Annotated in this window: 55 protein-coding genes and 1 pseudogene (2 of these 56 cut by a window edge); 21 read left to right on the top strand and 35 right to left on the bottom strand. The window is 73.0% G+C overall.

Annotated elements, in window-relative coordinates; all coding sequences use genetic code 11:
* Positions 1-1209, top strand: partial view of a streptophobe family protein gene (locus B1H29_RS33545; protein WP_199832407.1) — the 3' portion only. 75 nt of this gene lie to the left of the window's left edge; 1209 of the gene's 1284 nt are visible here — the last part of the coding sequence; the start codon falls outside the window, past its left edge; it ends in the stop codon at positions 1207-1209.
* Between the two features lie 27 nt (positions 1210-1236).
* Here B1H29_RS33545 and B1H29_RS33540 read toward each other — a convergent pair whose 3' ends face one another.
* Positions 1237-1647, bottom strand: coding sequence for a hypothetical protein (locus B1H29_RS33540; RefSeq protein ID WP_055420370.1), 411 nt, complete (start codon positions 1645-1647; stop codon positions 1237-1239).
* Between the two features lie 361 nt (positions 1648-2008).
* Between B1H29_RS33540 and B1H29_RS33535 the strand changes: the two genes are divergently transcribed.
* Positions 2009-2389 carry a nuclear transport factor 2 family protein gene (locus B1H29_RS33535; RefSeq protein WP_055420371.1) on the top strand — a complete coding sequence of 127 codons (381 nt, stop codon included), beginning with the start codon at positions 2009-2011 and terminating at the stop codon, positions 2387-2389.
* A 106-nt stretch (positions 2390-2495) separates the two neighbouring features.
* On the opposite strand, the gene mgrA is transcribed toward B1H29_RS33535, so the two are convergent.
* Positions 2496-3488 carry an L-glyceraldehyde 3-phosphate reductase gene (gene mgrA / locus B1H29_RS33530; RefSeq protein ID WP_055420372.1) on the bottom strand — a complete coding sequence of 331 codons (993 nt, stop codon included), beginning with the start codon at positions 3486-3488 and terminating at the stop codon, positions 2496-2498.
* Between the two features lie 129 nt (positions 3489-3617).
* Between mgrA and B1H29_RS33525 the strand changes: the two genes are divergently transcribed.
* Entirely contained in the window at positions 3618-4502 is an 885-nt protein-coding gene (locus B1H29_RS33525; protein WP_055420373.1) for a LysR family transcriptional regulator, read from the top strand.
* 25 nt (positions 4503-4527) lie between these two features.
* Positions 4528-5043 carry a mycothiol transferase gene (locus B1H29_RS33520; protein ID WP_055420374.1) on the top strand — a complete coding sequence of 172 codons (516 nt, stop codon included), beginning with the start codon at positions 4528-4530 and terminating at the stop codon, positions 5041-5043.
* Here the strand turns inward: B1H29_RS33520 and B1H29_RS33515 are convergent.
* A complete protein-coding gene (locus tag B1H29_RS33515) occupies positions 5025-6104 on the bottom strand; it encodes an adenosine deaminase (RefSeq protein ID WP_055420375.1) in 1080 nt (359 codons plus the stop codon). The genes B1H29_RS33520 and B1H29_RS33515 overlap by 19 nt on opposite strands.
* A gap of 44 nt (positions 6105-6148) precedes the next feature.
* On the bottom strand, positions 6149-6544 hold the full coding sequence (locus B1H29_RS33510) for a VOC family protein (RefSeq protein WP_055420376.1): 396 nt from the start codon (positions 6542-6544) through the stop codon (positions 6149-6151).
* Positions 6545-6668: 124 nt separating this feature from the next.
* On the opposite strand from B1H29_RS33510, the gene B1H29_RS33505 reads away from it, so the two are divergent.
* A complete protein-coding gene (locus B1H29_RS33505; RefSeq protein WP_055420377.1) occupies positions 6669-7127 on the top strand; it encodes a pyridoxamine 5'-phosphate oxidase family protein in 459 nt (152 codons plus the stop codon).
* 215 nt (positions 7128-7342) lie between these two features.
* On the opposite strand, the gene B1H29_RS33500 is transcribed toward B1H29_RS33505, so the two are convergent.
* The 3 genes and pseudogenes from B1H29_RS33500 to B1H29_RS33490 form a co-directional block, all read right to left on the bottom strand.
* The gene (locus B1H29_RS33500) at positions 7343-8242 is read right to left on the bottom strand and encodes an aldo/keto reductase (RefSeq protein WP_055420378.1); all 900 of its coding nucleotides are present in this window, start codon (positions 8240-8242) and stop codon (positions 7343-7345) included.
* 29 nt (positions 8243-8271) lie between these two features.
* Entirely contained in the window at positions 8272-9162 is an 891-nt protein-coding gene (locus B1H29_RS33495; RefSeq protein WP_055420379.1) for a glycoside hydrolase family 19 protein, read from the bottom strand.
* A 191-nt stretch (positions 9163-9353) separates the two neighbouring features.
* Positions 9354-9713 (bottom strand): annotated as a pseudogene (locus B1H29_RS33490) (MFS transporter); the annotation flags it as partial.
* Positions 9714-9760: 47 nt separating this feature from the next.
* On the opposite strand from B1H29_RS33490, the gene B1H29_RS33485 reads away from it, so the two are divergent.
* Positions 9761-10876 (top strand): MerR family transcriptional regulator, encoded by a 1116-nt coding sequence (locus B1H29_RS33485; RefSeq protein ID WP_234393125.1) that lies wholly within the window; start codon positions 9761-9763, stop codon positions 10874-10876.
* Positions 10877-11314: 438 nt separating this feature from the next.
* On the opposite strand, the gene B1H29_RS33480 is transcribed toward B1H29_RS33485, so the two are convergent.
* Entirely contained in the window at positions 11315-12631 is a 1317-nt protein-coding gene (locus B1H29_RS33480; protein ID WP_055420381.1) for an aldehyde dehydrogenase family protein, read from the bottom strand.
* A gap of 154 nt (positions 12632-12785) precedes the next feature.
* Here B1H29_RS33480 and B1H29_RS33475 point away from each other — a divergent pair, with 154 nt between their 5' ends.
* Positions 12786-13895, top strand: coding sequence for an acyl-CoA dehydrogenase family protein (locus B1H29_RS33475; protein WP_055420382.1), 1110 nt, complete (start codon positions 12786-12788; stop codon positions 13893-13895).
* Positions 13896-14098: 203 nt separating this feature from the next.
* Here B1H29_RS33475 and B1H29_RS33470 read toward each other — a convergent pair whose 3' ends face one another.
* Positions 14099-14344, bottom strand: coding sequence for a hypothetical protein (locus tag B1H29_RS33470; protein ID WP_159027871.1), 246 nt, complete (start codon positions 14342-14344; stop codon positions 14099-14101).
* Positions 14345-14461: 117 nt separating this feature from the next.
* On the opposite strand from B1H29_RS33470, the gene B1H29_RS33465 reads away from it, so the two are divergent.
* Positions 14462-14905, top strand: a complete 444-nt coding sequence (locus B1H29_RS33465) for an SPW repeat protein (protein WP_055420384.1) — start codon at positions 14462-14464, stop codon at positions 14903-14905.
* Between the two features lie 115 nt (positions 14906-15020).
* Here B1H29_RS33465 and B1H29_RS33460 read toward each other — a convergent pair whose 3' ends face one another.
* The gene (locus B1H29_RS33460; protein WP_055420385.1) at positions 15021-15980 is read right to left on the bottom strand and encodes an SDR family oxidoreductase; all 960 of its coding nucleotides are present in this window, start codon (positions 15978-15980) and stop codon (positions 15021-15023) included.
* A 176-nt stretch (positions 15981-16156) separates the two neighbouring features.
* Here B1H29_RS33460 and B1H29_RS33455 point away from each other — a divergent pair, with 176 nt between their 5' ends.
* Positions 16157-16642 carry a nucleoside deaminase gene (locus B1H29_RS33455; protein WP_055420386.1) on the top strand — a complete coding sequence of 162 codons (486 nt, stop codon included), beginning with the start codon at positions 16157-16159 and terminating at the stop codon, positions 16640-16642.
* A gap of 119 nt (positions 16643-16761) precedes the next feature.
* On the opposite strand, the gene B1H29_RS33450 is transcribed toward B1H29_RS33455, so the two are convergent.
* Positions 16762-17472: a chaplin gene (locus tag B1H29_RS33450; RefSeq protein ID WP_055420387.1), complete on the bottom strand. Its 711-nt coding sequence runs from the start codon at positions 17470-17472 to the stop codon at positions 16762-16764.
* A 263-nt stretch (positions 17473-17735) separates the two neighbouring features.
* On the opposite strand from B1H29_RS33450, the gene B1H29_RS33445 reads away from it, so the two are divergent.
* The 4 genes from B1H29_RS33445 (at position 17736) to B1H29_RS33430 (ending at position 23266) form a co-directional block, all read left to right on the top strand.
* Entirely contained in the window at positions 17736-19340 is a 1605-nt protein-coding gene (locus B1H29_RS33445) for an alpha/beta hydrolase (RefSeq protein ID WP_055420388.1), read from the top strand.
* A gap of 98 nt (positions 19341-19438) precedes the next feature.
* Positions 19439-20533, top strand: a complete 1095-nt coding sequence (locus tag B1H29_RS33440; RefSeq protein ID WP_055420389.1) for a hypothetical protein — start codon at positions 19439-19441, stop codon at positions 20531-20533.
* 118 nt (positions 20534-20651) lie between these two features.
* Entirely contained in the window at positions 20652-21671 is a 1020-nt protein-coding gene (locus B1H29_RS33435; RefSeq protein ID WP_055420390.1) for a Gfo/Idh/MocA family protein, read from the top strand.
* Between the two features lie 272 nt (positions 21672-21943).
* The gene (locus tag B1H29_RS33430; protein WP_055420391.1) at positions 21944-23266 is read left to right on the top strand and encodes a PP2C family protein-serine/threonine phosphatase; all 1323 of its coding nucleotides are present in this window, start codon (positions 21944-21946) and stop codon (positions 23264-23266) included.
* 15 nt (positions 23267-23281) lie between these two features.
* Here B1H29_RS33430 and B1H29_RS33425 read toward each other — a convergent pair whose 3' ends face one another.
* The gene (locus B1H29_RS33425; RefSeq protein WP_055420392.1) at positions 23282-24796 is read right to left on the bottom strand and encodes a DNA-binding protein NsdB; all 1515 of its coding nucleotides are present in this window, start codon (positions 24794-24796) and stop codon (positions 23282-23284) included.
* 346 nt (positions 24797-25142) lie between these two features.
* On the opposite strand from B1H29_RS33425, the gene B1H29_RS33420 reads away from it, so the two are divergent.
* Positions 25143-26285, top strand: coding sequence for an aminoglycoside phosphotransferase family protein (locus B1H29_RS33420; protein WP_055420393.1), 1143 nt, complete (start codon positions 25143-25145; stop codon positions 26283-26285).
* Positions 26286-26579: 294 nt separating this feature from the next.
* Entirely contained in the window at positions 26580-28493 is a 1914-nt protein-coding gene (locus B1H29_RS33415; protein ID WP_079160603.1) for an N-acetylmuramoyl-L-alanine amidase, read from the top strand.
* An 8-nt stretch (positions 28494-28501) separates the two neighbouring features.
* Here the strand turns inward: B1H29_RS33415 and B1H29_RS33410 are convergent, their stop codons facing one another.
* From B1H29_RS33410 to B1H29_RS33380, 7 genes are all read right to left on the bottom strand, one after another.
* The gene (locus tag B1H29_RS33410; RefSeq protein ID WP_055420395.1) at positions 28502-28999 is read right to left on the bottom strand and encodes a hypothetical protein; all 498 of its coding nucleotides are present in this window, start codon (positions 28997-28999) and stop codon (positions 28502-28504) included.
* 57 nt (positions 29000-29056) lie between these two features.
* The gene (locus B1H29_RS33405) at positions 29057-29659 is read right to left on the bottom strand and encodes a CGNR zinc finger domain-containing protein (protein WP_199832408.1); all 603 of its coding nucleotides are present in this window, start codon (positions 29657-29659) and stop codon (positions 29057-29059) included.
* A gap of 437 nt (positions 29660-30096) precedes the next feature.
* Positions 30097-31002 carry a universal stress protein gene (locus tag B1H29_RS33400; RefSeq protein ID WP_055420396.1) on the bottom strand — a complete coding sequence of 302 codons (906 nt, stop codon included), beginning with the start codon at positions 31000-31002 and terminating at the stop codon, positions 30097-30099.
* Positions 31003-31165: 163 nt separating this feature from the next.
* A complete protein-coding gene (locus tag B1H29_RS33395) occupies positions 31166-31408 on the bottom strand; it encodes a DUF397 domain-containing protein (protein ID WP_043377340.1) in 243 nt (80 codons plus the stop codon).
* Positions 31409-31539: 131 nt separating this feature from the next.
* On the bottom strand, positions 31540-32379 hold the full coding sequence (locus B1H29_RS33390; protein WP_055420899.1) for an alpha/beta fold hydrolase: 840 nt from the start codon (positions 32377-32379) through the stop codon (positions 31540-31542).
* Positions 32380-32428: 49 nt separating this feature from the next.
* Positions 32429-33934, bottom strand: coding sequence for an acyl-CoA synthetase (locus B1H29_RS33385; protein WP_107095344.1), 1506 nt, complete (start codon positions 33932-33934; stop codon positions 32429-32431).
* Between the two features lie 168 nt (positions 33935-34102).
* Complete coding sequence (locus B1H29_RS33380) at positions 34103-34324, bottom strand: hypothetical protein (protein WP_055420397.1); 222 nt, start codon at positions 34322-34324, stop codon at positions 34103-34105.
* Positions 34325-34412: 88 nt separating this feature from the next.
* On the opposite strand from B1H29_RS33380, the gene B1H29_RS33375 reads away from it, so the two are divergent.
* A complete protein-coding gene (locus B1H29_RS33375; RefSeq protein ID WP_055420398.1) occupies positions 34413-36188 on the top strand; it encodes a serine hydrolase domain-containing protein in 1776 nt (591 codons plus the stop codon).
* A gap of 51 nt (positions 36189-36239) precedes the next feature.
* Here B1H29_RS33375 and B1H29_RS33370 read toward each other — a convergent pair whose 3' ends face one another.
* From B1H29_RS33370 to B1H29_RS33350, 5 genes are all read right to left on the bottom strand, one after another.
* Entirely contained in the window at positions 36240-36431 is a 192-nt protein-coding gene (locus B1H29_RS33370) for a DUF2795 domain-containing protein (RefSeq protein WP_055420399.1), read from the bottom strand.
* Between the two features lie 82 nt (positions 36432-36513).
* Positions 36514-38091 (bottom strand): phytoene desaturase family protein, encoded by a 1578-nt coding sequence (locus B1H29_RS33365; protein WP_055420400.1) that lies wholly within the window; start codon positions 38089-38091, stop codon positions 36514-36516.
* Between the two features lie 532 nt (positions 38092-38623).
* Positions 38624-40846, bottom strand: coding sequence for a serine/threonine-protein kinase (locus tag B1H29_RS33360; RefSeq protein ID WP_055420401.1), 2223 nt, complete (start codon positions 40844-40846; stop codon positions 38624-38626).
* A gap of 60 nt (positions 40847-40906) precedes the next feature.
* Entirely contained in the window at positions 40907-41788 is an 882-nt protein-coding gene (locus B1H29_RS33355) for an oxygenase MpaB family protein (RefSeq protein WP_055420402.1), read from the bottom strand.
* 40 nt (positions 41789-41828) lie between these two features.
* Positions 41829-42206: a four-helix bundle copper-binding protein gene (locus tag B1H29_RS33350; protein ID WP_055420403.1), complete on the bottom strand. Its 378-nt coding sequence runs from the start codon at positions 42204-42206 to the stop codon at positions 41829-41831.
* 153 nt (positions 42207-42359) lie between these two features.
* On the opposite strand from B1H29_RS33350, the gene B1H29_RS33345 reads away from it, so the two are divergent.
* From B1H29_RS33345 to qcrB, 4 genes are read left to right on the top strand one after another with little or no spacing between them, the layout of a single operon-like run.
* Positions 42360-42764 (top strand): ChaB family protein, encoded by a 405-nt coding sequence (locus tag B1H29_RS33345; RefSeq protein ID WP_055420404.1) that lies wholly within the window; start codon positions 42360-42362, stop codon positions 42762-42764.
* Between the two features lie 37 nt (positions 42765-42801).
* Positions 42802-43158, top strand: coding sequence for a DUF6479 family protein (locus B1H29_RS33340; protein ID WP_055420405.1), 357 nt, complete (start codon positions 42802-42804; stop codon positions 43156-43158).
* A 36-nt stretch (positions 43159-43194) separates the two neighbouring features.
* Complete coding sequence (locus tag B1H29_RS33335) at positions 43195-43545, top strand: hypothetical protein (protein ID WP_055420406.1); 351 nt, start codon at positions 43195-43197, stop codon at positions 43543-43545.
* A gap of 55 nt (positions 43546-43600) precedes the next feature.
* On the top strand, positions 43601-45214 hold the full coding sequence (gene qcrB, locus B1H29_RS33330) for a cytochrome bc1 complex cytochrome b subunit (RefSeq protein WP_055420407.1): 1614 nt from the start codon (positions 43601-43603) through the stop codon (positions 45212-45214).
* On the opposite strand, the gene ctaF is transcribed toward qcrB, so the two are convergent.
* The 6 genes from ctaF to B1H29_RS33300 form a co-directional block, all read right to left on the bottom strand.
* A complete protein-coding gene (ctaF, locus tag B1H29_RS33325; protein ID WP_055420408.1) occupies positions 45142-45603 on the bottom strand; it encodes an aa3-type cytochrome oxidase subunit IV in 462 nt (153 codons plus the stop codon). The genes qcrB and ctaF overlap by 73 nt on opposite strands.
* Entirely contained in the window at positions 45603-47288 is a 1686-nt protein-coding gene (ctaD, locus tag B1H29_RS33320; protein ID WP_432280065.1) for an aa3-type cytochrome oxidase subunit I, read from the bottom strand. The genes ctaF and ctaD overlap by 1 nt, the downstream gene beginning before the upstream one ends.
* A gap of 58 nt (positions 47289-47346) precedes the next feature.
* Positions 47347-47706 (bottom strand): CoA transferase, encoded by a 360-nt coding sequence (locus B1H29_RS33315; protein ID WP_079160601.1) that lies wholly within the window; start codon positions 47704-47706, stop codon positions 47347-47349.
* 344 nt (positions 47707-48050) lie between these two features.
* Positions 48051-48692, bottom strand: coding sequence for a hypothetical protein (locus tag B1H29_RS33310; RefSeq protein WP_234393128.1), 642 nt, complete (start codon positions 48690-48692; stop codon positions 48051-48053).
* Entirely contained in the window at positions 48689-50185 is a 1497-nt protein-coding gene (locus tag B1H29_RS33305; protein WP_055420410.1) for a sensor histidine kinase, read from the bottom strand. Before B1H29_RS33305 ends, B1H29_RS33310 begins: the two co-directional genes overlap by 4 nt.
* A gap of 11 nt (positions 50186-50196) precedes the next feature.
* On the bottom strand, positions 50197-50886 hold the full coding sequence (locus B1H29_RS33300; RefSeq protein WP_055420411.1) for a response regulator transcription factor: 690 nt from the start codon (positions 50884-50886) through the stop codon (positions 50197-50199).
* A gap of 113 nt (positions 50887-50999) precedes the next feature.
* On the opposite strand from B1H29_RS33300, the gene B1H29_RS33295 reads away from it, so the two are divergent.
* Positions 51000-51941, top strand: a complete 942-nt coding sequence (locus B1H29_RS33295; RefSeq protein ID WP_055420902.1) for a DUF3152 domain-containing protein — start codon at positions 51000-51002, stop codon at positions 51939-51941.
* Positions 51942-51990: 49 nt separating this feature from the next.
* Here the strand turns inward: B1H29_RS33295 and B1H29_RS33290 are convergent, their stop codons facing one another.
* From B1H29_RS33290 to B1H29_RS33270, 5 genes are all read right to left on the bottom strand, one after another.
* Positions 51991-52860, bottom strand: coding sequence for an AraC family transcriptional regulator (locus B1H29_RS33290; protein ID WP_055420412.1), 870 nt, complete (start codon positions 52858-52860; stop codon positions 51991-51993).
* Positions 52861-53186: 326 nt separating this feature from the next.
* On the bottom strand, positions 53187-53411 hold the full coding sequence (locus tag B1H29_RS33285; RefSeq protein ID WP_055420413.1) for a hypothetical protein: 225 nt from the start codon (positions 53409-53411) through the stop codon (positions 53187-53189).
* Between the two features lie 98 nt (positions 53412-53509).
* The gene (locus B1H29_RS33280) at positions 53510-54538 is read right to left on the bottom strand and encodes a TerC family protein (RefSeq protein ID WP_079160599.1); all 1029 of its coding nucleotides are present in this window, start codon (positions 54536-54538) and stop codon (positions 53510-53512) included.
* 73 nt (positions 54539-54611) lie between these two features.
* The gene (locus tag B1H29_RS33275; RefSeq protein WP_055420414.1) at positions 54612-55658 is read right to left on the bottom strand and encodes an SPFH domain-containing protein; all 1047 of its coding nucleotides are present in this window, start codon (positions 55656-55658) and stop codon (positions 54612-54614) included.
* Positions 55659-55660: 2 nt separating this feature from the next.
* Positions 55661-55859, bottom strand: partial view of an NfeD family protein gene (locus B1H29_RS33270; protein WP_055420415.1) — the 3' end only. It continues 233 nt past the right edge of the window; the window shows 199 of its 432 coding nt (coding positions 234-432); its start codon lies off the right edge, out of view; it ends in the stop codon at positions 55661-55663.

Raw genomic sequence — 55859 nt, 5'->3', positions numbered from 1 at the left:
GTGCTGGCGGGGCTGGTCGCCATGGGTGTCGTGGCCGCGCTCGGGCTCTGGGCGGCCGGCGCCACGGACCTGCCCGACAACGCCTTCCCCCGGGTCGTCACGGCCACCGTCGTCACCGCCGTCGGCGGCGCGCTGGAACTGTCCGGCGACGCGGGCGGGTTCGCCGACACCGACGCGGGGCTGACCGTGCTCCCGCTGTCCGTCACGCTGACCGGCGCGCTGGTGATCGCCCGGGGCTTTCTGCGGCCGCTGCGCCACCGGGCGGTGACCGGTGCGCCGGAGCTGGCAAGCTGGGCCGGGCGGATCGCCGTCCTGTGGCTGCTCGCCCTCCTGGGGCTGGCCTTCGCCGCACGGCAGACCTTCGAGGTGTCCCTCGGCGAAGGTGTCCTCGACGACCTCGGCGACCTGTTCGGCGTCACCCCGACGGTCGGTTTCACCACGGACGTGCCGCTGACCGTCCTCTTCGGGCTGCTGTGGCTGGCGGGTGTGCTGGTGCTGGCCCTGCTGGTCTCGCGCGGGGCGCCGCTGCCCGGACGGCTGCTGCGCCGGCAGGCCTCGGTGCGGCCGGCGGCGTACGCGATGGTCTGCCTGCTGCTCGCGTACGTCGTCGTCGGCGTCGTCGTCGGCCTGGTCGTCGCCGGGACGCGGGGCCACCCGGCGGACACCTTCGCCGTCCTCCTGCTCGGTCTGCCGAACCTGGCGTGGCTCGCGCTCACCATCGGCCTCGGTGCCACCTGGGAGGGGCGGGTGGAGGGGCCGTTCGGGCTGCCGATGCCGCACGTGCTCGACGAGGTGCTGCGCACGCCGGACGTCTCGGCCCTCGACCTCGGCACGCTGACCGAGCACGACGGGCGGTGGTGGTGGCTCCTGGTGGTCGCGGCGCTGCTGCTGCCGGCCGCCGGGTTCCTCCTCGCGTACCGCTCTCCGGCCGGGACGCCGGTCTGGCTGCACGCCGTGCGCATGGCCGTGGCGCTGGCGCTCACGGTCCTCATGATCGGCCTCGTCGGCCGGATCTCCGCGTACTACGGCCTGTCGGTGCTCGGCATCGGCGACCTGGACGGCGGGCTGTCCGGCCGGCTGTTCCTGCGGCCGCGTCTGTGGGGCGCGGTCGGTCTCGCCCTGCTGTGGGGGCTCGTCGCCGGGTTCCTCGGCGCGTTGCTCGCGCGGTGGGCGGGCCGACGGGGTGGCCGGGCCGCTGCCCGGTCCTAGGGAGGCCGCCGGAGGCGCTCGGGCGGCTCAGGCGACGGGGACGACGAGTGGCGGAGAGGCCCGCTGCATGCGCAGGGCGTCCACGGACTCGGCCATCAGTTCGTACTCGGTGGTGTCGTCGCTGGTCGCGACGCGCACCAGCCGCCCCGCTGCCAACTCGTCGGCGACCAGCTCCTGTTGCACGTCGTCGGCGCACCAGGTGCGCAGGACGCGCGGCACGTCGGGGGCGTCGTCGGCGACCGGAGTCAGGGCGCCGCGCGGTAAGTGCGGGGTGTCGGGCTGCGGATCGAGGCGCTCGGCGATCCAGGAGGCGCGGTCGCGCAGCCACCACAGGGCGAGGGCGAGGGTGGGGGCCCGGTAGGTTCCCAGCGGGACTCCGATGCGCCGGCCGTCACAGACACCGTAGGCGGTGACATGGCACAGGAACTCGTCGTGCACCGCTCCCCTCCCCCCGTCGCCCAGCCCGCCGACCCGCCGGCCGGGCGTGAAGTCCGTGTGGCTCGTGTGCTGTGCGTGAGGGCGCCGTCGCATGGTGTGAGACGCCCTAGAGGTGAGTATGTTCACTACTGAACCACTGTCACCATGAATTTCCGGCCAGTCTCCTGGCATATTCACGGCCGTTGGTGGCCGAAACGCTGCGGCGCCCGTTCCCGTCCTCGCGACCCGGCGTGTGCCGTCCGCATGACCCCCGGGGTAATCGACGGTGCCGACGGGCGCGGGCATGGTTGCGGTACCGGGTCGCCGCGACCGGAATCCGGTACCCGACCAGCACGTACCACCGCAATGGAGGCCGATCGCCATGTCCGCACCCACCGGCCGCTACGACGACGCCGTCGCCCGCTACTTCGAGGCCTGGAACGCGGGGCCGGACGCCCGCGCCAAGGCGGTTGCGGCGGCCTGGACCAATGACGGCGGCTACACCGACCCCCTCGCCGACGTCCGCGGCCACGAGCAGATCGCGGCCGTGATCGCGGCGGCGCACGAGCAGTTCCCCGGCTTCTTCTTCCGGCGGACCGGTGCCGTGGAGGGGCATCACGACACGGTGCGCTTCTCCTGGGAGCTGGTGAGCGAGGCCGACGGGTCGGCGCCGGTGGCCGGGTCCGACGTGGTCACGCTGGACGGCGAGGACCGCATCCGGGCCGTGTACGGCTTCCTGGACCGGGTGCCCGAGGGGGCGTGACGGCCGCCGGGGGTTGCGTTCCGCCCCCGGCGTCGCCCCCGACGCCCGCGTACGCCGACGATCCCGGAGCGGGCGGCCCGCCTCCGGGATCGTCGGTGTGTGGGTCCTACCGCGTGACGATCTTGTCGATCCGGGCCAGTTCGTCGGCCCCGAAGTCGAGGTTCCCGATGGCCGAGACGCTGTCCTCCAACTGCCGCGGGCTGCTCGCGCCGACCAGGGCGGAGGTCACGCGGCCCCCGCGCAGCACCCACGCCAGCGCCATCTGGGCCAGCGACTGGCCGCGGGACTTCGCGATCTCGTCCAGGGCGCGCAGCTTGCCGACCAGTTCCCCGGTGACCGCGTCGGAGTTCAGGAACGGGCTGTCGCTCGCGGCGCGCGAGTCCTCCGGGATGCCGTCGAGGTAGCGGCCGGTCAGCAGGCCCTGCTCCAGCGGGGAGTACGCGATCGAGCCGACCCGCAACTCGTCGAGGGCGTCCAGTAGGCCGCTGGTCTCGGGCCGGCGGTCGAGCATGGAGTAGCGGGGCTGGTGGATCAGCAGCGGGGTGCCCAGCTCGGCGAGGATGCGGGCGGCCTCGCGGGTCTGCTCCGGGGAGTAGTTGGAGACGCCGACGTACAGCGCCTTGCCCTGCTGCACCGCCGTGTGCAGGGCGCCCATCGTCTCCTCCAGGGGAGTCTCCGGGTCGGGGCGGTGCGAGTAGAAGACGTCGACGTAGTCCAGGCCCATCCGGGTCAGGCTCTGGTCGAGGGAGGACAGCAGGTACTTGCGCGAGCCCCACTCGCCGTACGGGCCGGGCCACATGAGGTATCCGGCCTTGGTGGAGATGACCAGCTCGTCGCGGTACGGCGCGAAGTCGGCCTTCAGGGCCTCGCCGAGGGCGGACTCGGCGGAACCGGGCGGCGGACCGTAGTTGTTGGCCAGGTCGAAGTGGGTGACGCCGAGGTCGAAGGCACGGCGCAGGATGGCGCGCTGGGTCTCGACGGGGCGGTCCGGGCCGAAGTTGTGCCACAGGCCGAGCGAGAGCGCGGGGAGCTTCAGACCGCTGCGTCCGGTGCGCCGGTAGGGCATGTCCGCGTAGCGGTCGGGGTGTGCGGTGTACAACGCGACTCCAGAGGGGTTGGCACCCGGGGGTACGGGGCTTTGGCGGAACCGTGTCCCACTCTGTCGTGACCTGCGTGCAGTGGTCCAACAGAAGAATCCGATGAAATTGTGCGGCTACGCTTCTCAGTCATGGAACTGCGTCATCTCCAGCACTTCGTGGCGGTCGCCGAGGACCAGCACTTCACCCGCGCGGCCGAGCGGCTGATGGTCTCGCAGTCCGGCCTGTCGGCCTCCATCCGGGCACTGGAGCGGGAGCTGCGGGCCCCGCTGTTCGTGCGCACGACCCGCCGGGTGACGCTGACGGAGGCCGGACGGGCGCTGCTGGGCGAGGCCGAGCGGATCCTCGCACAGGTCCGCTCGGCGCACGAGGCGGTCGCCGCGGTACAGGGCGTGCTGCGCGGCACGCTGTCGCTGGGCGCCGAGCAGTGCATCGCCGGGGTGCCGGTGGCGGGACTGCTGGCCGCGTTCCGCAGGGAGCATCCGGACGTGGAGATCCGGCTGCGGCAGGCGGGCTCGGGCGAGCTGGCGGAGGAGGTCGCTGCCGGGCGCCTCGACCTGGCCTTCGCCTACCGGACGCAGGCGGACACGGACCAACTGCGCTCCGTCTCGCTGGCCGGCGAGCCGATGACGGTCCTGTGCCATCCCGGCCACCGTGTGGCGACGGGCGGCGCGGCGCTGACCCCGCACGATCTCGCCGACGAGGTCTTCGTCGACTTCCACCCGGACTGGGGCCCGCGCCGCGTCACCGACGCCGCCTTCGCCGAGGCGGGCGTACGGCGGACCGTCGCGCTGGAGGTGAACGACGTGCACGGTCTGCTGGACCTGCTCGACGAGGACCTCGGCATCGCGGTCGTGCCGCGTCACTTCCGGCACAAGCGGGCCTCCCTCACCTCGCTGCCGCTGAGGGGCTCCGGCGACACGGCGTACGAGACCATCGCGCTGCTGCCGCCGGCCCAGGCCACCAGCCCGGCGGCGCGGGCGCTGATGGGACTGCTGGAAACGGGGAGCGGGTGAGGACGGACTGCGCGATGGTGGACGTATGCATGCGAAGGACATCCTCATCGAGGGCTACGGCCGCATCCAGGAAGAAGTCCACGCCGCCGTCGAGGGCCTGGACCCCGACGGCCTGAACGCCCGTCCCGCCGACGACGCCAACTCCGTCGCCTGGCTCCTCTGGCACCTCACCCGGGTCCAGGACGACCACATCGCGGACGCCTTCGGGCTCGACCAGGTGTGGCTGGCCGACGCGTGGGAGAAACGCTTCGGCCTCGGGCTGCCACGCCACGACACCGGGTACGGCCACAGCTCCGCGAAGGTCGCGAAGGTGCGGGTCGACTCGGCCGGCCTGCTCACCGGCTACTACGACGCCGTGCACGAGCAGACGCTCGGCGCCCTGCGCTCCCTGACGGCGGGGGACCTGGAGCGGATCGTGGACGAGAACTGGGACCCGCTGGTCACCCTGGGCGCCCGGCTGGTCAGCGTCCTGTCCGACGATCTCCAGCACGCCGGACAGGCCGCCTATGTGCGCGGGCTCGTTCAGAGCGCCGCTTCGTAGCCCGGCAGGACGACGTCCTCGATCAGGGCCCCGCGCTCGTCGAAGGGGATGAAGGCGCTCTTCAGCGCGTTCACCGTGACCAAACGCAGGTCCTCGGCCGTCCAGCCCGCCTGCTCGACCAGCAGGGACATCTCCCGGGTCATCGTCGTGCCCGAGACGAGGCGGTTGTCGGTGTTCAGGGTGACGCGGAAGCCGAGGTCCTTGAGCGCGGTGATGGGGTGCTCGGCGATCGAGGTGGCGGCACCGGTCTGGAGGTTGGAGGTCGGACACATCTCCAGGGCGATCCGGCGGTCGCGGACCCAGCCGGCGAGCCGGCCGAGCTTGCCCGCCGCGAGGTCCGGGATGTCGTCGGTGATGCGCACGCCGTGGCCGATGCGCTGGGCGCCGCACACCTGGAGGGCCTGGTGGATGCTGGGCAGCCCGTGCGCCTCGCCGGCGTGGATGGTGAAGGGCACGTTCTCGCGGCGCAGGTACTCGAAGGCGTCGAGGTGGTCGGCGGGCGGGAAGCCGTCCTCGGCGCCCGCGATGTCGAAGCCGACGACACCGGCGTCCCGGAAGGCGACCGCGAGGTCGGCGGTCTCGCGGGTGCGGTCGAACATCCGCATACCGCACAGCAGGGTGCCGACGCGGACCGGGGTGCCCGCGGTCGCCGCCTTGGCCATGCCGGCGGCCAGCCCCTCCTGGACGGTTTCGACGACCTCGGCGAGGGTCAGCCCACCGCCGGTCATCAACTCGGGGGCGTAGCGGACCTCGCCGTAGACGACGCCGTCGGCGGCCAGGTCGAGGACGTACTCCTCGGCGGTGCGCAGCAGGCCCTCGCGGTTCTGCATCACGGCGAGGGTGTGCTCGAAGGTGGCGATGTAGCGCACCAGGTCCCCGGAGTTGGCGGCCTCGTAGTACCAGGCGGCCAGCTCGTCGGGGTCGGTGGTGGGCAGGGTGTGGCCGACGGTCTCCGCCAGCTCCACGACGGTCGCGGGGCGCAGGCCGCCGTCGAGGTGGTCGTGCAGCACGGCCTTGGGAAGGCGGCGGAGCGTGTCGGTGTCTATGCGCGTAGATGACATGTGCGGTCGTTCCTCGACGGGTCGGTGCGGGGATGGGGGACGGGTCAGGAGGCGGCGGGCTGGAGCAGGTCCCAGCGGTTGCCGTAGAGGTCCTGGAAGACGGCGACCCGGCCGTAGGGCTCGTGCCGGGGCTCCTCCAGGAAGGTCACGCCCGCGGCCGCCATGCGGGCGTGGTCGCGGACGAAGTCGTCGGTGTACAGGAAGAAGCCGACGCGCCCGCCCGTCTGGTCGCCGATCCGGGAGCGCTGGGCCTCCCCCTTGGCGCGGGCCAGCAGCAGGGCGGCGCCTCCCGCCGCGTCGCCGGGTTCGACGACGACCCAGCGGGAACCGTCGGGCCGGGGCGCGTCCTCGGCGAGGCGGAACCCGAGGGCCTCGGTGTAGAAGCGGATCGCCTCGTCGTAGTCGTCGACGACGAGGGTGACCAGGGCGATGCGTGTCATCGGGGCCTTTCGGGACGGGCGATTGACGGGAGAGGTTATACGTAAAACCCGCCGTCGCGCCAGTCTCCGGTCCTAGGCCTCGCGCCCGAGGTGCGGGCGTGGCCGCTCCGCTACCGTCGTGGCCATGAAGATCACGGCACCGCCGCGCGGGCCCGGGCAGCGCAAGCAGGACGTGCTGGACCGGTTGGCACGGGAGATGGACATCTGGGTGGCCACGGCGGACGCCGAGGGGGTGCCCTGCTTGGTTCCGCTCTGGTTCGTGTGGGAGGGGGAGTCGGTGTGGCTGTGCACCCGGCTCACCAACCCGACCGGCCGCAATCTGCGCGACGGCGGCCGGGTCCGGCTGGCGCTCGGGCACACCCGGGACGTCGTGCTGATCGACGGCGAGGTGGAGACGTTCGGCCTGCGGGAGGCGCCGTCCGCGGCGGCCCAGGCGTTCCTCGCGAAGACCGGCTGGGATCCTCGCGAGGACGGCGCGTCGTACGCCTGGTTCCGGGTGCGCCCGCTCGCGGTGCAGGCGTGGCACGAGACGCGCGAGCTGAGGAAGCGGCACATCATGCGGGACGGCGCCTGGACCGTGTAGTACGCGTGGGCCCGTGCGGGCGCCCGGCCGCCGGTCGGGGCCTCAGCCCGCCGGGCACCCGGCCGTCCGGGCATCCCGCACCTCGACCCGGCCGGCGCCCCGCCGCCCCGGCCCCTCAGCCCGCCCGGCACCCGGCCGTCCGGGCATCCCGCACCTCGACCCGGCCGGCGCCCCGGCCCCTCAGCCGGCCCGGGCAACCAGCCGCCCGCTGCGCCTCAGCCCGTCCGGGCGCCGTCGAGTCGCGCCAGTTCCTCGCCGGTGAGACGGAGGGCGCCCGCCGCGACGTTCTCGGCGAGATGGCCGGGGTCGCCGGTGCCGGGGATGGCCAGGACGTTCGGGCCCTGGTGCAGGGTCCAGGCGATCCGCACCTGCGCGGGGCTCGCGCCGTGCGCCCGGGCCACCGCCCGGACCTCGTCCTCGTGGGCGGTGCCGGCGCCCCGCGGTCCGGCCTCGCCTGCGATGGCGTAGAACGGCACGAAGGCGATGCCCTGCGCACGGCAGAGGGCGAGGAGTCCGTCGGTGGCGGGGTCGTGGAAGCCGAGGCCGTACCGGTTCTGGACGCAGACCACGGGTGCGATGGCCTGGGCCTCGGCGAGGTGGCGCGGTTCGACGTCGGAGATGCCGAGGTGGCGGATCAGGCCCGCCTCGCGCAGTTCGGCGAGGGCTGCGAAGTGCTCGGCGATCGAGTCCTGCCGCATACGGCGCAGGTAGACGACGTCGAGGTGGTCGCGGCCGAGCTGGCGCAGGTTCTCCTCGACGTGGGCGCGCAGGTCCCCGGGCCGGGCGGAGGTGCCCCACTCCCCCGACCACTCGCGGTACGGGCCGACCTTCGCGGCGATCACCAGGTCGTCGGGGTAGGGCGCGAGGGCCCTGTTGATCAGTTCGTTGGCCGAGCGCAGGGACGAGAAGTAGAAGGCGGCGGTGTCGATGTGGTTGACGCCGAGTTCGACCGCCCGGCGCAGTACGGCGAGGGAGCGCTCCCGGTCGCTCGGCGTGCCCAGGTGGAAGGCGGCACTGCCCGTCAGCCGCATCGCGCCGAAGCCGACGCGGCGGACGGGCAGGTCGCCGAGGGTCCAGGTGCCCGCGGACTCCGCGGTGATCGTTTGCGAGGTCATGGCGGAGTTTCGCACACACCCGGGGAGGGTCAGCAGTAGAGGTTGCCGCCCGGTGAAACGCCGAGGATCTGGCTGAACTGCTGGTACTTGGTGACGCGGCTCTGCACCTGCGCGGGGTTCTTGCCGTCGCACTCCAGGGAGCCGTTGATGGAGCGGATCGTCTGGCCGAAGCCGGCGCCGTTGACCATGGCGTTGTGCCCGGTCATGCTGCCGGGTCCGGTCTGGGTGTTCCAGTACCACAGGGCGGTCTTCCAGGCGACGGCCGCGTCGTTCTGCACCAGCCAGGGGTTGTTCAGCAGGTCGATGCCGAGCGCGTCGCCCGCGGCCTTGTAGTTGAAGTTCCAACTGAGCTGGATCGGGCCGCGCCCGTAGTAGGCGGCCTGGCCGGCCGGGCAGCCGTAGGGCTGGTTCCAGTCGCAGTAGTGCGGATAGTTGGCGGTGTTCTGCTCGACGATGTGCACGAGCCCGCCGGTCTCGTGGCTGACGTTGGCGAGGAAGGCCGCGGCCTCCTGCTTCTTGGTGGTGTCGCTGCCGGTGTTGGCGAAGCCGGGGTACGCGCTGAGCGCGGCGGTGAGGCCGCTGTAGGTGTAGAAGGAGTTTCTGCCCGGGAACATCTGGTTGAACTGGGCCTCGGTCACCACGAAGTTGCCGACCGGCGTCTCGGATCCGCCGTCACAGGCGTACGGCTCCCAGTACCAGGTGCTGATCAACGGGTCGTAGCCCGGGTTGGCGTGCTCGGCGATGTACGCCTTGCCGTCCGTGTAGCGGACGATGTCGCCGGCGTTGTAGTTCGCGTCGGCCGACCAGGCCGGGTAGCTCGAACACGCGGCGGCGGAGGCCTCGGTGGCGGGCAGGAGCACGGGCACGGCTCCCGCGAGGGCGAGTACGGTCACCAGGGCGGATATACGGCGCCTCGACACAGGTCTGCCTCCTTCGGCGGAGCACGGCCGCTCCCGTACAAGGGCAGGGCGAAGCGGGCCTTGTGCGCGCGTGCCGGACGGACCGGCCACGGCGTGGGGGCGGCCGTGGTGGGGGGTGGGAGGCACACTCAACCGCGTTGGTCTGTACCAGTCAAGGGTGTAGACCAGTTTTGCCGACTCCCGGACCACACTCACGAGTTGGCCGAGCCGGTACGGGCGGAGCAGGAAGCGGAGGATCCTCGCAGGTCTGCCGTCGTGGCTCCCACTACGGCAACGGCCCCGAGACAGAGCAGGCCACCGCTGACGAGCGCCGCCGCCCCCGAGGAGGCGTCTGCCACGAGGCCGCCGCGCATGTTGCCGATGTCGGGTCCGGCCTGTCCGACGATCTGTTCGGCCGCGCTGACGCGGCCGAACAGCGTCAACGCCGCGCCCCAGGTGGCGGAACCGCCGAGCATGACCAGGCCGGGGCGGGGACAGCGGGTGAAGGATCCCGAGAAGAGGGACGCCGACGCCCCCACGGCGATCGCCGTGAGGAACGGTCCGAGGGTGCGCTGACGCGCTTGACCCTCACGTGGCGTCAGGCCGCACAGTCGTTGCCATGGAGGAGCACTGGACCGTGGGACGCGTGGCCGGCCTGGCCGGCGTGAGCGTCCGCACGCTGCATCACTATGACGAGATCGGGCTCGTTCGGCCGTCGGCCCGGACCTCTGCCGGGTACCGGGCCTATTCGGCGGGCGACGTGGAGAAGCTGCGGGAGGTGCTGGCCTACCGGCGGTTGGGCTTCGGCCTGCGGGAGGTCGCGGAACTGGTCGGCGACCCGTCCACCGACGCGGTCGCGCAGCTGCGCCGGCTGCGCGGCCTGATGCTGGAGCGGCGCGATCGCGCCGACGCCATGGTGGCGGCCATCGACAGGGAACTCGGGACACGGGCGAAGGGACTGCGGGTGACACCGGAGGAGCAACTGGGGATGCTCGGTGCACGGCTGTACGACGCGATCGGCGGCGCCTACACCGCGACACGGCGTACCGATCCGCGGATCGCCGCGCAGATCTGGGACGCGCTCGGGGACGCGGAGACGGTGCTGAACGTCGGGGCCGGCACCGGCTCCTACGAACCCGCCGGTCGTGACGTGACCGCGGTGGAGCCATCGGCGGTCATGCGGGCGCAGCGGCCCGCCGGCTCCGCGCCGTGCGTGGCCGCCGCCGCGGAGAGCCTGCCGTTCGAGGACCGGTCCTTCGACGTCGCGATGGCCGTCTCCACCGTTCACCACTGGGGGGACCCGATAGCGGGACTGCGCGAGATGCGGCGCGTGGCCCGCCGGGTGGTGGTGCTCACGTTCGACACCGACGAGCCCGGGTGGCAGGACCGGTTCTGGCTGGCCCGCGACTACCTGCCCGAGTTCGCCGCCGTCCTCACGGAGTTCCCCTCGCTCGCCGGGATGACCGACGCGATCGGCGCCCGGGCCGAACCGGTGCCCATCCCGTGGGACTGCGCCGACGGTCTGTTCGAGGCGTACTGGCGCCGGCCGGGGGCGTATCTGGAGGACCACGTGCGCCGTGCCATGTCGGTCTGGACGAGAGTCGGGCCCCAGGCCGAGCAGCGGGCGGTACGAAGCCTCGGCGACGACCTCGGCTCCGGCCGGTGGGCCGAGCGCAACAGCGACCTCGCCGACCTCGACGCGGCAGATCTCGGCCTCCGCCTGCTCACGGCCTGAACCGCGTCGGGCGCCGGCCCTGCGAGCCGCACCGGTCGATCCGCGCGAGCCGGTCCTGAGCCGGCCTTCCACCCGCGCGAGCCGGTCCTGAGCCGGCTTCGGAGACGCGGGCGAGCAGGCTGGTCCCGGCTCCTGTCGACCGGACGCGCCGGGCCTGGCTCGCGGCGGCGGAGCGGGCGAGGAGCACCGCAGCGCCCGCACCCAAAACGGTCTTGGCGGGTTGACACGCGTTCGCCCGCGGCCACCGGTTTCGGCCCCGGCCCCGGCGAACCGGATTGACCGGTGGGGTCGCCGCCCCGGCACATCCCGCGACGCGCCGACTCGGCCCGCGGTGCTCCGGACGACATGGTCCGACCCGGCCGGGCACCCGGCCGGGTCGGCGTGGACTCCTCGCGTCGATCGGCTGAGCAGTGCCTTCGGGACCGCCGGCCCGTCGGCTCACGGCTTCTTCAGGACCGCCTTGCGGTGACTGAACGTCTCGATGGAGTAGCGGCCGTGGTAGTTCCCCATGCCGCTCTCCCCCACCCCGCCGAACGGCAGGTCGGAGACGGTGAGGTGGGCCAGCGGCAGCCCGTGGCCGAGACCGCCGGACGACGTCTCGGCGGCGAACCGCTCCCGGGTCGCGTCGGACTCGCTGAAGACGTAGAGGGCCAGCGGCTTGTCCCGGTCGTTGACGAAGTCGATCGCCTCGTCCGGTCCGGACACGGTGACGATCGGCAGGATCGGACCGAAGATCTCCTCCCGCATCACCGGCGCCTCGGGAGCGACGTCGGCGAGCACGGTCGGCGCGATGTACTTCTCCGACCGGTCGCCCGTACCGCCGACGACCACCCGGCCGGAGTCCAGCAGGCCGGTCAGCCGGTCGTAGTGGCGTTCGTTGACGATCCGCGCGTACTCCGCGGACCGGGCCGGGTCGGTCCCGTACAGTCCCTCGACGGCGCGGACCAGCGCCGGTTCCAGGGCGGCGGCCGTCTCCGGGTCGGTCAGGACGTAGTCGGGGGCCACGCAGGTCTGGCCGGCGTTGAGGAACTTACCGCCGGCCAGCCGGGCGGCGACGACGTCGAGGTCGACGTCGCGGTCGACGAACGCCGGGGACTTGCCGCCGAGTTCGAGGGTGACCGGGGTGAGGTGCTCGGCGGCGGCGCGCATGACGATGCGGCCGACGGTGCCGTTGCCGGTGTAGAAGACGTGGTCGAAGCGCTCGGCGAGCAGGGCCGTGGTCTCGGGGACACCGCCCTCGACGACGGCCACGGCCTCGGTGTCGAGGTACCGGGGCAGCAGGCGGGCCAGCACGGAGGAGGTGGCCGGGGCCAGCTCACTGGGCTTGGCGACCACCGCGTTGCCGGCCGCCAGGGCGCCGACCACCGGGGCGAGCAGGAGCTGGGCCGGGTAGTTCCAGGGCGCGACGACGAGGACGACGCCGAGGGGGTCGTACTGCGTCCAGGCGGTGGCGTCGGCGCCGAGGTGCGCCGGGACGGGGGCGGGCTCGGGGCGCAGCCAGTCGGCCAGGTGGTCGAGGGTGTGGTCGATCTCGCGCACGGTGAAGCCGATCTCCGTGCGCTGGGCCTCGGCGGCGCTCTTGCCCAGGTCGGCGTGGAGCGCGGCCTCGAGATCCGGGCCGTTCTCCGTGAGCAGCGCGCGCAGCCGGTGCAACTGTGCGGTGCGCCACTCGACGGGCTTGGTGCGGCCGGTGCGGAAGGTGGCGCGCAGCCGGGCCACGACGTCGGCGGGCTGCTCGGGGCCGGGATGGTTCACGGTGTGCCTCGCTGGTGGGGATTACGGTGCCGGACACCGACTGGACGACTTGATGTAATTACCAACCTTTCGGGAACCACATACATTCCCCGACCGCGGCGACTGTTCCGCGTGCGTCCTCGTCACAGTCGCGCCCGCTCGCGAGAATCGCTCCATGACCACCACCACGCCCCACCCGCTCGTCACCGAGGCCCGCCGGCTCGCGGACGGTCTCCTCGCCCCGTCCGCGCAACGCGTCGACCAGAACGGTGTGCCCGCGAGCCACATCGAGGCGGTCCGGCGGTCCGGTCTCCTCGGCGTGAGCGCTCCCGGGGAGTACGGCGGGGCCGGCGCCCCGGACCCGGTGGCCCGGGAGGTCGCGGAGATCCTGGCCGGGGCGTGCTGCTCCACCTGGTTCGTGCAGACCCAGCACCACACGCCGGTACGGCTGCTGGCGAAGGCGGAGCCCGGACTCCCCGCCCGCGAACGCCTGTTGCGCCCGCTCGCGACCGGCGAGCTGCTGGCAGGCATCGCCTACGCGCACGTCCGCGCCTTCCCCCGGGTCCCGGTGCGCGCCACCGCCGAGCGCGGCGGCCTGCGCTTCGACGGCACCGTGCCCTGGTACACCGGCTGGGGCCTCAACGACGTGATGCTGCTCGCGGGCGTGACCGAGGCGGACGAGGTGGTGTTCGCCGTCACCGACGCCCGTGAGCAGCCGGGGCTGCGTCCGTCACCGCCCATGCGGCTCGCGGCGCTGACGGCCGCCCGCACGGTGTCCCTGGTGCTGGACGGCCTGCGGGTGCCGGAGGATTCCGTGGTGCTGCGTACGCCGCGCGAGGAGTTCGCCCGGGTCGACGTGCCCCGCAGCGCCAACACCTCGCCGGCCGTCTTCGGCGTCGCGTCCGCCGCGCTGGACCTGCTCGGCGACACGGCGGACGAGCAGGAGGCGGCGCGCTCGCTGCGTGGCCGGCTCGACGAGGTCAGGACGCGGGCATACGCGCTCGCCGACCGTCCCGTCCCGCGAGGACGGGTCGAGGAACGGCTGGCGATGCGGACGCGGGCGTACGACCTCATGCGGGCGGCCACGACGGCGGCGGTCGTGGCCGGAGGCGGACGCGCGACGAGTCTCGACAGCCCGGCCCAACGGCTCGCGCGAGAGGGGATGTTCCTGCTGGTTCAGGGCCAGACGGCGCCGGTGCGCCAGGCCCACCTGGCCGCGCTGGCCTCGTTCCGTACCGCGGACGGCAATGGTGCGCCGTCGCCTTCCCGCGCCTGCGCCGGCTGAGGCCGCAGCCGCTCGGCGGCGAGGGGCGGCAGGTGGACCGGCCCGGCGGGATGTGCGCCGCGCCCTCGGAGTTCGGCACCGGGCGGGGCATGTGGTCGACGGCCACCGGTCACGGGCGGTGCACCCCCGGTGGCGAGCGGCGGCACCGTCTCTCCGGTGGGCCGGCAGGGAAGACGGGCAACCGCGCGCTCCCGGGCCCCTGTTCAGTCCTCGTCGCGGGCCGGCACGACGACCAGGAAGGCGTCCGACCGCAGGTCCATCACGACGGTCGCGGGCTCACCCTGCGCACGACGGCGTGCGGCGTACTCCTCCGCCGGCCACGAACCGCGCGGCGACCCCGCCGGAAATCGCTCCAGCACCTTCGCGTCCATGGCGTCGGCCACCTCCACTGCCCCCGCGTCCGTCCGTGCTCTCCTGCCGGAGCGTCTGCCCGCGATAGTCGTGGACATGTCCCGCCCGCCCACGACTACACATAAGGGAGAAATAAGAGCAGAATGGACGTATGCGGCGTTACCGCACACCGCACCAGACGCGGTCAAGGCCCGGTAAGTCAAAGGAGACGACTCATGGCCAACGTCTCGCACACCCGAGGTGACCTCTCCAGCCACCCCGACGCCCCGGAGATGCAGGCACGCTACGCCCGCATGCTCGGCGGCGGCCGGGACGTGGCACTCGTGGACGGGCCGGTGTTCCTGCTCGGCCTCTACTGCGCCGTGTCACCGTGGATACTCCACTTCACCACGAGCCAGCCCGCACTGGTGGCCCACAACCTGATCATAGGCATCGCCATCGGTCTGCTGGCCCTCGGCTTCACTCGTGCCCCGGAACGCATGTACGGCCTCAGCGGGGCGATGTGCGCGATGGGCATCTGGATGATCATCTCGCCGTGGATCGTCGGCACGAACCCGGACGCCGGCGTCATCTGGAACAACATCATCATCGGCGCCCTGACCCTGGCCCTGGGGACGGTGTGCGCCGCTACGGCGGCGAAGAGCATGCGCAAGCCCTAGACGCACGGGAAGGGAAGAGCACGGACCGGCCCGCCCTCGCGGACCGGTCCGCGCACGCCCGGGACCTCCGGCGGACCGGGCCCGCCCGCCCGCAGCGGCCGGACCAGTACGGCCGTCACCGGCTCCGGAGCCACTCCTCGTACCAGGTCACGGTGGCGTCCACGGTGTCCGCGAGCGGCTTCGGAGCCATCCCGAAGGACCGCTCGAAGGCGCTGGAGTCCATGATCTGGGGCTCCGTGTGCTGGTAGAACATCTCCGCGTACTCGGCCATGAACCGCTCGTCGAAGGGGCCGAAGGGGCGGGGCTCGGCGAGCACCGTGATGCCGAACGGCCGGCCCACGCGCTTCTCGATCATCGTGAGTATCTCGCGCGTGCTGACGGCGGGCGCGGTGGGCAGGTGCCAGACACGGCCGTCGCCCTCCGGTCGCTCACCGAGTGTCGCGAGGCCGGCCGCCACGTCCCCGATGTACGTGTAGCTGTGCGGCAGGTCGATGTCGCCGAGGCCCGCGACCTCCCCGCCGGTGAGCGCGCCCGGGAAGACGGTGGCACCGAGGGACGAGTTGAGCACCCCGGGACCGACGAAGTCGGCGCTGCGGCCGAGGACCACCCGAGCCCGGCCGGCCCGGTGTGCGGCGAGGTAGCGCTCGTCGAGCTCGGCGCGCATCCGGCCCTTGCGGCTGGTCGCCTGCCAGGGGCTGTCCTCGGTCATCACCGCTCCCCCGGTCTCGCCGTACGGGTAGAGCGTGTCGAGTACGACCAGCCGGGCCCCGGTCGCCTCGACGGCCGCCAGGACGGCTTCCTGGACACGCGGCATCACCTCTGCCTGGAGGTGGTAGCCGACGTTGACGCAGTGGTACACGACGGTGGCGTCACCTATGGCGGCGCGGGCACCGTCGGCCGTGCTCACGTCGGCGGCGAACCGTTCGACACCCGCCGCGCCGGGGCCCTCGCCACGCCGGTCGACGAGACGGACGGGGTGGCCTCTGCGGACCAGTTCACGGGCCAGCCCGGTACCGGCGGGGCCGGCCCCGAGGACGGTGTGCGTGGCGTGCGGCTGCGGGGTGGCGGCGGACATGGTGATCCTCTTTTCTCGGCCCCTCGGCGCCGTAGTCGACGAGGGATCTGCTATGACAACTCGCGTTAGTTAGAGACTGTAACTGGAGCGATTGCCCATAGCAAGGAGTGTCCTCACCGGACGCCGCCAGACGTAGGCTGCCGATGAGGAGCACGGGACGAGGAGGGACCTGGGACATGGTCGTGAAGGACGCCGAACTGCCGTACCTGCGCCGCTGCGTGGAGCTGGCGGCCGAGGCACTGGAGGCGGGTGACGAGCCGTTCGGGTCGGTCCTGGTCGGCGCGGACGGCACGGTCCTGGCCGAGGACCACAACCGGGTGGCCTCCGGCGACCGCACCCGCCACCCCGAGTTCGAGCTGGCCCGCTGGTCCGCCGCCCACCTCACCCCCGAGGAGCGGGCCGCCGCCACGGTGTACACGTCCGGCGAGCACTGCCCGATGTGCGCCGCCGCGCACGCCTGGGTGGGCCTGGGACGCATCGTGTACGTCGCCTCGTCGGAGCAGCTCGGCGGTTGGCTGGCGGAGCTGGGCGTCCCGGCACCGCCGGTACGCCCACTGGCGGTGCCGGAGGTGGCGCCCGGCGTGCCCGTGGCGGGTCCGGTGCCGGAACTGACCGAGGAGATCCGCGCCTTGCACCGGCGGTTCCACCAGGGGCGGGCCTGAGCGGAAGGGCAGCCGGCAGGGTCACCGGGTGCCGCGGGGGATGCCCGTGGGCGTCACCGGTGGCCCCCGGCGACCCGGCGACGTGCCGTTCGGCGTCCCGGAGGGCCATCCGCCGTCGGTCAGCTCCCGGCCCCCGGCCGGAACCGCCGGTAGAGGACGGCCCCGCCCAGCACGAGTGCCGCGCCGCCCGCGAGGGCGGGCAGGGTCCGGTCCGCACCGGTGTGGGCGAGGGAGGCCGGCGCCTGCGGCGGGGCGGCGTGCGGGACCGGGTTCGGCCGGGCACGCTCCTCTTGCGGTGCGGACGGCTCCGGCTTCGCGGGGGGCCGCTCGGACTCCGGGCGGTCGCCGGAGGTGTTCGTCGCCTCGTTGCCGACGGCCGGGTTCCCGATGCCGACGACGTTGACGCTGTTGCCGGTGACGTTCACCGGGAGGTGGACCGGCACCTGCACGCCGTTGCCGGAGAGCACGCCGGGTGAATCCCCGCCGCCGCCCTCGGCGATCGCGCCCCCGGACGAACCGGTGCCGGACGAACCGCTGCCGGCGGAAGTGCCCGTCCCCTTGTCCGCCGTACCGGTCTCCCCGGTGTTGGCGCAGCGGTTGCCCGCGGCCGGGTTGAGGAGCCCCACCACGTTCACCGTGTTCCCGCAGACGTTGACCGGCACGTCCACCGGAAGCTGGACGGTGTTGCCCGAGATCAGCCCGGGCGATCCGGCCGCGGAACCGTCGGCGGCGGCGCCGTCGGACGCGAAGGCCGCGTACGCCGGCATCGTCACGGCCAGCGCGCCGGAGGCCGCGAGGGCGAACACACCGTTTCGGGTAACCCTTCTCATGAGGTTCCCTGCCTTCCAGACATGGTCACGGGCGCTCGCCCGCACCGGTAAGAACGCGGGCGCACCATCCGAGTTATGGCTTATAGGTCTTTCACTCCATCGAGTGGCCGTTTCGTCGAACGAGCGGCAAAGCGTCCGTACGCCCCCTCCCGAAGCCCTCCATGCGACCGGGGACACCGCCCGGAGGCGAGGTGCGCGGGGCCCGCTTATGGTGATCGAGGGCGCCGACCACCGGTCCGCGACGGGGCGCCCGGGAGGCATCGATGCTGGCCAAGCTGTCGACTCGGCCCTCGGTCCGGCGCCGCGCGGTCACCGGAGCGCTCGGCCTGGCCCTGCTGGGCGCGGGGCTGCCCGCCGCGACCGCACGGGACACCGAGCCCGCCCTGTCCCGGTTCTACGACCAGAAGATCACCTGGTCGGCGTGCGAGGGCATGGAGGTTCCACAAGACCTGCAGTGCGGGAAGGTCACCGTCCCCCTCGACTACGACCGGCCCAAGGCCGGCACGCTCGACCTGGCCCTCGCCCGGTACCGGGCGACCGGTGACTCGCGGGGCTCGGTGCTGCTGAACTTCGGCGGTCCGGGCGGCTCCGGCGTCAGCGAACTCTCCGCCGGCGGCAAGGACTTCATGCACCTGACCAACGGCTACGACGTGGTGACCTTCGACCCCCGCGGCGTCGGCCGGTCCTCGCCGGTCACCTGCGGTCCGGCCACGCTGGACATCATGGAGGCGACGGACGGGGACGAGACGCTCACCGACCCGCAGGACGTGCTCCGGCGCCTGCGGGACGCGGCGGCCGAGTGCGCGGAGCACTCCGGGCCGGTGCTGCCCCACATAGGCACGGTGAACGCGGCACGCGACATGGACGTGATGCGCCGGGCCCTCGGCGACGACCGGCTCAACTACCTCGGCTTCTCCTACGGCACCCGGCTGGGCGCGGTGTACGCCGCCCAGTTCCCGGACAAGGTCGGCCGGATGGTGCTGGACGGCGTGGACACGCTGACCGAACCGCTGGCCGAGCAGGGGCTGGCCGGTGCCCGGGGCCAGCAGACCGCGCTGGAGAACTTCCTCGACTGGTGCGTGGAGGACATCGCCTGCCCGTTCGGACAGGACGCCCGCCAAGCCCGGCGCCAGGTCGAACAGGTCATCGCCTCGCTCGACGCGGACCCGGTACCGACGGGATTCGGCGAACCCTTCACCGGACAGGACATGGTGGGCGCCATCGGTCAGGCCCTCTACAGCGAGGAGCTGTGGCCCTTGCTGGAGCGGGCGCTCGGGCAGCTCCTCGAGGACGGTGACACCCGCGGCCTGGAGGGCTTCGTCTCCGGTGGCGTCACCTTCCCGGTCCGCGCGCGGGGCCCCGCGGACACCGGTGGCGGCCTCACCGACCCGCAGGACGTCCCGATGGACAACCTGCCGGCCGCCCTGATGGCGATCAACTGCGCCGACGACCCGGACCGCCCCACCGCCGACCAGGTCGCCGGGTCCCTGGGACGGCTGCGCGCGCGGTACGAGGAGGCCTCGCCGGTCTTCGGCCGGTACCGGCTCACCCAGGTGCTGATGTGCTACGGCCGCCCGAAGGGCACCGACTACATCCGGGACGACGTGAAGGACCTCGACACCTCCGAGATGCTTCTCGTCGGCACCCGGGGCGACCCGGCCACGCCGTACCGCTGGACGGTGGAGACGGCCGAGCGGCTCGGCCCCGCGGCGGTGGTCCTCGACAACAAGGGCGAGGGGCACACCGGCTACGCGTCATCCGAGTGCGTGCACCGCAAGGTCGACGACTTCCTGCTGTACGGCTCCCTGCCGCCCGACGGCAGCTCCTGCGGCTCCGAGGCCTCCCGGACCTCCCAGGACGACGGCTGATCCAAAGGGCCCGGACCGGGCGGATCGAGCCGCACGCCGGAACCGTGAGCGGAATTGCTCCGAATGCCCGAAACGCCTATCGGTCCTATCGTGCTGACATGGAGCACGATCTGAGTCCCGCCACCCTCGCCGAACTGCGGCGCCCCCGCCCCTACCCGGCCGTGTCCGTGCTGACGCCGACGCACCGCCGCGAACCGGACAACGCCCAGGACTCCGTCCGGCTGCGCAACGCGGTCGCCGAGGCCAAGAAGAAGCTCGAGGACGATCCCGCGGTCACCCGCGAACGGCGTATGCAGGTGTCCCGGGAACTCGACCGGGCCCTCGCCGAGGTCGATCTGACGCACGCCGAGGACGGCCTGGCGCTCTTCGCCGCGCCGGGTGAACACCAGGTCTGGACGCTCGCCCGTTCCGTCCCCGAGCGCGTGGTCCTCTCGGACACCTTCCTGACCCGCAACCTCGTCGCCGCCCAGGCCGCCGAGCGGCCGTTCTGGGTGCTGTCGGTCGCCGCCGACCGCGTCACGCTGTGGAGCGGTGGCGCCGGCCGGGTCGTCGAGGAGCGTACCGGCGGATTCCCGACGCGCCGGCCGCCCCTGGACTTCGACCCCGAACGCCAGGAGCGGATCGGGGACGCGCCGAGCACCTTCCGGGACGAGACCACCCGACGGTTCCTGCGCGACGCGGACACCGCGATGGGCCGGGTGCTGCGCGAGCACCCCCGGCCGCTGTACGTCACCGGCCCGCAGCCCGCGCTGTCCCTGCTGGAGGAGACCGGCAGCACCGTGCGCGACGCGGTGCTCGTCCCGCACGGGGGCCTCGCGCACGGCACGGCCGAGGCCGTGTGGCAGGCCGTGCGGCCGGTGCTCGACGACGAGGCCCGGGGCTCCGTCGAGGCGGTGGCCAGGGAGTTGGACGCGGCCCGCGGGCGCAAGGACTTCGCGGCCGGCGTCGACGAGTTGTGGGAGAGCGCCCGCACCGGCCGGGTCCGGCTGCTGGCCGTCGAGGAGAATTTCAAAGTGGCGATGCGCGACGACGGCGAGCACCTTCTCCCCGCGGACGGCGGTGACCTCGACGCCCGCGAGGACATCGTGGACGAGATCGTCGAGCAGTGCCTGGAGACCGGCGCCGACGTCCGCTTCGTACCGGACGGCGCGCTCGGGGAGGCGGACGGGATCGCGGGGGTGCTGCGGTACTGACGCCCGCCCCCGCGCCCCGTCAGGCTCCGCTCCTCTTGACGACCGTGAAACCCTGTTCGCGGTACACGTACCCGCTCCTCGGCGGGTGTGCGGCGGACGGGGAAGGAGCCGGCGGAGCGTGAGCGAACTTCTGGGTGTGGCGGTCCTGGGCGCGGGGCACATGGGCGCCGATCACGTACGACGCCTCGACCGGGTGGTGAACGGCGCCAGGGTCGCGGCCGTGGCGGACCCCGACGCCGAGCGGGCGAAGGACGCCGTGGGCGGCATCGACGGGGTCGCCGTGCACACGGACGTCGAAGCCGCGCTCGACGCGCCGGGCGTCGAGGCCGTGCTGATCGCCTCGCCGGGCGAGGCGCACGAGGAGACGCTGCTGGCGGCGTTCGCGCGCGGGCTGCCGGTGCTGTGCGAGAAGCCGATGGTGCCGGACTCCGCGGGCGCGCTGCGCGTCGTGGAGGCGGAGGCGCGGCTGGGCCGGAGGCTGGCGCAGGTCGGGTTCATGCGGCGGTACGACGCCGAGTACCGGCGGCTGAAGTCGCTGCTGGACGGCGGTCGGCTGGGCCGGCCCCTGATGCTGCACTGCGTGCACCGCAACGTGTCCTCTCCGCCGCACTTCACGTCCGCGATGCTGGTCACCAGCTCCGTCTCGCACGAGATCGACGCGGCCCGCTGGCTGCTCGGGCGGGAGCTGACCGCGGTGACCGTGCTCCGGCCGCGTCCGTCGGCGGGCGCCCCGGACGGTCTGCTCGATCCGCAGTTCGTGCTCTTCGAGACCGAGGGCGGCGCGCTGGTCGACGTGGAGATCTTCGTCAACTGCGGCTTCGGCTACGAGGTGCGCTGCGAGGCCGTCTGCGAGGCGGGCAGCGCCCGGATCGGGGACGCGCACACCATGGTGGTGACGGCGGCGGGCGGAGCCCGGGAGGAGGTGGCGCAGGACTACCTCGTACGGTTCGCGGACGCCTACGACCGCGAGGTGCAGAGCTGGGTCGACGCCACCCGGCGGGGCCGGGTCACCGGGCCGGGCACCTGGGACGGGTACGCCGCCGCCGCGGTCGCCGAGGCCGGCGTACGGGCCCTGGAGACGGGAGCGCGCACACCCATCGCTCTGGCGCCCCGCCCGGCGCCACCCGACCTGTCATAGAACAGGGGTCTGACGAACACCAGGACGACGACGCATCCGGGCTCCCGTACCCCTCAAGTACCGTAGGAACGCTACGACTTGACACTCGGTGCGCGTACGCCGTTCATGCGTCGAAGTCGCTCCGGGAAGACAGTGGCATATGCCGCAAGCACCACCGTATCGTGTGTTGCCAAATCCCTTACGGCGCGTCGCGGGCTGTGCAAGAGTCGTAACGGTCCTTCCGCCAGCCTTCATTCCGCCTCGGTCGTACCGTCTGCACATCGGAGTGCGTCATGTCGTCCCATCTCTCCGCGGACCACCCGGCCGCCCAGCCGCCGGGACGCGGCTCGGTCGAGGCCTTGATATCGCAGGCCCGGCGGCTGCGGGGCGACGTGGACGCGGTACGGCGGGACAGCCAGGACGACGGAACGGACCCCCGCGGACGCTGGCAGCGCGCCCTGTACGACCTGGCCCTGCACCAACTCAGCGACATCGACGAGCACTTGGCGCAGCTCCGGGACGGCCCCGCACCGGTGCCACGGCCCGGTTCGCTGCTCAGCCGGGTCGGCAGCGCGGAGTGGAACCTGCTGACGGACGAAGCGCATTGGTCCGGGGAGCTCTTCCGGATCCTCGGCCGCGACCCCGCCTCCGCCCCGCTCAGTCTCGACGAACTCCCGTCCGTGGTACTCGCCGAGGACCGGCCGAAACTGACCGCGATGGTCACGGACTGCCTCGTCGACGCCCGGCCCATCGACGGCGAGTTCCGCGTCGTGCGCCCCGACGACACCGTGCGCACCGTGCACATGATGGGCGAGCCCGTGCTCGACGCCGACGGCAGCACCGCCTCGATGTGGGCGGTGCTGCGGGACGTCAGCGAACTCCGCCGCAGTGAGCGGGTGGTGAGCGAGACCCGTGACTCGCTCCGGCGCCAGCCGCTGCCGGCGGACACCGGGCAACGGGCCGCGGTCGAACCGCGGGAAGCCGTGCCGCCGCCCTGGCACGGCCTCCTGCGGTTCCCGCACCAGGGACGGCCCGGCCTCGATCTGGCCGCCGGGTACCTGCCGTCGACGGTTCACGCACCCGGGTGCGGCGCCTGGTACGACGCCTGTCCACTCGCCGACGACGAGACCCTGCTCAGTGTCGGCGACCTCGCCGGCCCGGGCGCCGACGCGACACAGGGCCCGGCGACGTTGATCGGTGCCCTGCGCGGCCTGGCGTCGGCGGGCACCCGGCCCGCGCGACTCCAGGACCGACTCGACCGGTTACTCGAGGCCACCGCCCTGCCGCCCGTGCGCTCCGCCCTGTACTGCGGCTACCGGCCCCGCACCCGCGCCCTGGTCTGGGCAGCCACCGGGCACCCCGTCCCGGTGCTCTTCCGCGAGGGGACGGGGCACGGACTGTCCGGGCAGGCCGAGGCGCCCCTGGCAGCCGGTGACCTGCTGCTCCTGCACACCGGCGAACTCGCGCCGGCCGACGTGCGCCGGCTCCTCTCCCTGGCTCCCCGTCTGGCCGGGGTGCGTTCGGCACAGGACGGCGTGCGGATCGTGACAGAGGAGTTCGGCGAGTCCCCGCGACAGGCGGACGCCTGCGTACTGGTGGCCCGGGTGACGCCGTAGGCGACGCGCCCCGCACTACACCGGCGCGATGCCGCCGCCCAGCCCCTTGGGTGACTTGCCGGGCGGCTTCTCCTTGGGCAGCGCCAGTTTGATCTCCTCCCGCAACTCCTGGATCTTCGGGTAGCCGGCGTACTCGGCGGTGAGCCGGTACATCTGACGCAGCCGGTCCCAGGTCCGCCGGGAGGAGTTGGACCCCATCGACACCAGGGCGAGGCGCGCGTAGCGATCCGCCTGCTCGGGGTCGTCGGCGATGAAGCAGGCGGAGGCCATGGACAGATAGTCGAAGATCTTCGACCGCTGCCGGCCGTCGACCCTGAGGGCGAGGGCCTTCTCCGCGTAGTGCTGCGCGTGCGCGGCGGCCCCCGGCTCGAAGTCGGCGAGTGTCCGGTAGGCCAGGGCCTGCATGCCGTACAGGTCCTCCTCCTTGAACGTCTGCATCCAGTCCGGCGGCGGCACGTCCGCCTTGTCGGAGACGAAGAGGTCCTCGGCCCGCCCCAGGGTGCGGCGCATCGCCTGGCCCTTGCCCATCGAGGCCTGTGCCCATGCCTCGATGGTGTAGAGCATCGCCCGGGTCCGCGGCAGTACCTCCTCTCCCGAACCGGACTTGGCGAGCTTCATCAGGTCGAGCGCGTCGTCGGGCCGGCCCAGGTGGACCATCTGGCGGGCCGCCCGGGAGAGCGCCTCGCCGGCCCGGGGCCGGTCGCCGCCCTCGCGCGCGGCGTGGGCGGCGATGACGAAGTACTTCTGGGCCGTGGGTTCCAGGCCGACGTCGTGCGACATCCAGCCCGCGAGGACGGCGAGGTTGGCCGCGACGCCCCACAGGCGCCGCTGGAGATGGGGTGGGTGGTGGTAGGCGAGCATGCCGCCCACCTCGTTGAGCTGGCCCACCACGGCCTTGCGCTGGAGCCCGCCGCCACGGGCGGCGTCCCAGGCGCGGAACACCTCGACCGAGCGCTCGAGTTCCTCCACCTCCTGCGACCCGACGGGGGCGGCCTCGTAGCGGTCGAACCCGGCGGGGTCGGCGTGCAGGGGTTGGCGTAGGTCGCAAGCGTCGGCAGCCAGGGCCGGGTCGGTGTGCAGCCAGTCGTGCATGGCGCTGCTGAGTGCGGATCCCGCGGCGAGCGCGGCGCCCGCGCCCACCAAGCCGCGTCGGTTGAGCATGAGGTCCATTCCCGTGAATTCGGTGAGGACCGCCGCGGTCCGCTCGGGCGCCCACGGCACACCGTCGGGATGCTCCTCGCTCCCGCCGCGTGGCCGTTTCCCCGCACGCCCGTGCCGGACCAGACCGAGGTCCTCGATGGTCACGACACGGCCGAGACGCTCGGTGAACAGAACCGCCAGCACCCGCGGCACCGGATCGCGCGGGATCTCTCCCATGTCGATCCATCTCCGCACCCGCGAGGTGTCGGTCGCGAGCTGGGGGTGGCCCATGGCCGCCGCCTGCCGGTTGACCAGCCTCGCGAGCTCGCCCTTGGACCAGCCGGCCAGGCCGAACAGGTCCGACAGACGGGTGTTGGCTTCTCCGCTCACGTCAAGCCCCCAGGTTCTCGGCTGAGTTGACAGTAGCCCCGTGCGGGTTGCCGGGCGACTATTCGCCACCGTTCGCCAGGGTGCGCCAGATGGTGTGCCAGGGGCGCCCGGGTGTCAGGTAGGAATGCGCCACCCCGACCCGGTCGCCGCGGGGTTACTCCCCAGGGTGGCTCTCGGCGGCCGGGCGGGTAGCGCGACGGCTTTCAGAAGGCGTGGCCTTCCGGATCGGACCTTCCGGAACGACTGTTCCGGATCGGACCTCCGGGTTCGGATCTTCCGGACCGGACGGACGGGGCACCGCTCTTCAGGCAGGCACAGCAGGCACACGAAGGGATCTGTCCCGCCCATGTACGCAGCATCGTCCTCCGTGTCCGCCCCGCAGCGTTCACTGCACCCCCGCCCGGCGGCGGGCGGCGGCCCCTATCTCGCCCCCGCGCGTCCGGCGGCCCCGGTACTCGGGGCGGGCAGGGCGCGGCGCGGCGCGGGCCCCGGCACCCAGCCGCTCAGCGGAAGAATCGACCTGTCCGGCCCTCAGGGCACGCAGTTGCGCACGGCGATCGCGTCCGTACACCGGATCTGTCCGGAGTTCTCCCCGGTCCAGGTGCTGCGCCGCAACGGACGGTCCGTGCTCCTGGTCGGTACGACCGGGCGCAGCACGGCGGTCGCCAAGTGCTTACTGGACCACTCCCCCGCATGGGCGGAGCGGATCCGGCACGAGATAGGGGCATACCGCTCGTTCGTCCGGCACCGCCCCCCGGTGCGGGTGCCGAGGCTGATCGCAGCGGATCCGGACAACTGCACGCTGGTGATCGAACGGATGCCGGGGCGAGTGGCGGCGCTGCAGCGACACCCCCTGGAAGCCCCGCCGCGGGCGGACATCAGGGCGGCGCTCGGCGCGGTCTGCCGGCTCAACGCCTGGCGGCCCCCGGCCGGCACCTTCGACGCCCCGTTGGACTACGCGGCGCGGATCTCCCGCTACCACGAGCTGGGGCTGCTCACCGACCGAGACCTGGGCGACCTGCAGAAGCTGCTGCACGGCATCGCCCACGCGGGCGGACGCCAGGGCATGGGCCAGTTCTGCCACGGTGACGCGCTGCTGTCCAACATCCTCATGTCACCGGCGGGTCCAGTGCTGGTGGACTGGGAGCACGCGGGCTGGTACCTGCCCGGCTACGACCTGGCGACCCTGTGGGCGGTCCTCGGGGACGCCCCGGTCGCCCGCCGTCAGATCAGCCAGATCGCCCAGGGGGCGGGAACGGCCGCGCGCGACGCGTTCCTGGTGAACCTGATGCTTGTGCTGACCCGGGAGATCCGCACCTACGAGACGGCCGTGCAGCGTTCGATGCACGAGCCGGTCCCGGCACCACCGGCGCCCGCCCACCCCGGCGCCACGCCGACCGGCGAGGAGCAGCGGCTGCTGCTGCGCCGGCTGCACGACGACTGCCAGATGGCCCGCCGGGCCGTGCGCGCGGCGGTCGGCACGCGCTGACGGGAGAGCCGGTACGACGAGTCGGACGATCCGCGGTGGGTCCCTCAGGGGCCCACCGCGGATTTTGCGTTCCCGGGTACGTGCAGTGGCCATTGGTGTACGCCACTGACGCCGCGCAGGCCCGTGAGTCGCCGCCACGAAACTCGCCCGACCCCCGCTGACATGGGAAATCGCCGTTACGGCGGCATGATTGACGGATCGTCGGACCGCCGGGTACCACTGACCCACGCTCGGCCCCGCTCGACCCGTCACCCCCCACCGTCACAGGAGGCCGCTTTGCGAGGAACCCCCGTCGTGCCCGCCCTGGCCACCGCGGCACTGCTGCTGCCGCTGCTCGGCGCGGCGCCGTCCGCCGCCGGCCCCTCCGACGCACCGCCCGCACCGGACCGCCTGCAGCGGGCGTTCGCCGCCGCGGCGGCCGAGTACCACGTGCCGCGGAGCGTCCTGCTCGGCGTCTCCTACCTCCAGTCCCGCTGGGACGCGCACGCCGGCGCGCCGAGCGTGACCGGCGGCTACGGCCCGCTGCACCTCACCGACGCGCGCACGGCACTGGCCGGGGCCTCGCACGGCGAGGGTGCCGAGGACCCGCGCGGCGACGACGCCCGCGCCCCGCTGCACCCGGCGGCGCGGGTCCCGGCCCCCACCGACCTGCCGGCCCGGCTGACCACGCTGGCGAAGGCGGCCGAGCTGACCGGGCTGAGCCCCGACGCGCTGCGCGAGGACCCGGTGGCGAACGTGTCCGGCGGTGCCGCACTGCTCGCCGCCGCCCAGCGGGAACTGGGCGAGCCGCTCAGCGCGGACCCGGCCGACTGGTACGGGGCGGTGGCCCGCTTCTCGGGCGCGGAGGACTCCGCGACGGCGGCGGCGTACGCGAACGACGTGTACGAGGTGATCCGCGCGGGCGAGCGCCGGATCACGGACGCGGGGCAGCGCGTCACCCTGGCCGCCCGTCCCGACGTGGCTCCGGACGTCTCGCAACTGCGGGACGCGGGCCTGCGCGCCGCCTCGGCCGACGGCACCGAGTGCCCGAAGACGGTGTCCTGCGAGTGGATCCCTGCGCCGTACGAGGAGTTCGGCGACGGCGACTACGGCAACCACGACCTGGGGGACCGGCCCGCGTCCCAGCGCATCCGGTACATCGTCGTGCACGACACGGAGGGCGCCTGGAACGGGGTCCTCAACATGGTCCAGGATCCGACCTACGTGTCCTGGAACTACACCCTGCGCTCCACCGACGGCCACATCGCCCAGCACGTGAAGGCGAAGGACGTGGCCTGGCACGCGGGCAACTGGTACGTCAACGCGAAGTCGATCGGCCTCGAGCACGAGGGTTTCCTGGCGGACCCGGACGCCTGGTACACCGAGGCGATGTACCGCTCGTCGGCGCGGCTGGTGAAGTATCTGGCCGAGAAGTACGACGTCCCGCTGGACCGGCAGCACATCCTCGGCCACGGCAACGTCCCCGGCACCACCACCGCGACGATCCCTGGCATGCACACGGACCCGGGTCCGTACTGGGACTGGGGACACTACTTCCGGCTGCTGGGCCGCCCCTTCCAGCCCACCGCCGGCAAGAAGTCCGGCATGGTGACGATCCGCCCCGACTACGCCACCAACCGGCCCGAGTACACCGGATGCGCGACGCGGGGCGAGCCCTGCGCGGCGCACGGCTCCAGCGAGGTGCGCCTGTACTCCGACCACGACGTGAACGCGCCGCTGATCAGGGACATCGGCCTGGGCACCACTCCGACGACCGGGGTGAACGACCTGTCCTCCCGGGTCTCCACGGGCCAGCAGTACGCGGTGGCCGACCGCTGGGGCGACTGGACGGCCATCTGGTACCTGGGGCAGAAGGCCTGGTTCCACGACCCGGGGAAGAACCCGGCCGCGGTACCCGCCGCGGGCCGGGTGATCACCCCGAAGAAGGGCCTGGAGAGCGTCCCGGTGTACGGGCGTGCCTACCCGGAGAAGGCCGCCTATCCGGCGGGGGTGCCGGCCCAGGCCGTGTCGCCGCTGCCGTACCGGCTGCCGCGGGGGCAGAAGTACGTGGTCGGTGAGAAGGTGCCCGGCGAGTACTACTACGCGGTCACCTTCGACGAAGCCTCCCACCGGGTGGTGACCGGCGAGGACCTGTACTACGAGATCCAGTACGGCCACCGGGTCGCCTACGTGCGCGCCGCCGACGTCACGCTCGCGACCGTGAGGTAGCCGCCGGGTCAGCCCTGCTGGAAAAGCTCCGCCGGGAGCGGCTTCAGCAGGGCGTACAGGTCGTCGGTGATGGGGCGGTCCCAGGCGGCGATGGTCACCAGGACGCCGTCGCTGCGGTCGAACTGCACGCAGGAGATCCGGCTCTCGGAGAGCTTGAGGCGGCGCACGATGAGCAGGTTGTCACCCTGCATCACCGGTACGTCCTCGGCGCCGACGACGGTGATCTCCTCGTCGTTCTCCAGCGCGAGCAGCAACTGGGCGACCTCGAACGGGATCTCCCCCTCGGGGACCTCCCGGGCCGGGGAGCCCGTCGGCAGGTTACCGATGATCATCGCGGGGCCGCGGCCGCCGAACAGGTCGTAGCGCAGGAAGACGCCCTGGCAGCTACCGTCGGGCGCGGGCAGCAGGCCGGCGCCCAGGTTCCCGGGCCAGTCGCCGGGGTCCATGGCCAGTACGTCGAAGTCGGGCCCGGCGGGCGTGGCGCTGCGGCGGCGGAGGAACGACATGCCGCCATGGTACGTGGCCGGAGCCCGCGAACGGCGTGCGGGCGGGGACCGGCCGGGCTAGGCGGTCCGCTTCTGCCGCTCGTGGTGGCGGGCCACCCGTGCCCGGTTGCCGCAGGACGGCTTGCACCACTCCTGGCGGGGGTGCTCCTTGAGGAAGTAGCGCACACAGCGCGGTGCGTGGCAGGCCCGCAGCCGCGGCCGGTCGGGGCCGGTGAGGAAGCCGATCACGGCCCGCGCGAGAGCCGCCGCGAGGTCGGGCCGGCCACCGTGCGCGGGCTTCGTGCGCACGACCGGTCCGGCGTCGTCGGCCCAGTCCAGGACGGGGACGGTGGGGGTGCGGGCGGCTGCCTCGTTCAGGCGTCGCAGGGCGTCGAGGACGGGCAGCAGCCGGGTGGCGTCGGCGGGGCTCGGCTCGCCGGGGCGCACGGCGCGGGCGAAGAGGGCGCGGGCGGCGGCGCGCACCTCGCGGACGGCGGCCAGGGCGGGCTCGTCGGCGGTGAAGGCGCTCGCGTCCGGCACGGTGTCGGGGTGCGCCCGCACCCAGACGATGAGTCCCGTGGGATCGGTCAGGTCGTCGGCGACCGCGCCGTTCCCGTCGTGCCGGACGGTCAGCGCGAGGTCGAGGGCGATCCGGGTGTCCCTGCCGGGCGAGTCCTGCATGGGGCCGATGATAGGCACGCCGGGTTCGCCGGACAGCGGTGCGATCCGCCCCGGGCACCGTCCGCGCGGGGCCGGCGACGTCTTCGTCGCCGGGCCGGTGGCCGGCACCCCCACCACCGCGCCGAACCGACGACGCACCGCGGACACCGGACACCCACGACCCGACGACGCCCCTCCCCGGGCCAGAGCCCCCGGCACCCCGCCCCCGACCGGACCGGGGACGCACACGGGGACAGAACGCGCGGGACCGTGGCGGGCCCGTCGCCCGGTCGCGTGCCGGCCGATGCCGTCCGGTTCCCGGGGCCGGGCCGTGCCGCGGATCCGGCGGGCCGGCACCCGCGGCGGCCGATGCCGGCGGGCCCGCACCGCCCGCAGGCCGGGTCCGTCGCCCTGTCGGACGGAGCCGCACCGACGGCGTCGGCCGCACAGGCCCGCGCTCACTCCTCCGGCGGAGCCGGCGGTACCACCGCGACCGGGGCCGCCGCGTGCTGCAGGACGGCGTGGGTGACCGAGCCCATCATGCGGGCCGGGGCCAGCAGGCGTCGGCGGTGGCGGCCGACGACGACCAGGTCGGCGTCGCGGGAGGCGGCGACGAGGTGCCCGGCGGCGTCGCCGGGCAGCACGAGCGGTTCGGCCCGGACGTCGGGGTGGCGTCCCCGGTGGGGGGCCAGGAAGCCGTCGGCCAGCACCCGGGTCTCGCTCTCGACGGCGACCTCGTCGATCACCAGGGGCATCATCTGGCCCGCGGCGGCCCAGGTCTGCACCGGCCACGGGTAGGCGGCGACCACTTGCAGGCGGGCACCGCGCTGCGCGGCCTCGGTGAAGGCGAAGGTCGCACTGGCCTCGTCGGGGCTGTCCACGTGCAGGCCGAGGACCACCCGGGGCCCGGTTTCGGTGGGCGCCTCGCCGTGGACCTCGCGTCCGGGGCGGGGGACCACGACGACGGGGCACTCGGCGTCGCGGGCGGCGGCCAGGCCGTTGGAGCCGAGCAGCAGGCTGGCGAACCCTCCGCGCCCCCTCGATCCGAGCACCAGCAACTGGGCGTCGGCCCCCAGTTCCGGCAGGACGGCGCCCGGTACGCCCTCCATACCGACGTACTCCGTCGCCACCGCGAAGGCCCGCCCCCGCAGGTGCGCGCGGGCCTGGTCGAGCACCGGGTCCTCCCCGGTGTCCGGCGGGCCCGCGACCAGGACGTCGGTCTGCGCCCAGGCGGCGTACTGGCGCACGTGCACCACCCGCAGACGTGTCTCGCGCCGGTGGGCGGCCTCGAGGGCCCAGTCCAGGGCTCGCAGGCTGTCGTCCGAACCGTCGACCGCCGCGACGACCGGCAGGGTGGTGCTCATGGGGTCCTCACCTCCGGGGTACGACCGTTCCCCCTCTTGGCGTCAGCCTCCCCCAGGCCTCGGCCGTGAAGGGTCGCTCACGGTCGCGTGTCCGAAAAATCGGGTGGAACACCCCCGGATCGGCCGGACGCGGCCGGTCCGGCCCACTTCCCCGGCGGACGTCTCACGTGAGGTCGAACTCCCCTTCCCGCGCTCCGGACACGAACGCGCCCCATTCCGCGGGGGTGAAGATCAGGGAGGGGCTCTCCGGGCTGCCGCTGTTCCGCATGGCGATGAACCCCTCGACGAAGGCGATCTGGACATCCCCCAGGCCTCGGCTGCTGGACTGCCACTGCGCGTTGCTGAGATCCAGCTCGGGCTTGTCCCAGCCCATGAGCGGGCGCTGGTGGGTGGTGCTCTCGGCCACGTCCGTGCTCCTCCCGATGTCGTCGTCCGCGGGTCAGCCTAGCGATCGGGTCCGAGCGCCGACAGGCCACGTGAAGGGTGCTTTGGGAAGATCGGCGCCGCGGTGCCCACGCGGCACGCGCGGCGGTGGCCTCAGCCCTGTGCGAGGAACTCGACCACACGCCGTACGAACCACTGCGGATCGTCCAGCCACGGATAGTGGCCCGCGCCCGGCTGGACGGCGACCTCGGCGTGCGGGAAGACGTCGGCGCAGCGGCGGGCGAGTTCCGGACGGGGGCCGCCGTCGAGCTCACCGGCGAGGACCAGGACCCGGGCGGCGCAGCGGGCGAGGGCGGCGCGGGTGGCGGGCGGGTCGAAGGCGTCCGGGGACAGGTAGACGTCGCCGGCCTCGTCGTTGCTCTCCCGGTCGGCACGCGCGTCGTGGGCGCGGGCCGCGTCGTCCCAGCGGCCGAAGAAGAAGGGGGCGAACACGGGATCGAAGTCGCCGGACCCGGTCAGCCATGCCCTGAACGCGTCGAACGCCTCCTCGAACCAGGGCTCGTCCTTGCGCAGCCGGGCCGCGGCCAGCCGGTCCTCGGCCGTCGCGGGCATGCCGAGGGCCCTGGGGGTGGCGGTGACCAGGGCGAGGCGCGCCACGCGCTCCGGGTACCGGGCGGCGTACAGCATGGCGAGGCTGCCGCCCGCGGAGTGCGCGAGTACGTCCATGCGGTCGAGGCCCAGGTGTGCGCGGAGCGCCTCCACGTCGTCCACGAGCCGGTCGCAGCGGTACGTCGCCGGATCCGCGGGCACGGCGGAGGCGCCGGTGCCGCGCAGGTCGAGGAGGACCAGTTCGCGGTGGGCCGCCAGGCCACCGAGGTCGCCGAGGTACGCGGAGGCCCGCATGGGGCCGCCGGGCAGGACGACCAGCGGTGCGCCGGTTCCCCGGACGTGGTAGGCGAGTTCGGTCCCGTCGTACGCGGTGAGGGTCGGCATGACGCCGATCATCGAGGTCCGCCGCCCCGCCCGCAACAAAGTCGCCGGGTCAGGAACCGGCGAACCGGTCCCGCAGCTCGCGCTTGAGGATCTTCCCGCTGGCGTTGCGCGGCAGCGCGTCCACGAAGCGCACCTCCTTGGGTGCCTTGAACGCGGTGAGCCGCTCGCGGGCGTGGGCGATCAGTTCGTCCTCCGTGACCTCGCCGCGCGGGACGACGACCGCCGTGACGGCCTCGATCCACCGTTCGTCGGGCAGTCCGATCACGGCGGCCTCGGCGACGGCCTCGTGGGTGTAGAGGGCGTCCTCGACCTGGCGGGAGGCGACCAGTACGCCGCCGGAGTTGATGACGTCCTTCACCCGGTCGACGATCGTGAAGTAGCCGTCCGCGTCCCGCACGGCGAGGTCGCCGGAGTGGAACCAGCCGTCGCGGAAGGCCGCTTCGGTCTCCTCGGGCTTGTCCCAGTAGCCCTCGCACAACTGCGGGGAGCGGTAGACGACCTCGCCGGGGGTGCCGTCGGGCACGTCCTGGCCGTCCTCGTCGACGACCCGTGCGTCGACGAACAGGACGGGCCGGCCGCAGGAGTCCATCCGGCCCTCGTGCTCGTCCGGGCCGAGGACGGTGGCGAGGGGACCGATCTCGCTCTGGCCGAAGCAGTTGTAGAAGGCCAGGTGCGGGAGGCGTTCGCGCAGTCGCTCCAGGACGGGCACGGGCATGATCGAGGCTCCGTAGTAGGCCTTGCGCAGGCCGCCGAGGTCGCGGGTGGCGAAGTCGGCGCGGCCCGCGAGGCCGATCCACACGGTGGGCGGCGCGAACAGGCTGTCCACGCGGCCGGCCTCGATCAGGTCGAGGAGCCGGTCGCCGTCGGGTGCGTCGAGGACGGTGTTCGTCGCGCCGACCGCGAGGTAGGGGAGCAGGAAGACGTGCATCTGCGCCGAGTGGTAGAGGGGCAGTGCGTGCACGGGGCGGTCGCCCGCGCCGAGGTCCAGGGCGGTGATGGCGCTCAGGTACTCGTGCACCAGCGCCCGGTGGGTCATCATCGCGCCCTTGGGCAGTGCGGTGGTACCCGAGGTGTAGAGCAGTTGCACCAGGTCCTCGCCGCCCGGCTCGGGGCCGTCGTACGCGGGTGCGGTGGCAAGCCGGGCGAGCAGCGAGCCGTCGTCGTCGCGCAGCGGCAGCGTGCGTACGTCACCAGGGAGCCGGCCGGCGAGGTCCGGGTCGGCCAGGACCAGGGTGCTGCCGGACTGGCCGATGATGTAGGCGAGGTCGTCGCCGGTCAGGTTCTGGTTGACCGGGACGTGCACCAGGCCCGCGCGGGCGCAGGCCAGGAAGGCGATCAGGTAGGCGTCGGAGTTGTGCCCGTAGGCGCCGACCCGGTCTCCGGGGGACAGTCCCTGCGCCAGCAGGACGCTCGCCGCGCGGGAGACGGCGATGTCGAGTTCCTCGTAGGTCCAGGTGCGGTCGCGGTATTCCACGGCGACGCGCGCCGGGGTGCGTCGGGCACTGCGGCGCAGCACCCCGTCGACCGTGCTGCCGTGTCCGGGCGTCAGCGTCATGCCATGATCCTCGGCCGGTCGGCGGGGCGGGTCAAGACATGTGCGCGCGGCGCCGGAAGTGTCTCGTGCCGGGTCATTGGCGCGTACGCATACCGCTTGGCGCGCTCGGCCGCCCCTCCCCCGAAGGGGTCGGGAGGCACGACGCGCACACGCCCGGGACGGCTGCGGTCACCGGGCGGCGGGCGGCGGGCGGCGGGCATCCCGCTGGACGCACCGCTCGGTGAACAGGTGGGTGACGTCCCGCTTCTGCGAGCACGAGGTCCGGACGTCGCCCGGCCCCCGGGTGGGCCGGGCGCGCGAACGCTGAGCCGCGCCGCGCCCCGCGGCCTCCCGCCCGGCCGCACGCTTGCCGGTCGGGTCGTGGTGGCTCGCCAACTCCGCACGCCCCATTGACACGATCCGTCACTGACAGGAAAGTTTCACTCCGCACGGCGATCCGGGAAAGATACTTTCAGCTTCGGTGGCGGGAGACTCTTCGATGGCCGGACAGGCGACGAACGGATTCACACGGCGTCAACTCGGTACCGGCGCCCTGGCCCTGGGCGGCGCGCTGGCCATCACCCCGTTCGCGGCCGGGCCGGCCGAGGCCGTCGCGGACCGGGGCCGCCGCCCCACTCTGCGGCGCGGCTCCGCCGAGCGCGCCGGGCTGCTCGCCGGTCATCTGCGCCAGCTCGTCACCGACGCCGAGGCCTTCCTCGGCCCCTCCCCCGAGCACCCGTGGTACGCGGGCGCCGTGCTGCTCGCCGGCCGGGGCGGCACGGTGGCGCTGCACGAGCCGATCGGCATGGCGGTGCGCTACCAGGCCTACGACGAGGCGACCGACACCGGCGTCGAGTTCCCCGCCGGGCGGCAGATCCCCATGGCCGAGGACACGGTGTTCGACCTCGCGTCGATCTCCAAGCTGTTCACCTCGATCCTCGCCGTGCAGCAGCTCGAACGGGGAGCGCTGGAACTGGAGGCGCCGGTCGCCTCGTACCTGCCGGACTTCGGGCGCGCCGGCAAGCGGGAGGTGACGGTGCGGCAGTTGCTGACGCACACCTCCGGCTTCCGGGCGTGGATACCGCTGTACCGCGCGCCCACGTACGAGGAGAAGGTGCGACTCGTCTACGACGAGGAGCCGGTGAGCACGCCCGGCACGGCGTACCTGTACTCGGACCTGAACATGATCTCGCTCCAACTGGTGCTGGAGAAGGTCACGGGACGCACGCTGGACGTCCTGCTGCGCGAGGAGGTCACCGCCCCGCTCGGCCTCGACCGCACCCGCTACAACCCGCCCGCCTCCTGGAGACCGCGGATCGCGGCCACGGAGGACGCCCGCCTGCCCTGGTCCGGCCTCGACCGCGGCCTGGTGTGGGGCGAGGTGCACGACGAGAACGCCTTCAGCCTCGGCGGCGTCGCCGGCCACGCGGGGGTGTTCTCCTGCGCGTGGGACCTGGCGGTACTCGGCCGCACGCTGCTCAACGGCGGCTCCTACGGCCGGGCGCGCATCCTGCGGTCGGAGTCGGTCGAGCTGATGTTCACCGACTTCAACACCGATTTCCCGGGGGACGAGCACGGCTTGGGCTTCGAGCTGTACCAGCACTGGTACATGGGCGCCATGGCCACGCCGCGCACCGCCGGACACACCGGCTTCACGGGTACCTCGCTGGTGCTCGACCCGACGACCGACTCGTTCCTGGTGGTGCTGGGCAACTCGGTGCACCCCGTGCGCGGTTGGCGCTCCGGGTCGGCCCCCAGAGTCGCGGCCGGCACCAGCATGGCGCGGGCCGTGCCGGTCCGTCCCGCGCACGGGCGCACGGCGTGGTTCTCCGGGACCGCCGGGTCCTCGACGGCCACCCTCACCCTGCCCGCGCTGGACACGTCCGGCGGCGGGGGACGGCTGCGCTGCTCGCTGTGGTGGGACACCGAACCGGGCTCCGACGCCCTGGTCCTGGAGGCGACGGCCGACGGCGGCACCACCTGGGCGCCCGTCCCGTTCACCACCACGCGCCGGGGCGAGGGGCCGCGGGAGCACCCGGAGGGCTCGGCCACCGGTTGGTCGGGCCGCGTCTGGCACCGCCTGACCGCCGGCCTCCCGGCCGCTCGCGCGCTCACGCTGCGCTGGCGGTACACGACCGACCGGCTGTACGTGGGCCGGGGGGCGTACGTCGACGGGCTGCGCGCCGAGGCGGCCGGCGACATCCTGTTCCACGACGCGCGCCCCGCGGACGCGGCACGGATCGAGGCGGTGGGGTGGACGGCGTCGGCCGACTAGGTGTGCTGTCCGGACAGCACACCTGATTTTCTCGTGCGCCCGCGTGGTCCGTCAGCCGTTGAAGACGGCCTTCTGCACCTCGTTCGGTCCGTCGAAGCTGTTCTCCTTCAGACCGTCGAGACGGCTCACGACCTTGTCGTCGGCCTTGTTCTTGCGGGCGCAGTCGACGAGCGACTTCTTGTCGGCCGGGTAGTCCATGCCGCTGAGGGCCTTCTGCAGGTCGATGGGGCTGAGGTCCGCCATGACAGGCTCCTTGTCGTACTGGTCTTCGGTGCGGAATGTCCGCTATGTCGCGGTACCCCGGCCCGCCCGGCGCATGCGCCCGTCAGTTCGCCGTCCGCTCCAGCACCGCCATCGCGGCGTTGTGCCCGGGCACCCCGCTGACCCCTCCTCCGCGCACCGCGCCCGCCCCGCACAGCAGTACGTTCGCCTGCCCGGTCTCCACACCCCAGCGTCCGGTGCCGTCCTGGGCGTGCGGCCAGGACAGCTCGCGGTGGAAGATGTTGCCGCCGGGCAGGCGCAGGTCGCGTTCCAGGTCGAGCGGAGACCTGGCCTCGATACAGGGCCGTCCGTCGGCGTCGGTCGCCAGGCAGTCCGCGAGGGGCTCGGCCAGGTGGGCGTCGAGCTGGGCGAGGGTCGACCTCAGCAGTTCCTCGCGCACGGCGTCGTTGTCCCGGGCGAAGAGGCGGGCGGGCGTGTGCAGGCCGAACAGGGTGAGGGTGTGCAGGCCCCTGGCGGCCGGGTCCGGGCCGAGGATCGTGGGGTCGGTCAGCGAGTGGCAGTAGATCTCGGAGGGCGGGGCGGGGGGCAGTTCACCGGCGGCGGCCCGGGCGTGCGCGGTGGCGAGCTGCTCGTAGCCCTCCGCGATGTGGAAGGTCCCGGCGAAGGCCTCACGCGGGTCGGCCTCGGGGTCGCGCAGGGCCGGCAGCCGCGTCAGCAGCATGTTGACCTTGAGCTGGGCTCCCTCGGCGGGCGGCGGCGGCGCCTGTCCCGTGAGCGCCGCCAGTTCCCTCGGGGAGGCGTTCACCAGGACGTGCCGTGCGGCTGCGACGCCTTCACCGCCGGCCGAGCGGTAGGCGACCTCGGCCGCTCGCCCGTCCGTGTCGATCCGCACCGCCTCGTGGCCGGTGGCCAGCACGGCACCCGCCGCGCGCGCCGCGTCGGCCAGGGCGTCGGTGAGGGCGCCCATGCCGCCGACCGGCACGTCCCAGGCGCCGGTGCCGCCGCCGATCACGTGGTACAGGAAGCAGCGGTTCTGGCTCAGGGAGGGGTCGTGGGCGTCGGCGAAGGTGCCGATCAGCGCGTCGGTGAGGACCACTCCCCGTACCAGGTCGTCGGCGAAGTACTCCTCGATCGCGACACCGACCGGCTCCTCGAACAGGGCCCGCCAGGCCGTCTCGTCGTCGATCCTGCGGCGCAGGGCGTCCCGGGTGGGCAGCGGCTCGGTGAGGGTCGGGAAGACGCGCCGGGCGACGCGGCCGGTCATCGCGTAGAACCGCTGCCAGGCCGCGTACTCCCGCTCCGAGCCCGTGAGCCGGGCGAACGACTCCCGCGTCCGCCGCTCGCCCCCGCCGACGAGGAGCCCGGTGGGCCGCCCGTCCCGCTCGACGGGCGTGTACGAGGAGACGGTGCGCCCGCGCACCCGGAAGTCCAGGCCCAGGTCCCGCACGATCTTCTGCGGCAGCAGGCTGACCAGGTACGAGTACCGGGACAGCCGCGCGTCGATCCCGGCGAAGGGCCGGGTGGACACGGCCGCGCCCCCGGTGTGGTCCAGCCGTTCCAGCACCAGCACGGAGCGGCCGGCACGGGCCAGGTAGGCGGCGGCGACCAGGCCGTTGTGTCCACCGCCGACGATGACGGCGTCGTAGGTGCGGGATACGGGGGGCTCGGCGGGCGGCGTCATGGCTCTTGGTAACACGGGGCGGCGGCGGGCGGCCAGAGGCGGGATGGGCGGGCGGCCGACGGATAACCGGTCCCCCTGCCGTCCTCTCCGGACCGCGTTGGAGTGAGGGAGCGGTGGGCCGGAAGGCGGTAGGGAGCGGTGGGCCGGAAGGCGGTCCGGAACCTGCCGGAGGCGTGAGATCGCGTTCGCGGGCGCGGGAGCGCACACGCCCGCGCTCGCGAGATCCGGCGACCGGCCGGCCCGTGCTCCCTCGTCGTGGTCCTCCGCCACGAGCGGGACGGCGCCGACGAACGGGGCGCGCCGACGAGCGCGAGCAGGTCCTCGGCGCGGATACCGGCCCCTGCCGCGCCCGCCCGCCGGCGGCGGCGAGCGCCGGGAAGGTACGTCCGCCCCGTGGTCCACGCCGCCCTGCGGCCGGGCGGTGCCCCGGGCCACACCGAGGGCTCGAAGCAGGGGGGTGTGCGCGGAGGATACGGCGCGGAGGTGGGACGCCCGCAGCGCTCCACGCGGCGCACGCCGGTCCCGGCAGGACTCAGCCTGCCCCCGCACTGCGCAGTGCCGCCACCCTGCGGTACAGCTCCACGGCCTCGGCGCCGCGGCCGAGTTGTTCCAGGCAGTGGGCCTCGTCGTCGCGGCCGGTGAGGGTGTCGGGGTGGTCGGGGCCCAGGAGGCGTTCGCGGGCGGTGGCGACCCGGCGGTACTCGGTGAGGGCCTCGGCCCAGCGGCCCAGCCAGCCCAGGCCCACGGCGACCTCGCGGTGGCTGACCAGCGTGTCCGGGTGGTCGGGGCCGAGCACGCGTTCGCGGACCGCGCACACCTCGCGGGCCTCGGCGAGGGCCTGGGCCCAGCGGCCGAGCCGGCCCAGGTTGACGCCCAGGCCGTGCCGGGCGCGCAGGGTCTCGGGATGCTCGGGGCCCTGGGCGCGGGTGCGGTCGGCGACCAGCTCCTCGTACAGCGCCAGCGCCTCGGTGCTGCGGCCGAGCCGACCGAGGCTGATGCCGATCTCGTAGCGGGCGGCGAGGGTGTCGGGGTGGTCCGGGCCGAGCGCGCGCTCGCGGGCCTCGGCGACCTCCCGGTAGGTCAGCAGGGCCTCCTGCCAGCGGTCCAGCCGGCTGAGTTCGTAGGCCACCTCGTAGCGGGTGACCAGGGTGTCGGGGTGGTGCGGGCCGAGCACGCGGGCACGGGCGGCGGCCACCTCGCGGGCCAGCCGGTGGGCGTCCCCGGGGCGGCCGAGCCGGCCGAGGTTGAAGGCGAGGTTGTGCCGGCAGCGCAGGGTGTCGGGATGGTCGGCGCCCATGACGCGCTCGCGGGCCGCGAGGACCGACGTGTAGACCTGGTGGGCGTCGGCGTACCGGCCCAGCCGGCCCAGGGTGTACGCCATCTCCTGCCGGACGGCGAGCGTGTCGGCGTGATCGGTGCCCAGCACCCGGATCCTGGCCTCGGCGACGCGTTTGTACGCGCGCAGCGCGTCGGCGGCGTGACCCGTGCGGCTGAGGGTGAACGCGGCCTCGTAGCGGCTGGAGAGCGTGTCGGGGTGGTCGGGGCCGAGCAGGCGCTCGCGCTCGTCGGCCACCGCGCGGTGCACCTCGCCCGCCTCCTCCCAGCGGCCGAGCCGCCCCAGGCTCAGGCCCGCGCCATGCCGCGCGGCCAGCGCGGCGACCGCCTCGGGCCCCGGGTCGGGCCGCTCTTCGGGGACGGGTGCGGCGGCCTCGTCGCCGGCGGGCCGCGGGATCCACTCGCCGGACAGGCCGGCCGCCGGATCCGGGGGCGTGGCGCGCGGGCCGGTGCCGGTCGCCTTGTGGCCGGTGGTCATGCCGTGGGTCCAGGACGGCAGCACGGCCCGGCCTCCGACCAACTGGGGCGCCCGCGTACGGGGCGCCGGCACGGCCGGCGCGTACGCCGTGACCGCGCGGCCGGCGGTGATCCGGCGGCCCAGTTCACGGGCGTCGTCCGGGCGCTGCTCGGGCCGCTTGGCGAGCAGGTCCAGGATGATCCGGTCCAGGTAGGCGGGCAGTTCGGCGCGGTGGGTGCGCGGGGGCTCGGGCTCGGTGTCGCGGTGGCCGACGAGGATCGCCCAGGCGTCGTCGAGGTCGAAGGGCGGGATGCCGGTGGCGATCTCGTAGAGCACGCAGCCCAGCGAGTACAGGTCGCTGCGCCGGTCGACGTCGTCGCCGCCGATCTGCTCCGGCGACATGTAGTGCGGGGTTCCCATGGCGATGCCGGTGCCGGTCAGGCGGGCGGTGAATCCGACGTCGTGGCCGAGCCGGGCGATGCCGAAGTCGCAGATCTTCACGTTGCCGTCGGTGAGCCGGACGATGTTCGCGGGCTTCAGGTCTCGGTGCACGATGCCCTGTTCGTGGGTGTAGGCGAGTGCGGAGGCGACCTGTTCGGCGATGTCGACGACGTCGGGCACCGGCAGTGGATGGTGTCTGTTGTCCTCCAGGAGCCTGCTCAGGTCGCGGCCGTCCAGCAGCTCCATCACCAGGAAGAGCACGCCGTCCGACTCGCCGAAGTCGTGCACGACGGTGACCCCTCGGTGCTGGAGCGAGGCGGCCACCCGGGCCTCGCGCCGGAACCTCTCCCGCAGGACGCGGGTGAAGGAGTGGTCGTGCTGAGTACCCAGTGGCTTCAGGCACTTGACGGCGACGCGACGGCCCAGTGACTCGTCCCGCGCCCGCCACACCTCGCCCATGCCGCCGCGCCCGATCCGCTCCAGCAGCCGGTACCGGCCCTGGATCAGCGTGCCGTCCCCCATCTCGCTGCCCGCCCCCGTAGCAGTCCGCCCGCCCTCCCCTGGCCGGTCCAGTATGGCGGTTTATGGTCCGAGTTTGTATGGTGCCGGGCGCGCGGCCGGTCCGAGCCGTGCCATGGCGCGAAGAATGTGTTTGGGCGGCAACTGCCAGCGAAGACGTGCGGGAATCCCGCGCAGCAGGGTGCCCGTGGCGCGCAGCCGGCGGGTGACGGTGGCGGGCGCGGGCGCCGGTCTGCCGTAGATCTCGTGCGCGTACGGCGGTAGGCAGTCGTACGCCAGACGGGCGACCCGGCGCCACAGCAGTTCGCGTGCGGGGACCAGCAGGGGGTGTGTGGGCGGGCGGCGCAGGAAGTCGTCCACCTCGTGCGCCTCGTCCCCCGCGGCCAGTTCGGGCCGTACCCGCGCGAAGTAGGCGGCCAGCTCGGCCCGGTTCGCGGGTACGGCGTCGGGGTCGAGTCCGACCAGGCGGGCGCTGTGCCGGTGTTCGGCGAGGTAGCGGTCGGCGTGCGCGTCCGTGAGGGGGAATCCGGAGCGGCGCAGGACGTGCAGGTAGGAGTCGATCTCGGCGCAGTGCACCCACCGGAGCAGCGCGGGTTCGTCGAGGCCGTACCGCTCGCCCGTGTCGGGGTCCGTCGCACCGAGCATGCGGTGGATCTTCCGCACCCGGGCACCGGCCCGCTCGGCGGCCTCGGTGGTGCCGTACGTCGTCGTGCCGACGAAGCTCGCGGTGCGCATCAGCCGGCCCCACGCGTCGCGCCGGAAGTCGCTGTTCTGCGTCACGCCGCGCACGGCGCGCGGGTGCAGGGCCTGGAGGTACAGGGCCCGGATGCCGGCGACCCACATCATCGGGTCGCCGTGCGCCTGCCAGGTCACCGAACCGGGGCCGAACAGTCCCGGGTCACCCGCTCGGCCGTCCGCCCGATCACCCGTCCGTGTGGCCGTCATACCGGCAGGCTAACGCCCCGCGTCCGGCTGCCCCAGGGCCTCAGCGCAAGGTGGCGAGGAACTCTCCGCAGGCCCGGGCGCAGGCGCGGCAGGCCTCCGCGCTCTCCTCGGCGCCCGGGTGCGCGTCGAAGACGTGCGCGCTCTCCAGGCACACCTGCCGGCACCACTCCAGTTGGACGCGGATCGCGGACTCGTCCACCTGGTTCTGTTCGGACAGGACCCGGCAGGTCGCGTCGCAGACCTCCGCGCACATGATGCCCTTGCGTCGTACGAGCTCCTGGTTCTCGGTCCCGTCCGGGTCCACGAGGCTCGCCCGCAGCGCGCACGCCCGTGCGCACTCGGTGCACGCCTGCGCACAAGCGAAGCGGTCCTCCAGGAAACGGAACAGTTCCTGCTGGGAAGTCGTCGTCGATGTCACACCGCGCGGGTTGCCGCTGCGGGCGGCGCCAAACCGCCGGGCCCGTCGTTCCCAAGGGTTCCGGCCCGTTTTCCGGGCGAGCCGCCGGGCACCCGTGGGCTCTTGTGAAGCTGGTGACAGCGATGACGTCGAGCGCACACGGAGGTGCACGACATGCCGGGACGACAGGAACTGCCGTCGACCCTGGGGCGCTCCCCCCGTCAGGCCCAGCGCACCTGGATCAAGGCCCACGACTCGGCCGTGGAGGAGTACGGCGAGGGCGAGCGGGCGCACCGGGTGGCGTACGGGGCGCTGAAGCACACGTACGAGAAGGTCGGCGACCACTGGGAGCGCAAGGAGGGCGGCCGCAAGGGCCCCTCCGACCCGCGGTCCGGACGGCCCCGCGGGCAGGGCGGCCGCAGCGGCGAGGGCGTCGACGAGAAGGCCTCCAAGAAGCACCTGTACGAGGTCGCGAAGCGGCTGGGTGTCGAGGGCCGGTCGCGGATGACGAAGGCGGATCTGCTCGCGGCGATCCGGAAGGCCAATCGTTCGCGGACACGAGCCTCCCGGTCGGGCTGAGCAGGTTGGTGACGTGGACCGGGGGTACCCGCGCCCCATGACCAACGCATGGATGGACCTGGCCGTGAGCTCCGGTGGGATCGGCATCGGCATCGGTGCCGCGGCCGTCGTGGTGGTGGGTCTGCTGATCGGCGCGTTCGCCTTCGGCAGCCGGCAAAAGCGCAAGGAGTCGCCGCCGCCGCGTCCCGAGGAGCAGCCCCGTATGCCCGACGAGGGTCCCGTCCACGAGACGCGGGAGCGGCGAGAGCCCGACGAGATGCCCAGGAGCGGTGACCGGACGCTGCCGCACGACCTCGGGCACCAGGGCAGCCGCACCGCTTCCGAGCAGGAGCGGCCCCGCTGGGACGAGGGCAGCAGCGGTTCGTTCGGCAGCGGCGGACCGGGCGGACGCTGATCCCCGAGGATGTCGTGACAGAGGGAAGTGAGAACCATGACCGACCCCGCTCGCAACACCCTGCCGTTGCCGGACTACGACCATCTGCCGATCGGCGGGCTGGAGAGCCGGATCCGGTCCCTGGGCGCGGAGGAGGTGGAGGAACTGCTGGCGTACGAGAGGTCGCACGCCGACCGCCTCCCCGCCACGCAAGTGCTGGCGGCCCGGCTGGAGCAGCTCGAGTCCGGTGCGGAGCCGTCCTCCGGCGACCCGGACGCCGTGCGCCCGGAGCAGGGGCAGGGCCGCACCGGCTCCCCCGTGTCGCCGGCGACCTCGCCGGAGCCGTTCTCCCCGCCGCCGCACGGCACCCCGGACCAGCCGGGCAAGCCGAAGGGTGACCGTACGTAGTCCGTGCCCGGGACGGGCGTAGTTTCCGGCACGGACGCCGGGGAACCCATGCGCCGTGCTGTTGAAGAGGAGAAGGGCCCGCGCGGGCGCGCGGGCCCGCTACGCGGCCGAACACACCGTCAACTGGGCCGACGGGCGCTTCCCCGTCTCCGAGGGCGGTGGGCTGCTGCGCAAGGCCTTCCCGGAACACTGGTCGTTCCTCCTGGGCGAGATCGCCCTCTACAGCTTCGTCGTGCTGCTGCTGACCGGGGTGTGGCTGACGCTGTTCTTCGAGCCGTCGATGGCGGAGGTCGTCTACGACGGGTCGTACGAACCGCTGCTCGGGCAGAGCATGTCGGAGGCGTACCGCTCGACGGTGGACATCAGTTTCGACGTGCGCGGCGGGCTGATGATCCGGCAGGCGCACCACTGGGCCGCCCTGGTGTTCCTGTCGGCCATCGGGGTGCATCTGCTGCGGATTTTCTTCACCGGGGCGTTCCGCCGACCGCGTGAGGTCAACTGGCTGATCGGTGTGACGCTGTTCGTGCTGGCGCTCGCCGAGGGCTTCGCCGGCTACTCGCTCCCCGACGACCTGCTGTCCGGGACGGGGCTGCGCATCGCGCAGGGCATCATGCTGTCCATCCCGGTGGTGGGGACCTACGTCAGCATGTTCGTGTTCGGCGGCGAGTATCCCGGCGACGACGTGATCCCGCGGTTGTACTCGCTGCACATCCTGCTGCTCCCCGGGTTGCTGCTGGCGCTGGTCACGCTCCATCTGATCCTGGTCTTCTACCTGAAGCACACCCAGTGGGCGCGCCCCGGCCGCACCAACCGCAACGCGGTGGGCAAGCCGATGTTCCCGCAGTTCATGACGAACTCCACGGGCCTGTTCTTCATGGTCTTCGGCGTCCTGACGGTGCTCGCGGGGGTGGCGCAGATCAACCCGATCTGGGCGTACGGCCCCTATCGCCCCGACATCGTCTCGTTCGGCTCGCAGCCGGACTGGTACGTCGGCTTCCTGGAGGGTTCGCTGCGGCTGATGCCGCCGTTCGAGACGACGGTGGCGGGTCACACCGTCATGTGGAACGTGCTGGTGCCCGCGGTCGTGCTGCCGGGCGTCCTGTTCGCGGTGCTGTACGCGTATCCGTTCTTCGAGCGCTGGGTGACGGGCGACCACGAGGAGCACCATCTGTGCGACCGGCCCCGGGACAGGCCGGTGCGGACCGGCCTGGGCGTCGCCGCCATCTGCTTCTACGCCGTTCTCCTCCTGGCGGGCGGCAACGACATTCTCGCCCACGTCTTCGACGTCTCGCTGAACCTGCTGACCTGGGTGTTCCGGATCTCCCTGGTGCTGTTGCCGCCGATCGCCTTCATGGTGACCAAGCGCGTCTGCCTGGCGCTGCGGGAGCGGGAGCGGGAGCGGCTGGCCGAGGGCGAGGAGACGGGCGAGCTGCGGCAGACGCTCGCGGGCGGCTATGTCGAGAGCCATACGCCCCTCGACGCCGAGCAGCGGTACGTGCTGCGGTCACGGACGGAGCCGGAGCCGCTCGCGCCGGCGGCGCCGGCCGGGGAGGGGCCGCACGTGGGGCGGCTGCGGGCGACGCTCAGCGAGTGGTACTACGGCGACCGGGTCGACGCGGAGGAGACGGAGTCCGAGCCGGAGCCCCCCTCGGGCGAGCTGGAGCGCTGAGCGTCCCCCCGCCCGGCGTACTGGAAGACGAGGCCGAAGACGGCCAGGGCGAGCACACCGAAGCCGATCAGCGCGAGCCACAGGCCGTAGACGATGCCGAGCGCGAGGACGACGGCGCCCAGGGCGGCGACGATGGGCCAGGGGCTGTGCGGCGGGAAGAACTCCAGCGGGCCCGCGGTCTCCAGGACCTCCGCGTCGCCGCGGTCCTGTGCCCGCAGGCCGCGCTTGCGGTACTGCACGCGCAGGAAGAACGCGACGAGGGAGGCCATCAGGAAGGCGATGGTCAGGGCGGCGGTTCCGGCCGGCTCGTGGGAGAACCAGCCGTACCCGGCGGCGGTGACGGCGAAGAAGGCCGCCACGCCGGTGAACAGACGGGCTTCGGTCCGCACTACTGTTTCCTCTGCTCGTGCCTCTGGTCGTGTCGGCCGATGTCGGGGTGGTGCAGGTCGAACGCCGGCGACTCGGAGCGGACCCGGGGCAGCGACGTGAAGTTGTGCCGCGGGGGCGGGCAGGAGGTGGCCCATTCGAGTGAACGCCCGTAGCCCCAGGGGTCGTCGTGCTCCACCTTCGTGCCGTACTGGCGGGTGCGCCACACGTTGTAGAGGAACGGCAGTGTGGAGAGGCCGAGCAGGAAGGCGCCGATGGAGCTGATGGTGTTCAGCGCGGTGAAGCCGTCCGCCGCCAGGTAGTCGGCGTAGCGGCGCGGCATGCCCTGCTGGCCGAGCCAGTGCTGGACGAGGAACGTGGTCTGGAAGCCGACGAAGAGGGTCCAGAAATGGATCTTCCCGAGGCGTTCGTCGAGCAGCTTGCCGGTGAACTTGGGCCACCAGAAGTAGAAGCCGGCGAACATCGCGAACACGACCGTGCCGAAGAGCACGTAGTGCAGGTGGGCGACGATGAAGTACGAGTCCGTCAGATGGAAGTCCAGGGGCGGGGAGGCGATGAGGACACCGCTCATGCCGCCGAGCAGGAACGTCATCAGGAAGCCGAACGACCACAGCATGGGCGTCTCGAAGGACAGCGAGCCGTGGATGGTCGTGCCGATCCAGTTGAAGAACTTCACTCCCGTCGGCACCGCGATGAGGAACGACATCAGGGAGAAGAACGGCAGCAGCACGGCGCCGGTGGCGAACATGTGGTGGGCCCACACCACTGCGGACAGCATGGTGATGGCGATGGTGGCGCCGACCAGGCTGACGTAGCCGAAGATCGGCTTGCGGCTGAACACCGGGATGATCTCGGAGACGATGCCGAAGAACGGCAGCGCGACGATGTACACCTCGGGATGGCCGAAGAACCAGAACAGGTGCTGCCACAGCAGCGCCCCGCCGTTCGCCGCGTCGAAGATGTGCGCGCCGAACTTCCGGTCGGCCTCCAGCGCGAGCAGCGCGGCGGTGAGGACGGGGAAGGCCGGCAGCACCAGGATCGACGTGAACAGCACGTTCCAGGTGAAGATCGGCATCCGGAACATCGTCATGCCGGGGGCGCGCAGGCACAGGATGGTGGTGATGAAGTTGACCGCGCCGAGCGTGGTGGACACACCGGTCACCACCAGGCCCATGGTCCACAGGTCGCCGCCCGCGCCGGGGCTGAACACCTCGTTGTTCAGCGGCGCGTAGGCGAACCAGCCGAAGGCGGCCGCTCCCTGGGGCGTCAGGAACCCGGCCACCACCATCAGGCCACCGAACAGGTACAGCCAGTACGAGAGCGCGTTGAGCCGGGGGAACGCCACGTCCGGGGCGCCGATCTGCAACGGCATGATCGCGTTGGCGAACCCGGCGAAGAGAGGGGTCGCGAACAGCAGCATCATGATCGTGCCGTGGACGGTGAAGAGCTGGTTGTACTGGTGGCTGGTGACGAGCTGGAGTCCCGGACGGGCCAGTTCGCCGCGCATCAGCAGCGCGAGGACGCCGCCGAAGAGGAAGAATCCGAAGGACGTCGTCATGTAGAGGTTGCCGATCACCTTGTGATCGGTCGTCGTCGCCCACCGGGCCAGCGCCCGCCCGAGCGTGCGGTTCGTCCGCTGCCGCGCCGGTCCCCGGCGCGGCGGCTCGGTCCTCCTGTCCACCGCCATGCGGCGGAGGGTACCCAGACGCCCAGGACTCAGACGTACGGCCACGCCGGGACCCGCGTCAGGCGCCCGGCCGCTCCTCCGTTCGGAAGCCGTCATCGGTGTGTTCGCCCAGCTCGGGCGGTACGAGCCGGCAGCTCGCCGGGGTGGCGCCGAGACGGATCGGATGGGCCACCTGGCGGGTACCCCCGACGTCCACCACGGCCTCGACGCCCAGTTGTCCGGCGTGGGCGAAGGCCTCGTCGAGGGCGTTGACGGGACCGGCCGGCACGCCGGCGGCGGGCGGCACCCGCGCCCAGTGGCCGGCGGTGCGGGTGCGCAGCCGGTCCTGGAGGAGCGGGCGGAGTGCGCCGAGGTGGGCCACGCGGTCCGGGTTGGTGCGAAACCGCGCGCCGCCGGCGAGTTCCGGTGCGCCGGGCAGCGCATGGTGCCGGGGCGGCGCCCTCCTTGATCCGGGTCGCGGTGCCCGGTGCGCAGCAGTCGAGGGCGATCGCGTCGGCGGGGTGGCGCTCGCGGGCGGCGGCGCCGGGCTCCTCGTCCAGTTGGCGGCCGGCGGCGAGGACCTGGGGGTCCGTCAGCCCGTGCGGTGCGGCCGGTTCCGTGCGGTCCAGGCGTGAGCGGAAGGGCCGGCCGTCCTCGTCCGGTTCCGGTACGCCGAGCGGGCGGTCGCCGGTGCGGAACTCCACCCGTGCGTCGCCGGGCGGGACGTCGCGCGCAGAGCGCCGCTCCAGAGCTCTGTCCGCTTCGGGTTGCCGGTGCGACGTGTCAGCCGCCGCCACTGCCCGCCCGGCGGGCGTCGCGGGTCGGGCAGTCGTCGCTGGACCGGCCCGCCAGCCGGCCGCCCGGCTGCTCCACGGTCACCTGCGCGCTTCCCAGCGCCGGGTCCTGGCGCAGCCGGGCGACGGCGACCGTGCAGGCCAGTTGGTCGACGGCCGTTTCGTTGAGGCTCCCGACGCTCCGCGGCAACTGGACGACGACCGCCGCTCCGTCGGTCCGGACGGTGGGCGCCACGGCGGCCGGCGGCAGTTCGGTCGTCAGCCCTTCCCTCCGTTCCCGGGCGTCCGGCCCCTCGAACAGCATGAGTACGGTGCTGCCGAGGTCGGCCGCGCCGGGCACCGTGCGCGCTACCGCCACCAGAGCGCCGTCCGTGACGAAGTAGAGGGGGACGGTGGTGACGGGCACGGCCGCGGATTCGGCCTGCGACGGGGTGGCTGTCCGGCCGGGTTCCAGGACGCCGGTCGCGGGTTCGCCCGCCTCGACCACACCGGTCGCGGGGATGCCGCACGCGGAGAGCGGGAGCAGCGCCGCCGCGAGCAGGAGCGGGAGGCCGCGGCGGTGGCCGCGGCCGGCCGGCCGCACGCCCGGGCCCGCCGTGGTCGCCGGTGGTGGCGTCGGTGGGTGGGTCACGCCTGTTCCTCCTTCGCCGCTCGTCTCACCGGGGCCTTTGCCCCGTCCGGTCGCAACGGGAGGACGACCGTGAAGACGGCGCCGCCGTCCGGATGGTTCGCCGCCCGGACGGTGCCGCCGTGCAGGCGCACGTTCTCCGTGGTGATGGCCAGCCCGAGGCCGCTGCCCTCGCTCCGGGTCCGGGCGCTGTCCGATTTGTAGAAGCGGTCGAAGACATGCGGCAGGACACCGTCGGGGATGCCGTCCCCGCCGTCGCTGACCTCCACGACCGCCCGTCTTCCCGCGTGGGGGTCGTCCTCCGCGCGAAGGCGCAGGCGGACGGGGGGAGCGCCGTGGCGGAGGGCGTTGGCGACGAGGTTCGCGACGATCACGTCGAGGCGGCGCGGATCGACCCGGCCGCGCAGCGCGCCCGGTTCCGGCAGGCTGGTCCGCACGGTGTCCAGCCAGCCGCGGGAGGCGAGCGTGCGCCGTACGGACTCGGCGAGGTCGATGTCGTCCAGGTGCAGGGCGGCCGCGCCCGCGTCGAACCGGGAGACCTCCATCAGGTCGTCCACCAGGCCGGCCAGCTTCGTGGTCTCCTCGCTGATGAGGCGCACCGCCATCGCGGTGTCGTCGTCGAGGCCGGCCGCGTCCTCGTCCAGTACGTCCGTCACCGCCGACATCGCCGCCAGCGGAGTGCGCAGTTCGTGCGAGACGTCCGCGGCGAAACGGCGCGCGCCGGCCTCCATGCGCCGTAGTTCCGCCACCGACCCCTCCAGCGCGGCGGCCGTCTCGTTGAAGGTGCGGGACAGGTCGGCGAGTTCGTCGGAGCCCTGCACCGCGAGCCGGGTGTCCAGGCGTCCCTCGGCGATGCTGCGGGTCGCCCGTCGCAGGGCGCGCACGGGCCGCAGCACCCCGCGCGCGGCCAGGAGGGCCATCAGCACGGCCAGGGCCAGGGCGGGCACGGTGGCGCGTTCGATGGCGGCGACCAGCGCGTCGACGTAGCCCTGCTCCTCCCGCTGCGGCACGGTCAGGTAGACCTCCAGTCCGGAGGCGCGCCGCTGGGTGCCGTACTGGCCGGCGAAGGTGACGGGCATGCCGACGACCAGTGAGGAGTGGCCGTCCCGCGTCACCCGCTGGAACACGGTGGCGCGGCGGGTCCGTACGGACTCGCGCATCGCCTGGGACAGTTCCCGGAAGGAGTCCCCGGGGCGGGACGTGGCGCTCGCGTCCCGGTAGGCGGCCAGCACCCGCCAGTTCTGGGACCGCCCGCCGCGCGACACATCGTTGGCGAACGACTGCAGGCCGGACTCGTCGGGCGGGAACCGGTAGTTGGGGACCAGGGTGTTGACCCGGTGCCGGAAGTCCTCGATCACCGTGTCCTGGCTCTGCTGCAGGACCCCGGTACGTGCCTCACGGAAGGTCAGCGCGCCGGTGGTCACCGTGGCCACGACCGCGACGAGGGTGAAGGCCACCACCAGCCGCACGCGCAGGCCGCTCAGCGCGCGCAGCACCCGGGGAACTCTCACCGGGAGCCGAACCGGTAGCCGAAGCCGCGCACGGTGTGGACGTAACGGGGCCGGCCCGCGGGCTCGCCGATCTTGGCGCGCAGGCGCTTGACGCAGGCGTCCACGAGCCGCGCGTCCCCGTGGTAGTTGTGCTCCCACACGGCCTCCAGGAGCTGCTGGCGGCTGAACACCTGCCCGGCCGAGGCGGACAGGGTGAGCAGCAGCCGCAGTTCGGAGGGGCCGAGGGCGACGGGCCGGCCCTGGTGGGTGACGGTGAGCCCGGCCCGGTCGATGACCAGGTCACCGTGGTGTTCGGTGCGGGGCGTGCCGTGGTCGCCCGACGCGGCGCCCACGCGGCGCAGCACCGCGCGGATGCGTGCGTCCAGGACGCGGGCGCGGACCGGCTTGACCACGTAGTCGTCCGCTCCGGCCTCCAGTCCGACGACGATGTCGGTGTCGTCGCCGCGGGCGGTGGCCATGATGATCGGCACCTGGTCGTGGGCGCGTATCCGGCGGCACACCTCCAGGCCCGGCATGCCGGGCAGCATCAGGTCGAGGATCACGGCGTCGGGCCCGAAGGTCCGTAGCTGCTCCAGTCCGTCCTCGCCCGTCGCGGCCGCGGCGACCTCGTGGCCCTGGCGGCGCAGGGCGAGGCGCACGCCCTCCCGGACGGCGCGGTCGTCTTCGATGATCAGGACCCGTGGCATGGCTCTCAGTATGCGTATGAACGTGCGAACGTCCTTATGCGGGTGACGGCTGTTACACAGCGGTCCAAAAGCGGTCCACGGGCGATCACACGGCGCGGGCACTCTTCGTGATCATGAACGAGCACCGATCGACGTCCTCGCCGTCCTCCGACGCGACCCGCCGGCGCCGCCGCGCACGCCGTACCCGGCGCGGCCGGGGCGGGAAGCCGCCGATGCTGTGGGCGGGGCTCGTGGCCGGCGTCGTGCTGCTGCTCGCCGGCGCGCTGGTCCTCGAGGACCGCGCGGAGACCTCCGGCCACTCCGTCGACGCCACCGGCGCCACCGGCGCCACCGGATCGTCCTCGGCGTCCGAGCGGCCCGCGTCCCGCAAGGCCGTCGGGACGGAGGAGGAGGCGGACGAGACGGAGGAGGACGGATCCGGGTCCGGGGCCGGCAAGGAGACGGGGACGGATCAGGAGAGGGAGAAGGGTCCGGACCCCGGCGCGATCCCGTCGTCGGGACCGGGGACGTTCGCCACCGCGAGCGGCGGCGGTGACCGGGTCGGCGGGAGCGGGCGGACGCTGACCTACGTGGTCCAGGTCGAGGACGGCATCGGGATCTCGCCGCGGGACGTCGCGACCGAGGTCGAGCGGATCCTCGCCGACGAGCGGGGCTGGACGGCCGACGGGAAGGCGGGGTTCCGGCGGGTGTCCGGCGGCACGTCCGACTTCCGGGTACGGCTCGCCACGGCGGGCACGGTGGACGACATCTGCGGCCAGTACGGTCTGGACACCGGCGGCGAGGTGAACTGCAACGTGGGCCAGGACGTCATGGTCAACCTCAAGCGGTGGCTGCTGGCCACGCAGTACTACGCGGACGACGTGACGTCCTACCGGGCCCTGATCATCAACCACGAGGTAGGGCACTTCCTCGGCCACGGCCACGAGGGATGCCCCGGGGCCGGGCGGCCGGCGCCGGTGATGATGCAGCAGATCAAGGGACTGCACGGATGCCGGACCAATGTCTGGCCCTACGACAGCGAGGGCCGGCCCGTCACCGGACCGGCGGTCGGCTGAGAGGAGCGTTCGAGCGCCTCGGACGCCTCCCCGGGGCGGGGCCCCGCGCTCAGGCGGTGGTGGCCCGCTCCACCGGGATCCACAGCTCCGCGTCCGCCCGCGCTCCGTCCTCGGACGGACGGACGCGCAGGATCTCGGGCCCGGGCCTGCTCCGGTAGGGGTTCGAGGGGAACCACTGCGTGAACACGTCGCGCCACAGGTACTGGAGGGCGTGCGGGAACGGACCGGAGTTCTCGAACACGGCCCAGGTCCCGGCGGCGACCTGGAGGGCGTCCAGGTCCGTGGGCGTCTCCGCGCTCGTCACGACACCGTGGTAGTAGTCGAGTCGGGTGCCCTCCGCGCGGCTCGGGTCGATCTGGTCGGACACCCCCACGATCCCCTCCGGCTCCTGGTCGGAAAGCGAGGTGATCCGCTCCAGCGTGCCCGGGCCGATGCCCCGGATGAACTCGGCGATCGCCGGGTTGGCGCCCTCGTGGACCAGAGGGACACGGGCCTTCCTGCCGACGACGCGGAACTCCTCCCGGTCCTGGATCCGGTACCGCATGCTGCCGCTCCCCTCGACGACGAGGCGGAAGGACATCCGGGGCTGGGCCCGCAGCGCCGCGCCGGTACGCCGGGCCTCGCCCGGGCCCACGCCGTGCATGGCGCGGAACGCCCGCGCGAAGGCCTCGCCCGAGCCGTAGCCGCAGCGCACCGCGATGTCCAGCAGGGTCCGCTCGCCGGACAGCACCTCCGCACCCGCCACGGTCAGCCGCCTGCGGCGGACGTACTCCGAGAGCGGCATGCCGGACAGCGCGGAGAACATGCGCCGGAAGTGGTACTCCGACGTCACCGCGATCCGCGCGAGTCCGGCCACGTCGACCGGCTGGTCGAGATGCGCCTCGATGTGCTCCATGGCCTGGTTCAGCCGTTCCAGCACCCCCGGCTCCCTCCCCTTCGTTCACTCACGTTAGGGAACCCCCGCCCCCCGGGACCCGACATCCTGTGCCCGGTGCGGTCGGGTGCGCCCCGCCGGGCCGTCGGGCCGTCGGGCCGGCCAGCCGCGAGGAGGCAGGCGCCCCGGCCGAGGTCCGGGGTCATGTGCCTGAGCCGCGTGGCCATACAGTCGTGCGGGAGACGACAGCCCTGGGGGAGATCCGGCGCCCGCGCGAGAACGCGGCGCGGCACGCCGTACGCGACGTCCTCGCGGCACGAGGTCTCACGGACGCCGAGGAGAGCACCCGTCACGCTACTCCGAACCGGCGGTCACCGGTGCCGGTCGGTGGTGGATTCGGCGCAGTCGGGGTTGTGGCACGTGCCCGGATGCCAGACCGGAACGTAGATCCCGAGCGTCTTGTGCCGTTTGACCTCCGCGGGAACACGGTGCCCGCAGGACGGGCAGATGGTCTCGTACTTCGCGTCGACCTGCCGGGATGCGGCCTGCCGCGGTTCGGCCTGCGTCGTCTTCGTCTGCTGCGTGCGACTGCTCATGGTTCTCACGTCCACGCTGGTAAGAGCTATTGAACAGCTTTTGCCCCTACTTTACGTTCGTATGTCCGGCGGGGACAGTCCTGTGCTCTTTCGGCACTTCAGCGGGGGTCGCGTCGCCCTGCCGGAGGTGGGGCGAGGGCTTCCTCCTCCGGGGCGCCGGCGTCCTCGTCGGCGGTGTCGGCGGTGTCGGCGGTCTCGGCGGGACGCCGCAGGCTCAGGACGACCGACACCGCCAGGACCACGACGATGACCGCCAGGCTCACCGTGGACGGGATCTCCGGCACGGAGGGGCTGACGATCTTGTGAGTCGCCTGGAGGATGAGCTTGACGCCGATGAACCCGAGGATGATCGCCAGGCCCTTGCTCAGGTAGTGGAAGCGGTCCAGGAGCCCCGACAGCAGGAAGTACAGGGCTCGCAGGCCCAGGATGGCGAAGGCATTGCTGGTGTAGACGATGAAGGCGTCGTCGCTGACGGCGAGGACCGCCGGCACGCTGTCCACGGCGAAGATCAGGTCGGCCGCTTCGATCGCGGCGACGACGGCGAGCAACGGCGTCGCTACGTGCTTGCCCGCCTCCTTCACGAAGAACTTCGGGCCCGCGTAGGTGTCCCGCACCGGAATGACTCTGCGCAGCAGCCGGACGGCGAAGCTCCTGCCCGGGTCGAAGCTCTCCTCCTCGCCCCTGAGGATCTTGTAGACGCTGTAGAAGAGGATGGCCGCGAAGACGAACAGGACGGCGGTGAACCGGCTCACCACGGCCACGCCGGCGGCGAGGAAGACGCCGCGGAACACCAGGGCGCCGATCACGCCGAAGAAGAGCACCCGGTGCTGGTAGGCGCGGGGCACCTTGAAGTAGGCGAAGATCAGGGCGAAGACGAAGAGGTTGTCGACCGAGAGGCTCTTCTCCAGCAGCCACGCGGTGGTGTACTCCGTGCCCGCCGTCGCGCCCAGGACGAGGAAGACGACCCCGCCGAAGACCAGGGCGAGTCCCACCCACAGCCCGCTCCAGGCCGCCGCTTCCTTGAACCCGATGACGTGCGCGCTGCGATGGGCCAGCAGGTCGACGACGAGCGACACGACAACGGTCGCGGCGAAGGCTATCCAGAGCCAGAACGGCACATCGAACATGCGGGCCTCGCAATGATCCGCAGGGACACACCCTTACACCCGAGTGTGCCCCACGCGTCGCCCGGGGACGGTCTCACCGGTCCTCGGCCACGGGGGCGGGGCGCTGTGCCTCGGACGTCACACCGTTGGCCCTGGCCGCGTCGGCGAGGGCCTGGGCGGCGGCCTCCGCGGCCTGCGCCGTGTCGCTGGCGGCCTGGGCGGCGCCCTCGTCGGAGGGCTTCTCGCGGGTGGCGGGCGACTGGGGCAGCGCTTCGGTGAAGGCGCGGGACACCCCCTGGAGCGCGGAGGTGACCTCGCTGGGGATGACCCAGAAGGTGCTGCCCGACCCCTGGGCGAGCTGGGGCAGCACCTGGAGGTACTGGTAGGCGAGGAGTTTGGGGTCGGGGTCGTTGCGGTGCACGGCCTGGAAGACCTCGTCGATCGCCCGGGACTGTCCCTCGGCCTTGAGGATCTCGGCGGTGCGGTTGCCCTCCGCGCGCAGGACGGCGGCCTGCTTGTCGCCCTCGGCGGTGAGGATCTGCGACTGGCGCTGCCCCTCCGCTCCGAGAATCGCGGCCCGCTTGTCCCGCTCGGCCCGCATCTGCTTCTGCATCGCGTCCTTGATGGACTGCGGGGGGTCGATGGCCTTGATCTCCACCCGGTTCACCCGCAGCCCCCACTTACCGGTGGCCTCGTCGAGCACACCGCGGAGCTGGCTGTTGATGGTGTCGCGTGATGTGAGGGTCTTCTCCAGATCCATGGAACCCACGACATTGCGCAAAGTGGTGACGGTGAGCTGCTCGACCGCCTGGAGAAAACTCGCGATCTCGTAGAACGCCGCGCGTGGATCGGTGACCTGGAAATACAGCACGGTGTCGATCTCGACGACCAGGTTGTCCTCGGTGATGACCGGCTGCGGTTTGAAGGAGACGACCTGTTCCCTCAGATCGATCACCGGATAGACGCGATCGATGTAGGGAATGACGAGGCTCAGGCCGGGTTTCAGGGTGCGGTGGTAGCGGCCGAGCCGTTCGACGTTGCGGGCACGGGCCTGGGGCACGATGCGTACCGCCCGCACCACGGTGAAGACCGCGAGCAGCGCTACGATCACGCCTGCGATGAGGAACGCCGAGGCTTCCATGGTCACTCCCGGGGGTAGACGAGTGCGGTGGATCCGCTGATCTCCATGACGTCGACGGTCGCCCCTCGGGGGATCACCAGCGTCTCGTCATAGGAACGGGCCGTCCATTCCTCGCCGCCGATACGGACCCTGCCCTCCATGTCCGTCACCTCGGTAACGACGTAGGCGGCCTTTCCGACCAGTGCGTCCACGCCGAATCGC

Source organism: Streptomyces pactum (genome assembly GCF_002005225.1).
Lineage (GTDB): Bacteria > Actinomycetota > Actinomycetes > Streptomycetales > Streptomycetaceae > Streptomyces > Streptomyces pactum_A.
Note: the sequence above shows the minus strand (reverse complement) of the source record. Positions and strands in the feature narration are given on the sequence as shown.

Coding starts and splice junctions, on each gene's coding strand:
- B1H29_RS33515 (WP_055420375.1), bottom strand. CDS start 6,104: ATGTCATCTACGCGCATAGACACCGACACGCTCCGCCGCCTTCCCAAG.
- B1H29_RS33390 (WP_055420899.1), bottom strand. CDS start 32,379: ATGCCGACCCTCACCGCGTACGACGGGACCGAACTCGCCTACCACGTC.
- B1H29_RS33400 (WP_055420396.1), bottom strand. CDS start 31,002: ATGAGCACCACCCTGCCGGTCGTCGCGGCGGTCGACGGTTCGGACGAC.
- B1H29_RS33420 (WP_055420393.1), top strand. CDS start 25,143: ATGTACGCAGCATCGTCCTCCGTGTCCGCCCCGCAGCGTTCACTGCAC.
- B1H29_RS33505 (WP_055420377.1), top strand. CDS start 6,669: ATGAAGATCACGGCACCGCCGCGCGGGCCCGGGCAGCGCAAGCAGGAC.
- B1H29_RS33475 (WP_055420382.1), top strand. CDS start 12,786: ATGACCACCACCACGCCCCACCCGCTCGTCACCGAGGCCCGCCGGCTC.
- B1H29_RS33440 (WP_055420389.1), top strand. CDS start 19,439: ATGGAGCACGATCTGAGTCCCGCCACCCTCGCCGAACTGCGGCGCCCC.
- B1H29_RS33485 (WP_234393125.1), top strand. CDS start 9,761: ATGGAGGAGCACTGGACCGTGGGACGCGTGGCCGGCCTGGCCGGCGTG.
- B1H29_RS33375 (WP_055420398.1), top strand. CDS start 34,413: ATGGCCGGACAGGCGACGAACGGATTCACACGGCGTCAACTCGGTACC.
- B1H29_RS33510 (WP_055420376.1), bottom strand. CDS start 6,544: ATGACACGCATCGCCCTGGTCACCCTCGTCGTCGACGACTACGACGAG.
- B1H29_RS33430 (WP_055420391.1), top strand. CDS start 21,944: ATGTCGTCCCATCTCTCCGCGGACCACCCGGCCGCCCAGCCGCCGGGA.
- B1H29_RS33370 (WP_055420399.1), bottom strand. CDS start 36,431: ATGGCGGACCTCAGCCCCATCGACCTGCAGAAGGCCCTCAGCGGCATG.
- B1H29_RS33280 (WP_079160599.1), bottom strand. CDS start 54,538: ATGTTCGATGTGCCGTTCTGGCTCTGGATAGCCTTCGCCGCGACCGTT.
- B1H29_RS33360 (WP_055420401.1), bottom strand. CDS start 40,846: ATGGGGGACGGCACGCTGATCCAGGGCCGGTACCGGCTGCTGGAGCGG.
- B1H29_RS33470 (WP_159027871.1), bottom strand. CDS start 14,344: ATGTCCACGACTATCGCGGGCAGACGCTCCGGCAGGAGAGCACGGACG.
- B1H29_RS33295 (WP_055420902.1), top strand. CDS start 51,000: ATGAACGAGCACCGATCGACGTCCTCGCCGTCCTCCGACGCGACCCGC.
- B1H29_RS33385 (WP_107095344.1), bottom strand. CDS start 33,934: ATGACGCTGACGCCCGGACACGGCAGCACGGTCGACGGGGTGCTGCGC.
- B1H29_RS33380 (WP_055420397.1), bottom strand. CDS start 34,324: ATGGGGCGTGCGGAGTTGGCGAGCCACCACGACCCGACCGGCAAGCGT.
- B1H29_RS33355 (WP_055420402.1), bottom strand. CDS start 41,788: ATGACGGCCACACGGACGGGTGATCGGGCGGACGGCCGAGCGGGTGAC.
- B1H29_RS33300 (WP_055420411.1), bottom strand. CDS start 50,886: ATGCCACGGGTCCTGATCATCGAAGACGACCGCGCCGTCCGGGAGGGC.
- B1H29_RS33450 (WP_055420387.1), bottom strand. CDS start 17,472: ATGAGAAGGGTTACCCGAAACGGTGTGTTCGCCCTCGCGGCCTCCGGC.
- B1H29_RS33335 (WP_055420406.1), top strand. CDS start 43,195: ATGACCGACCCCGCTCGCAACACCCTGCCGTTGCCGGACTACGACCAT.
- B1H29_RS33500 (WP_055420378.1), bottom strand. CDS start 8,242: ATGACCTCGCAAACGATCACCGCGGAGTCCGCGGGCACCTGGACCCTC.
- B1H29_RS33275 (WP_055420414.1), bottom strand. CDS start 55,658: ATGGAAGCCTCGGCGTTCCTCATCGCAGGCGTGATCGTAGCGCTGCTC.
- B1H29_RS33520 (WP_055420374.1), top strand. CDS start 4,528: ATGCATGCGAAGGACATCCTCATCGAGGGCTACGGCCGCATCCAGGAA.
- B1H29_RS33535 (WP_055420371.1), top strand. CDS start 2,009: ATGTCCGCACCCACCGGCCGCTACGACGACGCCGTCGCCCGCTACTTC.
- B1H29_RS33405 (WP_199832408.1), bottom strand. CDS start 29,659: ATGCAGGACTCGCCCGGCAGGGACACCCGGATCGCCCTCGACCTCGCG.
- B1H29_RS33365 (WP_055420400.1), bottom strand. CDS start 38,091: ATGACGCCGCCCGCCGAGCCCCCCGTATCCCGCACCTACGACGCCGTC.
- B1H29_RS33460 (WP_055420385.1), bottom strand. CDS start 15,980: ATGTCCGCCGCCACCCCGCAGCCGCACGCCACGCACACCGTCCTCGGG.
- B1H29_RS33455 (WP_055420386.1), top strand. CDS start 16,157: ATGGTCGTGAAGGACGCCGAACTGCCGTACCTGCGCCGCTGCGTGGAG.
- B1H29_RS33410 (WP_055420395.1), bottom strand. CDS start 28,999: ATGTCGTTCCTCCGCCGCCGCAGCGCCACGCCCGCCGGGCCCGACTTC.
- B1H29_RS33340 (WP_055420405.1), top strand. CDS start 42,802: ATGACCAACGCATGGATGGACCTGGCCGTGAGCTCCGGTGGGATCGGC.
- B1H29_RS33465 (WP_055420384.1), top strand. CDS start 14,462: ATGGCCAACGTCTCGCACACCCGAGGTGACCTCTCCAGCCACCCCGAC.
- B1H29_RS33285 (WP_055420413.1), bottom strand. CDS start 53,411: ATGAGCAGTCGCACGCAGCAGACGAAGACGACGCAGGCCGAACCGCGG.
- B1H29_RS33445 (WP_055420388.1), top strand. CDS start 17,736: ATGCTGGCCAAGCTGTCGACTCGGCCCTCGGTCCGGCGCCGCGCGGTC.
- B1H29_RS33525 (WP_055420373.1), top strand. CDS start 3,618: ATGGAACTGCGTCATCTCCAGCACTTCGTGGCGGTCGCCGAGGACCAG.
- ctaD (WP_432280065.1), bottom strand. CDS start 47,288: ATGGCGGTGGACAGGAGGACCGAGCCGCCGCGCCGGGGACCGGCGCGG.
- B1H29_RS33345 (WP_055420404.1), top strand. CDS start 42,360: ATGCCGGGACGACAGGAACTGCCGTCGACCCTGGGGCGCTCCCCCCGT.